This is a genomic window from Burkholderia sp. Ax-1719 (assembly GCF_011753055.1).
Taxonomy (GTDB): Bacteria; Pseudomonadota; Gammaproteobacteria; order Burkholderiales; family Burkholderiaceae; genus Paraburkholderia.
Genome location: NZ_VWWJ01000001.1, coordinates 574,175 through 631,529, shown reverse-complemented (window position 1 = coordinate 631,529; position 57,355 = coordinate 574,175). Strand labels below are relative to the sequence as shown.

At 60.6% G+C, this 57,355-nt stretch carries 54 protein-coding genes (1 of these 54 only partly in view); 29 read left to right on the top strand and 25 right to left on the bottom strand.

Features of this window, described 5'->3' with window-relative positions:
- Positions 1–51 carry the 3' end of a Rieske 2Fe-2S domain-containing protein gene (locus F3J17_RS02745; protein WP_167053528.1) on the top strand. Its footprint begins 273 nt before the window's first position, so 51 of the gene's 324 nt are visible here — the last part of the coding sequence; its start codon lies off the left edge, out of view; its stop codon occupies positions 49–51.
- Between the two features lie 151 nt (positions 52–202).
- Here the strand turns inward: F3J17_RS02745 and F3J17_RS02740 are convergent, their stop codons facing one another.
- Positions 203–619, bottom strand: a complete 417-nt coding sequence (locus F3J17_RS02740; RefSeq protein WP_167053526.1) for a hypothetical protein — start codon at positions 617–619, stop codon at positions 203–205.
- 16 nt (positions 620–635) lie between these two features.
- Between F3J17_RS02740 and F3J17_RS36425 the strand changes: the two genes are divergently transcribed.
- The 4 genes from F3J17_RS36425 (at position 636) to F3J17_RS02725 (ending at position 4,180) form a co-directional block, all read left to right on the top strand.
- Complete coding sequence (locus tag F3J17_RS36425; protein WP_275692884.1) at positions 636–758, top strand: hypothetical protein; 123 nt, start codon at positions 636–638, stop codon at positions 756–758.
- A gap of 239 nt (positions 759–997) precedes the next feature.
- Positions 998–2,116: an acyl-CoA dehydrogenase family protein gene (locus F3J17_RS02735; RefSeq protein ID WP_167053524.1), complete on the top strand. Its 1,119-nt coding sequence runs from the start codon at positions 998–1,000 to the stop codon at positions 2,114–2,116.
- A gap of 14 nt (positions 2,117–2,130) precedes the next feature.
- Complete coding sequence (locus tag F3J17_RS02730; RefSeq protein ID WP_240160731.1) at positions 2,131–3,006, top strand: PhnD/SsuA/transferrin family substrate-binding protein; 876 nt, start codon at positions 2,131–2,133, stop codon at positions 3,004–3,006.
- Positions 2,963–4,180: a ferritin-like domain-containing protein gene (locus tag F3J17_RS02725; protein ID WP_167053522.1), complete on the top strand. Its 1,218-nt coding sequence runs from the start codon at positions 2,963–2,965 to the stop codon at positions 4,178–4,180. The genes F3J17_RS02730 and F3J17_RS02725 overlap by 44 nt, the downstream gene beginning before the upstream one ends.
- Before the next feature lie 22 nt (positions 4,181–4,202).
- Here the strand turns inward: F3J17_RS02725 and F3J17_RS02720 are convergent, their stop codons facing one another.
- Positions 4,203–4,607 carry a response regulator gene (locus F3J17_RS02720; protein WP_167053520.1) on the bottom strand — a complete coding sequence of 135 codons (405 nt, stop codon included), beginning with the start codon at positions 4,605–4,607 and terminating at the stop codon, positions 4,203–4,205.
- A 344-nt stretch (positions 4,608–4,951) separates the two neighbouring features.
- On the opposite strand from F3J17_RS02720, the gene F3J17_RS02715 reads away from it, so the two are divergent.
- Positions 4,952–6,619 carry an ATP-binding protein gene (locus F3J17_RS02715; protein ID WP_167053518.1) on the top strand — a complete coding sequence of 556 codons (1,668 nt, stop codon included), beginning with the start codon at positions 4,952–4,954 and terminating at the stop codon, positions 6,617–6,619.
- Position 6,620: 1 nt separating this feature from the next.
- Here F3J17_RS02715 and F3J17_RS02710 read toward each other — a convergent pair whose 3' ends face one another.
- From F3J17_RS02710 to F3J17_RS02700, 3 genes are all read right to left on the bottom strand, one after another.
- Positions 6,621–7,919: an FAD-dependent oxidoreductase gene (locus F3J17_RS02710; protein WP_167053516.1), complete on the bottom strand. Its 1,299-nt coding sequence runs from the start codon at positions 7,917–7,919 to the stop codon at positions 6,621–6,623.
- Between the two features lie 17 nt (positions 7,920–7,936).
- Complete coding sequence (locus F3J17_RS02705) at positions 7,937–8,536, bottom strand: LysE family transporter (RefSeq protein ID WP_167053514.1); 600 nt, start codon at positions 8,534–8,536, stop codon at positions 7,937–7,939.
- A 438-nt stretch (positions 8,537–8,974) separates the two neighbouring features.
- The gene (locus F3J17_RS02700) at positions 8,975–9,352 is read right to left on the bottom strand and encodes a VOC family protein (protein ID WP_240160730.1); all 378 of its coding nucleotides are present in this window, start codon (positions 9,350–9,352) and stop codon (positions 8,975–8,977) included.
- 240 nt (positions 9,353–9,592) lie between these two features.
- On the opposite strand from F3J17_RS02700, the gene F3J17_RS02695 reads away from it, so the two are divergent.
- Positions 9,593–10,039 carry a GNAT family N-acetyltransferase gene (locus F3J17_RS02695; RefSeq protein WP_167053510.1) on the top strand — a complete coding sequence of 149 codons (447 nt, stop codon included), beginning with the start codon at positions 9,593–9,595 and terminating at the stop codon, positions 10,037–10,039.
- A gap of 52 nt (positions 10,040–10,091) precedes the next feature.
- Here the strand turns inward: F3J17_RS02695 and F3J17_RS02690 are convergent, their stop codons facing one another.
- The gene (locus F3J17_RS02690; RefSeq protein WP_167053508.1) at positions 10,092–10,985 is read right to left on the bottom strand and encodes a LysR substrate-binding domain-containing protein; all 894 of its coding nucleotides are present in this window, start codon (positions 10,983–10,985) and stop codon (positions 10,092–10,094) included.
- A 166-nt stretch (positions 10,986–11,151) separates the two neighbouring features.
- On the opposite strand from F3J17_RS02690, the gene F3J17_RS02685 reads away from it, so the two are divergent.
- Genes F3J17_RS02685 through F3J17_RS02675 form a run of 3 tightly spaced genes read left to right on the top strand, consistent with a single transcriptional unit; the run spans position 11,152 to position 12,896 of the window.
- Positions 11,152–11,709 carry a sugar ABC transporter gene (locus tag F3J17_RS02685; protein ID WP_167053506.1) on the top strand — a complete coding sequence of 186 codons (558 nt, stop codon included), beginning with the start codon at positions 11,152–11,154 and terminating at the stop codon, positions 11,707–11,709.
- On the top strand, positions 11,702–12,028 hold the full coding sequence (locus F3J17_RS02680) for a hypothetical protein (protein ID WP_167053505.1): 327 nt from the start codon (positions 11,702–11,704) through the stop codon (positions 12,026–12,028). Before F3J17_RS02685 ends, F3J17_RS02680 begins: the two co-directional genes overlap by 8 nt.
- Before the next feature lie 22 nt (positions 12,029–12,050).
- Positions 12,051–12,896 (top strand): MBL fold metallo-hydrolase, encoded by an 846-nt coding sequence (locus F3J17_RS02675; protein WP_167053503.1) that lies wholly within the window; start codon positions 12,051–12,053, stop codon positions 12,894–12,896.
- Here the strand turns inward: F3J17_RS02675 and F3J17_RS02670 are convergent.
- The gene (locus tag F3J17_RS02670; protein WP_345891134.1) at positions 12,878–14,401 is read right to left on the bottom strand and encodes an FAD-dependent oxidoreductase; all 1,524 of its coding nucleotides are present in this window, start codon (positions 14,399–14,401) and stop codon (positions 12,878–12,880) included. The genes F3J17_RS02675 and F3J17_RS02670 overlap by 19 nt on opposite strands.
- Before the next feature lie 46 nt (positions 14,402–14,447).
- Between F3J17_RS02670 and F3J17_RS02665 the strand changes: the two genes are divergently transcribed.
- Positions 14,448–14,939 (top strand): MarR family winged helix-turn-helix transcriptional regulator, encoded by a 492-nt coding sequence (locus F3J17_RS02665; RefSeq protein WP_167053499.1) that lies wholly within the window; start codon positions 14,448–14,450, stop codon positions 14,937–14,939.
- A 117-nt stretch (positions 14,940–15,056) separates the two neighbouring features.
- Here F3J17_RS02665 and F3J17_RS02660 read toward each other — a convergent pair whose 3' ends face one another.
- Positions 15,057–17,066 (bottom strand): SMP-30/gluconolactonase/LRE family protein, encoded by a 2,010-nt coding sequence (locus F3J17_RS02660; RefSeq protein WP_167053497.1) that lies wholly within the window; start codon positions 17,064–17,066, stop codon positions 15,057–15,059.
- 221 nt (positions 17,067–17,287) lie between these two features.
- Between F3J17_RS02660 and F3J17_RS02655 the strand changes: the two genes are divergently transcribed.
- From F3J17_RS02655 to F3J17_RS02640, 4 genes are all read left to right on the top strand, one after another.
- Entirely contained in the window at positions 17,288–17,503 is a 216-nt protein-coding gene (locus F3J17_RS02655; protein WP_167053495.1) for a DUF3820 family protein, read from the top strand.
- A 341-nt stretch (positions 17,504–17,844) separates the two neighbouring features.
- Positions 17,845–18,162: a flagellar transcriptional regulator FlhD gene (flhD, locus tag F3J17_RS02650; RefSeq protein ID WP_167053494.1), complete on the top strand. Its 318-nt coding sequence runs from the start codon at positions 17,845–17,847 to the stop codon at positions 18,160–18,162.
- A 21-nt stretch (positions 18,163–18,183) separates the two neighbouring features.
- Positions 18,184–18,789 (top strand): flagellar transcriptional regulator FlhC, encoded by a 606-nt coding sequence (gene flhC, locus F3J17_RS02645; RefSeq protein ID WP_167054452.1) that lies wholly within the window; start codon positions 18,184–18,186, stop codon positions 18,787–18,789.
- Positions 18,790–18,894: 105 nt separating this feature from the next.
- Positions 18,895–19,356 carry a hypothetical protein gene (locus tag F3J17_RS02640; protein WP_167053492.1) on the top strand — a complete coding sequence of 154 codons (462 nt, stop codon included), beginning with the start codon at positions 18,895–18,897 and terminating at the stop codon, positions 19,354–19,356.
- A gap of 30 nt (positions 19,357–19,386) precedes the next feature.
- On the opposite strand, the gene F3J17_RS02635 is transcribed toward F3J17_RS02640, so the two are convergent.
- Positions 19,387–20,121 (bottom strand): metallophosphoesterase family protein, encoded by a 735-nt coding sequence (locus tag F3J17_RS02635; protein ID WP_167053490.1) that lies wholly within the window; start codon positions 20,119–20,121, stop codon positions 19,387–19,389.
- A gap of 213 nt (positions 20,122–20,334) precedes the next feature.
- Between F3J17_RS02635 and F3J17_RS02630 the strand changes: the two genes are divergently transcribed.
- From F3J17_RS02630 to F3J17_RS02610, 5 genes are all read left to right on the top strand, one after another.
- Entirely contained in the window at positions 20,335–21,306 is a 972-nt protein-coding gene (locus F3J17_RS02630; RefSeq protein ID WP_167053488.1) for a phosphatase PAP2 family protein, read from the top strand.
- 118 nt (positions 21,307–21,424) lie between these two features.
- Entirely contained in the window at positions 21,425–22,492 is a 1,068-nt protein-coding gene (locus F3J17_RS02625; RefSeq protein ID WP_167053486.1) for a catalase family peroxidase, read from the top strand.
- Positions 22,489–23,031 carry a cytochrome b gene (locus tag F3J17_RS02620; RefSeq protein WP_167053484.1) on the top strand — a complete coding sequence of 181 codons (543 nt, stop codon included), beginning with the start codon at positions 22,489–22,491 and terminating at the stop codon, positions 23,029–23,031. The genes F3J17_RS02625 and F3J17_RS02620 overlap by 4 nt, the downstream gene beginning before the upstream one ends.
- A gap of 226 nt (positions 23,032–23,257) precedes the next feature.
- A complete protein-coding gene (locus F3J17_RS02615; RefSeq protein WP_167053482.1) occupies positions 23,258–23,596 on the top strand; it encodes a superinfection immunity protein in 339 nt (112 codons plus the stop codon).
- Positions 23,597–23,675: 79 nt separating this feature from the next.
- Positions 23,676–24,005 (top strand): hypothetical protein, encoded by a 330-nt coding sequence (locus F3J17_RS02610; RefSeq protein ID WP_240160728.1) that lies wholly within the window; start codon positions 23,676–23,678, stop codon positions 24,003–24,005.
- Here F3J17_RS02610 and F3J17_RS02605 read toward each other — a convergent pair.
- Positions 24,002–25,303, bottom strand: a complete 1,302-nt coding sequence (locus tag F3J17_RS02605; protein WP_167053480.1) for an aspartate aminotransferase family protein — start codon at positions 25,301–25,303, stop codon at positions 24,002–24,004. The two genes, F3J17_RS02610 and F3J17_RS02605, sit on opposite strands and share 4 nt — an antisense overlap.
- 139 nt (positions 25,304–25,442) lie before the next feature.
- Between F3J17_RS02605 and F3J17_RS02600 the strand changes: the two genes are divergently transcribed.
- Positions 25,443–26,300 carry a LysR family transcriptional regulator gene (locus tag F3J17_RS02600; protein WP_167053478.1) on the top strand — a complete coding sequence of 286 codons (858 nt, stop codon included), beginning with the start codon at positions 25,443–25,445 and terminating at the stop codon, positions 26,298–26,300.
- An 8-nt stretch (positions 26,301–26,308) separates the two neighbouring features.
- Here F3J17_RS02600 and F3J17_RS02595 read toward each other — a convergent pair whose 3' ends face one another.
- Genes F3J17_RS02595 through F3J17_RS02585 form a run of 3 tightly spaced genes read right to left on the bottom strand, consistent with a single transcriptional unit; the run spans position 26,309 to position 31,025 of the window.
- Complete coding sequence (locus F3J17_RS02595) at positions 26,309–27,289, bottom strand: aliphatic sulfonate ABC transporter substrate-binding protein (RefSeq protein WP_240160727.1); 981 nt, start codon at positions 27,287–27,289, stop codon at positions 26,309–26,311.
- 22 nt (positions 27,290–27,311) lie between these two features.
- Positions 27,312–29,651 (bottom strand): TonB-dependent receptor, encoded by a 2,340-nt coding sequence (locus F3J17_RS02590; protein ID WP_167053476.1) that lies wholly within the window; start codon positions 29,649–29,651, stop codon positions 27,312–27,314.
- A 57-nt stretch (positions 29,652–29,708) separates the two neighbouring features.
- On the bottom strand, positions 29,709–31,025 hold the full coding sequence (locus tag F3J17_RS02585; RefSeq protein WP_167053474.1) for an NtaA/DmoA family FMN-dependent monooxygenase: 1,317 nt from the start codon (positions 31,023–31,025) through the stop codon (positions 29,709–29,711).
- A 192-nt stretch (positions 31,026–31,217) separates the two neighbouring features.
- Here F3J17_RS02585 and F3J17_RS02580 point away from each other — a divergent pair, with 192 nt between their 5' ends.
- The 3 genes from F3J17_RS02580 to F3J17_RS02570 all read left to right on the top strand — a co-directional run bounded on the left by F3J17_RS02580 (position 31,218) and on the right by F3J17_RS02570 (position 34,387).
- On the top strand, positions 31,218–32,294 hold the full coding sequence (locus F3J17_RS02580) for a LacI family DNA-binding transcriptional regulator (RefSeq protein WP_167053472.1): 1,077 nt from the start codon (positions 31,218–31,220) through the stop codon (positions 32,292–32,294).
- A gap of 101 nt (positions 32,295–32,395) precedes the next feature.
- Positions 32,396–33,211 (top strand): AraC family transcriptional regulator, encoded by an 816-nt coding sequence (locus F3J17_RS02575; protein ID WP_167053470.1) that lies wholly within the window; start codon positions 32,396–32,398, stop codon positions 33,209–33,211.
- 126 nt (positions 33,212–33,337) lie between these two features.
- Positions 33,338–34,387: a low specificity L-threonine aldolase gene (locus F3J17_RS02570; protein WP_167053468.1), complete on the top strand. Its 1,050-nt coding sequence runs from the start codon at positions 33,338–33,340 to the stop codon at positions 34,385–34,387.
- 181 nt (positions 34,388–34,568) lie between these two features.
- Here F3J17_RS02570 and F3J17_RS02565 read toward each other — a convergent pair whose 3' ends face one another.
- The 10 genes from F3J17_RS02565 to F3J17_RS35980 form a co-directional block, all read right to left on the bottom strand.
- Positions 34,569–35,069, bottom strand: a complete 501-nt coding sequence (locus F3J17_RS02565; protein WP_240160726.1) for an OmpA family protein — start codon at positions 35,067–35,069, stop codon at positions 34,569–34,571.
- Positions 35,070–35,148: 79 nt separating this feature from the next.
- Positions 35,149–35,766 carry a type VI secretion system lipoprotein TssJ gene (gene tssJ, locus F3J17_RS02560; protein ID WP_167053466.1) on the bottom strand — a complete coding sequence of 206 codons (618 nt, stop codon included), beginning with the start codon at positions 35,764–35,766 and terminating at the stop codon, positions 35,149–35,151.
- Between the two features lie 31 nt (positions 35,767–35,797).
- Positions 35,798–36,835 (bottom strand): type VI secretion system baseplate subunit TssG, encoded by a 1,038-nt coding sequence (gene tssG / locus F3J17_RS02555; RefSeq protein ID WP_240160725.1) that lies wholly within the window; start codon positions 36,833–36,835, stop codon positions 35,798–35,800.
- 77 nt (positions 36,836–36,912) lie between these two features.
- Positions 36,913–38,724, bottom strand: a complete 1,812-nt coding sequence (gene tssF / locus F3J17_RS02550; RefSeq protein WP_167053462.1) for a type VI secretion system baseplate subunit TssF — start codon at positions 38,722–38,724, stop codon at positions 36,913–36,915.
- Between the two features lie 52 nt (positions 38,725–38,776).
- On the bottom strand, positions 38,777–42,364 hold the full coding sequence (locus tag F3J17_RS02545; RefSeq protein ID WP_345891118.1) for an ImcF-related family protein: 3,588 nt from the start codon (positions 42,362–42,364) through the stop codon (positions 38,777–38,779).
- 273 nt (positions 42,365–42,637) lie between these two features.
- Complete coding sequence (locus F3J17_RS02540) at positions 42,638–43,516, bottom strand: hypothetical protein (protein ID WP_167053460.1); 879 nt, start codon at positions 43,514–43,516, stop codon at positions 42,638–42,640.
- A 105-nt stretch (positions 43,517–43,621) separates the two neighbouring features.
- Positions 43,622–44,401, bottom strand: a complete 780-nt coding sequence (locus tag F3J17_RS02535) for a lysozyme inhibitor LprI family protein (protein WP_167053458.1) — start codon at positions 44,399–44,401, stop codon at positions 43,622–43,624.
- Between the two features lie 43 nt (positions 44,402–44,444).
- A complete protein-coding gene (locus F3J17_RS02530; protein ID WP_345891117.1) occupies positions 44,445–47,168 on the bottom strand; it encodes a glycoside hydrolase family protein in 2,724 nt (907 codons plus the stop codon).
- A 62-nt stretch (positions 47,169–47,230) separates the two neighbouring features.
- Entirely contained in the window at positions 47,231–49,555 is a 2,325-nt protein-coding gene (vgrG, locus tag F3J17_RS02525; RefSeq protein ID WP_167053454.1) for a type VI secretion system Vgr family protein, read from the bottom strand.
- A gap of 111 nt (positions 49,556–49,666) precedes the next feature.
- Positions 49,667–49,906, bottom strand: coding sequence for a hypothetical protein (locus F3J17_RS35980; RefSeq protein ID WP_205194648.1), 240 nt, complete (start codon positions 49,904–49,906; stop codon positions 49,667–49,669).
- Between F3J17_RS35980 and tssC (F3J17_RS02520) the strand changes: the two genes are divergently transcribed.
- Genes tssC (F3J17_RS02520) through F3J17_RS02500 form a run of 5 tightly spaced genes read left to right on the top strand, consistent with a single transcriptional unit; the run spans position 49,907 to position 54,015 of the window.
- Entirely contained in the window at positions 49,907–51,235 is a 1,329-nt protein-coding gene (gene tssC, locus F3J17_RS02520; protein ID WP_240160790.1) for a type VI secretion system contractile sheath large subunit, read from the top strand. It begins immediately after the preceding gene.
- A 13-nt stretch (positions 51,236–51,248) separates the two neighbouring features.
- Positions 51,249–52,595, top strand: a complete 1,347-nt coding sequence (gene tssK / locus F3J17_RS02515; protein WP_167053450.1) for a type VI secretion system baseplate subunit TssK — start codon at positions 51,249–51,251, stop codon at positions 52,593–52,595.
- Positions 52,592–53,266, top strand: coding sequence for a DotU/TssL family secretion system protein (locus F3J17_RS02510; RefSeq protein WP_167053448.1), 675 nt, complete (start codon positions 52,592–52,594; stop codon positions 53,264–53,266). The genes tssK and F3J17_RS02510 overlap by 4 nt, the downstream gene beginning before the upstream one ends.
- Positions 53,267–53,273: 7 nt before the next feature.
- Positions 53,274–53,705 (top strand): type VI secretion system baseplate subunit TssE, encoded by a 432-nt coding sequence (tssE, locus tag F3J17_RS02505; protein ID WP_167053446.1) that lies wholly within the window; start codon positions 53,274–53,276, stop codon positions 53,703–53,705.
- 40 nt (positions 53,706–53,745) lie between these two features.
- A complete protein-coding gene (locus F3J17_RS02500) occupies positions 53,746–54,015 on the top strand; it encodes a PAAR domain-containing protein (protein ID WP_205194624.1) in 270 nt (89 codons plus the stop codon).
- Positions 54,016–54,105: 90 nt separating this feature from the next.
- Here F3J17_RS02500 and tssA read toward each other — a convergent pair whose 3' ends face one another.
- Both tssA and tssC (F3J17_RS02490) read right to left on the bottom strand, forming a co-directional pair.
- Complete coding sequence (gene tssA / locus F3J17_RS02495; protein ID WP_167053442.1) at positions 54,106–55,698, bottom strand: type VI secretion system protein TssA; 1,593 nt, start codon at positions 55,696–55,698, stop codon at positions 54,106–54,108.
- 91 nt (positions 55,699–55,789) lie between these two features.
- Positions 55,790–57,325, bottom strand: a complete 1,536-nt coding sequence (gene tssC / locus F3J17_RS02490; protein WP_167053440.1) for a type VI secretion system contractile sheath large subunit — start codon at positions 57,323–57,325, stop codon at positions 55,790–55,792.
- Positions 57,326–57,355: the final 30 nt, after the last annotated feature.

Sequence of the window (57,355 nt, the reverse complement as noted above, 5' to 3'; positions counted from 1 at the left end):
CCGGTCAAGACCGAAGGCGGCAGCGTGTTGATCGGCCTTGAAGTCGAGTGATTCCATCGGCAACTCCACCTGCCGGTGCTTGCCACTGACGCATGGGTGGGCGATATGGGCTGCGGCTCATATCGCTATTTTTTTACCAATTGGAAAAAACTAAATATTACTTCTATGAAATATTATGGAACGAATTGAATGATCTCGACATTCATATTCCGGAGATTGGCATAAAACTAAAGAACTCAAATTCACGGTCGTTATCAAGGTGAATGAAAGTCATTGTCGTCGCCGCGTGACGCGTCAAACATAACAACGTGGTGGCGGCGAGAAACAAGCGGGGGTAGTCAGAAATGCAGGTTACATCGTCCACTTCCAGTCCGGCGGTGGTTGCAAACGCGTCCGCTAACGCCGACGCAGTCGCGGGCAAACAAGCGGACACCATTGCGAACACAGCGCCGGAATCCAGCACCAAGGTCACGTTATCGGATGAGGGCTTGCAAAGGAGCGCCCAGGACGCGGCCGGCGCATCCAGCAAAAGCGACGCATCGCCCAGTGGCGTTGCAACGGATTCGGCGAATTCCGCCAGCACCTCGGATGCGACAAGCGACACGGCTTCGCAGCTCAAGTCAGTCACCTACGGCGTGCTCGGCCTGCCCGACCCCACCAAGCCGCAGCCGGACAACAAGGCCTTCGGGATCGGCAAAGGCATCGCTGCAATCGGCACGGTGGTCAGCGTCATCATGCTCGCGCTGAAATTCCTTTGAGCCTGCGCGCACCTGGACAGCCTGCGTCCGGGCCAGAGCGGCAGATGCAATAATGCGTGCACCCGCAGCCATACTCATGCGCGGCGGGTTTCTTCAAGTGCGAGAGTCGTTGTTGCAGGTCTGCATGCGACAGATGCACCGGAGCGCCTTTAGGGCGTCCCATTCCAGCTGCGCGCCCGCCGCGCGGCCCCAGCACAGACCGGACAACCGTTTCCGCTAACAGCCCAGGAGACGTCCCCATGTCCTACCTCGAAGTGCTGGAGCCGCTTGTTTCCACCGTTATTGCCCCTGAGGCCTCGCAAACCGACCAGCTCGGCCGCTTTCCGCGCGCCGCGCTCGACGCGCTGGGCGAGGCCGGCCTGCTCGGACTGATCAGCGCCGAAGCCGTGGGCGGCATGGGTCTGGGCCTCGCTCAGGCCTGCCTGGTCGTCGAGCGCATTGCGCGCGATTGCCCCTCGACCGCCATGGTCGTGACGATGCACTACGCGGGCGCGGCGCTCATCGAGAAATACGGCCCTGACGAAATCCGTCGCGCCATTGCGCGCGGCGAGCATCTCACCACACTGGCGTGGTCCGAGACGGGCACGCGCAGTCACTTCTGGGCGCCCGTCGGCACGGCGGAGCCCGATGGCGACGACTTCGTGCTCAGCGGCAACAAGAGCATGGTGACCTCGGCGGATCAGGCGGATTCGTATGTCTGGTCGTCCCGCCCGGCGCGGGTGCCGGAAGGCGCCAGCACGCTCTGGCTCGTGGACAGCCGCGCGCAGGGCCTGGCCTGTCCGCATGCTTTCGATGGCCTGGGCCTGCGCGGCAATGCATCCGCACCGATCCGCGGCGAAGGCGTGCGCGTGCCGGCCAGCGCGATGCTCGGCGCGGACGGGGCCGGCGGCGACATCATGAACGGCGACGCCCTTCCAGTGTTTGCAAACCTGGTGGCCTCGACCTCCATCGGCATCGCCGACGGCGCGCTGCGACGCTCGATCCAGCACATCACCGCCAGCCGCTTCGCCGAGACCAACAGCGCCCTGTGCGACCTGCCGACGATCCGCGCCTATCTCGCCCGCGCCCAGATCCGCACCGATCAGGCGCGCACCCTGCGCGACGACACGCTCGCCGCGATGGCCGCGGGCCGCCCCGACGCCATGCTGCGGGTGCTCGAAGTCAAGGCGGCCGCCGCGGAAGCCGCGCTCGACGTCACCGATACGGCAATGCGCATTTGCGGCGGCGCGGCATTTCGCAAGGAGGTGGGGATCGAGCGCCTGTTCCGCGACGCCCGCGCCGCGTCGATCATGGGGCCGACCTCGGATGTCCTGTACGACTTCATTGGCCGCGCACTCTGCGGTCTGCCGCTGGCCTGAAGGAGAACGACGCCATGTCACAACAGCCACGCAAAAAGCCCTTGATGCTCGGCGCGGTCGCTTACGCTCCCAAGGTCGTCACGATCTGGGAAGGCTTCAAGTCCTGGTTCGCCGATCACGGTCTGGCCATCGACTATCTGCTTTATTCGAACTACGAAACGCAGGTCGAAGCGCAGTTCGCGGGCGATATCGCTTTCGCATGGAATTCGCCGCTCGCCTGGCTGCGGGCGAAGCGCATGGCCGATGCGCGCGGCGAAATCGTGCAATCGCTCGTCATGCGCGACACGGATATCGATCTGCATTCGGTGCTGGTGGTGCGCAGCGCGAGCACTGTGCAGACCCTCGCCGACCTGCACGGCGCGACCGTCGGCCTGGGTGCGATCGACTCGCCTCAAGCGACGCTGATTCCGCTGGATCATCTGCGTCATGAAGGCGACCTGATCGCGGGGCGGGATTTCCACGCCCGCCGTTTCGACGTGCTGGGCGGCAAACATGGCGATCACATCGGCGGCGAACGCGATGCGGCCACGGCGCTGGCGAACGGCGAGATCGATGCTGCCTGGATGATCGCCGGCAACTACCAGGCCTTTGCCGACGAAGGCACGCTGCCGGCGGGCGGCACGCGCATCGTCGCCACCACGGGTGCTTTCGATCACTGCAATATGACGCTGAGCCCCGGCGTGCCGCCAGACGATGCGCAGCGCTTTGGCGAACTGCTGCTTTCGATGGACTGGAACGACGCGAAAGTGCGCCCGCTGCTCGAACTGGAAGGACTACGGCGCTGGCTGCCGGGCCGTTCGAGCGGCTACGCGTTGCTCGATCGGGCGGTGACCGAGGAGGCGTTCTATGACGATCAAGGCCGGATCATCGAGCCCGCTTATCGATATTGAATCGCTCGGCTTCGACTCCGGCGCGCACCTGCTGGTCAGGCACGCGCTGGACGCGCTTGCGCCCGGCGAGTGGCTGCGCGTGGTGGGCCGCGCGCCGGGTTGGGAGGTGATGCTGGAGCACTGGTGCCGCGCGCAGGGCCATCTTTTGCAATGGCGCGACGATGGGCGGCGTTACGCGCTTGTGGCCCGTGACGGTCGCTATGGCCGCTGGCGCGACGCGCTGCAAAGCGGCCGCAGCGACCCACGAGCAACTGAGGCGGTGGCATCGCACGCTTTACCCGCGTGGGGGCTGGCCGCGCGCGGCGCGCAGGTGGAAGCGGGCTCGCCGGACTTCGTGTTCCGGCTCGACAGCAAGCAGGAAGTCTGGACCGAAAACGCGGGCGATCTCTACGCGCAGGCCGTCGCGGCGCAATGGAATCCCGACGAGGCCATCGACTGGTCGGTGCCCTTCGATTTGCCCGCGCCCGTGGAGAGCGCCGTCGTGCAGATCATGACCTATATGGTCGAGAACGAGAACGCAGCGCTTATCGTGCCCGCACGCTTTCTCGGCCAGTTGCATCCGCACTACCGCGAGTTGCAGGCGGCGCTCGCGATCCAGGTGGCCGACGAGGCCCGACATATCGAGGTCTTCACCCGGCGCATCCGCCACAAAAACCGCGAGCCGGCGCTATCGACGGCGGGCGGCCAGGCGTCGCTCAAGACCTTGCTGGACGAATCCGACTTTTCAGTCGCGAGCTTTCTGCTGTCGGTAATGGGCGAAGGCACCTTCGTGACGCTGCTGCAGTTCCTTCAGGCGCACGGTCCTGATCCGCTCACCCGGCAGATCGCCCGACTTGCCGCACGCGACGAAGCCCGGCACGTGGCATTGGGCATGTCGCATCTTCTTTACCGGCTCAGGAGCGAGCCCGATCTGCGCGTGCGGCTGGCCCGCGCCATGGAGCAACGTCATGGCGCGTTGCAGGGCACGGCGGGCCTCAATGAAGAAGTTTTCGACGCGCTTATCCTTGTCGCGGCGGGAGAACTCAGCCCGGCTGCGGTGGCGCGAGGGTATGCGCTCGTTCAGGAACTGATCCGCGAGATGGCCGATGGGCGATATACGCGGCTGGTGCGTCTCGGGTTCGAGCATGCCCACGCGCGCGAGCTGGCGTTGATGCACACGCGCAATTTTATGTAGTGGCGCAGTGCCCGTCGCCAACCTAATCCTGCAACCGTTCGTGATGCCTGCCGACAGGATTGCCGATCGCCCGAAATGGATCGGCCAGCAACAGACGCTTGGTCGTTTCCACGAGTTGCTGCACGTCGAGCGGTTTGCGCAGATAGCAGTCATAGCGCACAAATGCAGGCGGACTGTATTCACCGGAGACGAGAATCACCGGCATCGACGCGATGCTCACGCGATCGCGAATCTTTTCGCACAGCGTGCCGCCCGACATACCGGGCATGCGCAGGTCCGTTATTACCGCATCGACGGGGCCGTCGTTCAATACGGCCCAGGCCGCGTGGCCATCCGCAGCCGCGACGACCTCAAACGCTTCCGATAGCGCCACGGTCAGCGCGCCCAGCAGTGCGGAATCGTCGTCTACCACCAATACTCGTGTCATGATGCGGCGGCAGGGCACTGCCGTTAGAAAAGATTCAATCCGCTGAGGATTGTAGTCTGGCCACGCAAAGTCTGTTGGCATTCCGTCTGATGCATTGCATCAAGTGCAAACGTCATCCGTGTGTTCGCAATCGGCTAAAATTTCAAATAACGATTTGAATGCGGTCGTATTTATAAGGGTGCTAACAACGCGCCAACAAGCTCGCCAACAGCTTGCTGACACGTCTGGCCAAAGTCGTCCGCATTGCCCGTACCCATCGTCGAAGACTGCATGAAATTCATCTTTCGTGCAGACCCCAATCCGCCGGTTAGACACGGCATGACCCGGTCTTTTGCGACCCGTCCATGTTGCCTGTACCCGCCCACTATTCGTTAGCCGATATCCAGCGCCGCCCTGCCCGCGAGCCGGACTGGCGCGCCCAGTCCCAGGCTTTGCTAGGGCTGGCCGCGTTGCAGCCGGAATCCCGCGAGGCGCTGCTTGCGGGCGTCGCGCACGCGGCGCTCAGCCTGTGCTGCGCGGCGTCGGCGGGCATCAGCTTGCCCGAGATCGCAGACGGCGCTCCCGTGTTCCGCTGGCATGCGATCGCGGGCCGGCTTGCGCCGCTCCAGGGTCAGGCGGTGCCGGCTGCCGATTGCCCCTGCGCGTTCACGCTCGATGGCGGCAAGCCGCTGCTGTTCACGTCGCTCCTGGAAGATTTTCCGGCGCTGGCCGCATCGTGCGCCGGGGTGCAGGAGGCGCTGATCGTACCGGTCATTCGTGATGGCCACAATGTCGCGGCGTTGTGGGTCGCCTCGATGGACGATACGTGCAGGTTCGGGCCTGAAGACGAGCGCGTGCTGGTGGAACTCGCGCAGGTTGCCGGGGCGTCGCTGGAAATGGCGGGCGCGCGCGACTTCAACAAGCGCGAAACACAACGCTATTCCGAGGTCATTGCGGTGCTGGCCCACGAATTCCGCAATCCGCTGGGTCCGCTGGAAAATTCGATCGACGGACTGCGAAGGCTCACGCCCGCGCAATCCACGCAATGGCAATTGCTCGACGTCGCGCAACGCCAGGTTCGGCATCTGAAACGCCTGATGGACGAACTGCAGGACGCCGCGCGTCTGGACCACGACAAACTCGGGCTGAACCTGTCCGAAGTTCGCCTCGACGACGTCATCGCCGACGCGCTCGCCTCCGTTCAGGAGCGCGTCAAAGCGCATCGCCACACGCTCACAGTGAACAGCCTCCCCGACGACATCCGCTTTGCCGGCGATCAGGTCAGGCTGGTTCAGGTGGTGGCGAATCTTTTATCGAACGCGGTGCGCTACACGCCCGATGGCGGCGCCGTCGATCTGTCGATCATCCGGATCCATCACGACGGCCGCGATGTGCTCGAGATTGTGGTGAGCGACAACGGCATCGGGATCGACGCGGCAGCGCTACCCCATCTGTTCGAGCCGTTTTCCCAGTTTTCCAATGCGCGGCCCCGGCACGAAGGCGGTTTTGGCATCGGCCTCAGCATTTCGCGCAAGCTCGCCGAGCTTCATGGCGGCACGCTGACCGTGACGAGCGACGGTGCTGGAAAGGGAACGGTGGCGCGGCTTCTACTGCCGCTTCAGGCTGCCGAGGTCGCGGTCGCCAAACCCGCGCCGCGCAGTGAAAAGATTTCACCGGCGCAAATCCTGATCGTCGACGACAGCGACGACGCCCGTTTCGCGCTGGCCACGCTGCTCGAGATGGACGGGCATCACGTCAAGACCGCGAATAGCGGCGAAAGCGCCCTCGCGCTCTTCGAAGGCTGGACGCCCGATCTCGCGCTCGTCGATCTGGGTATGCCCGGCATGGACGGGCTCGAACTGGCGCAACGGTTGCGCGCGCACCCGTCCCGCGCCGGTGTCAAACTGGTTGCGTTGACGGGGCGGGTGTCGGAGCAGGAACAGCAGGCGGCCCTCGATGCAGGTTTCGACGCGCACCTAGCCAAGCCGGTCGATATGGAGCAGGTGCGAACCATGGCTGCGCAAGGCCGGTAAATCAGGTTCCCGGAGAAGGTCGCTCGGGCAGCGAGATCTCGATGCCGCGACGGTGCAGCGCCGAAAGCACGTAATACACGGCTTTAAAGCACATCACCGGGAATGCCGCGCGCCAGCTTCCCCGCAGATTGCCCGCCAGCAGATTGACGATGCCGTCGCGCATCCAGAATCGATTTGACGGAGCCATAAACAACGTGCGCATAACTGGATCGTTGACCCGATAGATCAGCCAGCTAATCCGGTCCATCGCTTCCGTCAATTCTTCACAGGCCGCCTGCGCAAGCTTTCTGCCTCGCGCCGGATCGTCGAGCCAGACGTCGGCAACTTCCGCGCCGAGTTCGCCGCCGGTCATCGCCATCAGCACACCGGTCGAGAACATCGGATCGACGAAACCGTAAGCATCGCCAATCATCAGAAAACCATTGCCATTGCCCTCGCGCGCGCGATAGCTGTAATTGGCCGTGCTATGCACATCGGAAACGCGCTGCGCGCCCTGCACGCGCGCTGCCACGGTCGGGCTCGCAGCGATACGCCCGCTCAACAGCTCCGCAGGCGTACCCGAGCGCCCTTTCCACGCCGATTGATTGCCGACGAAGCCAATGCTCATGGTGTCGCCGGGCAGCGGGATCATCCAGAACCAGCCATCCTCCGCAAGATGGATGCTAATGTAGCCTGCGAGGTCGCCTTCCCGACGCGTCACGCCCGTGAAGTGCGCGTAGACCGCCGCCGTATTGTTGTATTTATTCGACGTCTTGACCTTCATGCGCGAGGCAAGAAACGTATCGCGCCCCGAGGCGTCCAGCACATAACGCGGATGCCACTCACGCGTATTGCCCGCTTCGTCCTGCGTGGACACCACATGGCGTCCACCGGCATCGTCCAGCTTGACTTCTGAAACACGGGTTCGCTCGAAACAACGCGCCCCGCGCGAAGCGGCGTGGCGGAACAACAAGGCGTCGAAATCCGCACGGCGGACTTGCCACGCGTGCGTGCGGTCCCGATTGAGCGCGTTGTGAAACGGAAAGGCGCAACTGTTCCCAGTACGGTCCGAGACAAACTCCGCGCCCGGCTTGTGTACGCCGATCTCCCGCACCTGATCCAGAATGCCGAGCCGCTCGAAAATGTCGAGGTTGCGGGGAAGCAGACTCTCGCCAATATGAAAGCGCGGATGCGCGTCCTTTTCCACGAGAACGACATCGCGGCCCTTCATCGCGAGAAAAGCCGCTGCCGTCGCGCCGGCTGGGCCGCCGCCGATAATCAGCACGTCGGGCTGGTTCGAATCGTTAATCGATGAATTCATGGTTCGTTTACCGTCATTCAGCGCAAGGCGGACAGTGCGACTGTTACTGAAAACGCACCGAGTATGAGCGAGGCGCTGCGCAGCAGATATTTCGGCATGAGCGTTCCCGCGCGTGCGGAGCCAAGCTGCGCGCCTAAACCAATCCAGAGTAATCCGATTGGAAACGCCAGCGCGAAAAAGCAGGCCATCGCTTCGAGCCACGCCGCGACGCTCACGAATGCCGCTTTAGGAAACAGGGTTCCGCCAAACAGGATGGCTTTGGGATTGAGCAAGGTGGCGAAAAACAGATCGCGCATTTCGATTACCTTACGCGTCCCGTCAGCCAGTTCCAGCGTCGCGTTCCACAAGCGCACTGCGAGATAAGCGATGTAAATCGCGCTCGCGGTACGCACCACAATCGGGAGCCAGGGCACGCGCTGCGCAAGCGTGGTCAGGCATAGTCCCCAAAACGTAATTGCGAGTAGATATCCGCATGATTCGGCGAGCGTCAGTCGAGCGGAGCGGCGAAATCCACTCGCCAGCCCTGCGGTGGCGAGCAACGTATTGGTCGGTCCGGGCATCACCAGAACGAGGAACACACCAGCAAGGAACAAACCAAGGCTATGGGTTGGAATCATCGTGTTGCCGGGAGGCGCGCGCCCGCGCGTGACATGAAATCTGCCAGAAGGAAGTCGCAAGACTTGCAAGCCGTCGGAGCAATTTTTGTTCCCGTTATACGGCGTTTAACCTGCACCGGACGCGCTTCATAGCACGTCCCATTTTGCTGCGCCTGCAATTGTAATGGCGCATACACGAGCGACGACGATAGCGAGCGTATTTTTATTTTGTAGGATGAAATGCGATGCGCCTGTTTCCTGCTTCACCGTGTTAACGGTTGGCCCATGGAATGGAATCAAGCGTGTCGATATTTTTCCGCGTCAAATCCGGCAGCGGCAATTTTTCTGGCACCGGTCTCTTCGATACGCTGCCGGAGTTCATCCAGATACGAATCGAACTGCGTATATGGTTGCAACCGGAATGTCATGCCGACCGAATTGCTGACGTTCGAATAGCCTTCAGGGCTTCCACGCCGCATTCTGTAAAACGATCCGATAGCCATCGGCATCTGCGAACGTCCGTCCCGCTACGTCCCAATACGGATTTAGCGACGCGACGTGCAAGAAACCATTTTCGACAAGGCGATCACACGTCGCCTGCCAGGCTTGCCGGTCGGGGACGTAAAACACCAGCAAGTCCTCACGCGTGGGTGTCGGCGTCACTGGATGCACGGTGCAATGAGTGAATTCAAAGTGATAATCCCTATCGGGATTCCCGAGCATCACCCCGTCGAAACCGTCATGATCCTGAAATTTTGCCAGCACGGTCAGTTCGAGCGATGCGCAATACATGCGCTCAGTGAGGGCAAGATTGCTGACAGGTCGGGCGATTCGCATGTGCGTATGCATAAGTCATTGCAAGCAGGGTTGAGATTCACGCTTGCGAGGATACACTGCACACAAAGTCATCGCTCACGAGGGTCGCACGCCGCCATTCGATGGGGTCGATCACACGATCTGCTGCGTTGTATGGCTCCACATTTCCATGCGAGAGTGGCTCTTCCTTCTTCACATGGCATTTCGTATATTCCGGCACTCCCGAAATGACCGTGGCCATGATGAGCCGAAGGTATAGGCATGAATATTAGAGAATTCGAAACTCGCGATCTCGACGAAGTGGCTCGGCTTTTCAACGACTATCGTATGTTTTACGAGCAGTCGGCAGACCTCGTTTTGGCGAAACAGTTTATCGATGAACGGACAAGCGCGAACGACTCGGTCATTTTCGTGGCAGACTCAGGCCGTGGGGAGCTGGCAGGTTTTTGTCAGCTCTACCCCTCGTTTTGTTCTGTTGCTGCCGCACCGATCTATGTCCTTTATGACCTCTTCGTTTCGCCGACGGCCAGGCGAGCAGGTGTTGCAAAACAATTGCTCATGGCTGCGGCAATGCGTGCGAAAGCCGACGGAAAAGTTCGTATGGACTTGACCACTGCGAAAACGAATCTGAAAGCGCAGGCTCTCTATGAGTCGCTTGGGTGGCGCAAAGATGAGATTTTCTACACGTATAACCTGTCAATCGATTGATTTCCGGGCAGCCGCGATCCTGCGGCGAGCGCGCCCCGCAAACTTGCACGATCTAAAGCTCGCAGCCGCGGGCTTCCTCAAGCACCCATTGCGCAAACGCCTGTAGCGCTCCCTCACCGAATTCAATTGGTTCGGGAAGAACAAGGCAGAAGTTCTTGGTAACCGCCTTGCTGTCTGGCCAGGGTGTGATCAATCGACCTTGCTCAAGTTCGGCCCCGACATAAAGACGCGGCACCAACGCAACGCCCAGACCGGCCAACGCCGCCTCTATCAGCATGGAATGCAGGTCATAACGTGCGCCCACTGCCGGATTGGTCAGCACGATGCCAGCCTCCTGTGCATATAGCTGCCATGCGTCCGGATTTTGACGCCGGTGCAAACGTGGCAGTTCATCCAGCGACACGTTCGAGCCAGCGTCGGCCAGTAGCGCCGGACTACACACAGGCACAAGCAGTTCTTCCAGCAAATGATGGGTATGCATTCCCGCCCATGCGGGGTGCTGAAAATGGATGGCGGCGTCGAAACCGCTGCCGGGAAGAATGAATGGCTCCATGCGCTCGGCAATATGCACGGTAATGTTGGGATGCAGATTCCGGAAGCGCTTGAGCCTGGGAATGAGCCAACGTGTAGCGAAGGTTGGAATCGCCGCGATCTCAATGCTCGCCCCGTCAAGGGGCTGCCCCATCAGATACAGACTGTCACGTTCAAGTCGATCGAGCGTCTCACGAACCTGCACTGCGTAACGCACGCCGTTGGGCGCAAGCCGTACACGATTGCCCACGCGTTCGAATAGCGCGACACCCAGAAAGGCCTCCAGCCGAGCGATCTGGCGACTGATGGCTCCTTCGGTCAATGCCAGTTCTTCAGCGGCGCGGGCGAAGCTGCCATGTCGAGCCGCGGCCTCGAAGGCCAGCAGTGCGGTATTGCTCGGGATCTTACGTCGCATTGGGTCTTTGCCGGTTGGACTACGGGCGGCGCCAGCTTGATCAAATGTCATTGAAGGCTGACGTTTTATCGCTGTTTAGGCGGAAAACATCAGATTAGCATTACGTTATCGCAATGAACATGAATCGTTTGCTGCGCTATCCCCAATCGACGTGAAGACCAGACCGATGATCTATACCGTGGAATGCAGCTTTGCCGATCCCCACAGCGAAGCCGAATGGAATGACTTCTACAGCGTTGAAAAGCTGCGCGCCCTGATATCGGTGACCGGCTTTTATTCATCGCAACGCTTCAGGGCATTGAACGATGATTGCCCGGCCTACCTCGCCATCCATACCATCGAAGGAATCGACGTGCTGATGGGCGAGGAATATCGCCAGAAAGGCGGTGGTAATTTCTCGAAGTGGCAGCAACACATCACCGACTGGCATCGCAATCTCTATAGCGCTATCGGAATGGCGCCGGCGGTCAATGCAGATGAGTTACTCGTACTGTGTGCAAGCGGTCCCGAATTGTTGGTCCAGATGGATCTCTTACCGCTGGCCATGCATGCAGTCGCGCTTGAGAAGTCTCCGGAACATCGCTGGCTTGCTAAGGTGAAACGCGAAGACGCCCATCGTTTCCGGCCTATTTCCAAAGAGCTCCACTTTTACTCGCCGATAACCGGACAACTCACGAGTTCCCGCACCGTTGCGACCGGACAGATGAAGGTCTGCGATGCCTAATCTATCGCTCTATATTTCAGCGGGAAAAATGCCGTCCGATGAGCAGATCGCCGCGCTGTCCCATGAGTGCGTCGAACTATGCACGAATGTCATGGGCGCCGCGCTCAACAACGTTCATGTCATCTACATCGAGGCTCGACACGGACATGGGCACCCCGTATTTGCCGAAGTGCAATACCGTCTCCAGCCGTCTCGCACACCTTCGGTCATGCACCGGTTCACGGAACAACTCGATAGCGCAATCATGCGCCACACAGGCCTCACCGCGCGCATCCGTTGTTTTGGCTATATCGCATCCAGCATTCACGCACGCAATTGAAAAGTGCCCGTGGAGAACAACTGTGCCTAACGTTACGTTTCCCGTTCAGCGAATCGGCGATTTCACCATCACCGCAATCAGTGATGGCTACCTCACAGCCGACCTGAACGTTCTTTCCAATATCGACCCTGCCCAGGCGGCCAGCATGCAGAGCGACGCCGGACAAAAAGAATCGGATGCCGTGCACATAAACTGCTACGTGGTACGCGCAAAGGGCCGAACGGTTCTTATCGACGCCGGCGCAGGTGGCATCAAGCAATGGGGCGGCCAACTGAAAACCCATTTATCGCTTGCCGGTGTTGAAGCAGGCGAGATCGAGACGATCCTGCTAACCCACGCGCATCCCGATCATGTCGGTGGACTAATAGATCCAACCGGCCACATCTGTTTTCCGAATGCCGAACTAGTGGCTCATCATCGAGAGCTGGACTTCTGGCAGGACGATGCAAATCTGGCGCGGGCCAGCGCGCGGGCGCGTGGAAACTTCCAGCTGGCGCGCCAGGTCTTCGACGCATACCGCGACAAACTCCGCACCTTCGATCAGGGAGAAGTACTGCCGGGTATCCGGGCAATTCCACTGCCCGGACACACGGAAGGACACACCGGATATGCGCTTGAATCCGGCAATCAGCGCTTGCTGGTTTGGGGCGACATCGTGCATTTCCCGCATATTCAGATCAAACGACCGGATGTCACGATCGCCTTCGACCAGCATGCGTCAGAGGCCGCAGCAACACGATCACGCCTTCTGGATTTTGTCAGTTCAGAGGACATGTTGATTGCCGGCATGCACCTGGGCGAGCCCGGCTTCGCGCGTATCAAGCGAACGGGCGAGCAATACGATCTGCTCTACGAAGCCGAAACATAAGCCGCGCATTGCAGCCGCCCAACGCCAACGTTCTCCAGGTAACGCTCCAGCGATTCCAGATTTTCGCTCGATAGAATCGCGCCGATATAGCCATCCGGACGCACCAGCACCCAGTCGCCCTGCTCCATCGCGTAAGCGTCGTTGAAATGGCCGCAATCATCCACGATATCCCCGGCTGTCCCAAACGTATGAATACGCAAACCTGCACGCGGCGTAACGCGTTCGCGATCCACACCATAGCCGATGAGCGTCCAATGCGCGCCCTTCAACAAGTCGAATAGGCGCGCCGGATGCCCACTGGCACGACGAATGGGCGCATCCGGCGCGCGCTCACCCGCACGTGGTCCTGCATGCCGTTGAGGACGTTCCAGCGCAAGCGTGGAATCGACATAACCGATGTCAAGCTGACGCACCTCGCGTCCACGACGATTGTCGCCCTGCTTCATCGCATCGAGAAGTCGGGTGGTCAGACCGAGCATATCGGCCGCCACTGGTCTGCGTTCCGCTTCATAGCTATCGAGCAATCGATCCGGCGCTCCGTCGATAACCGCCGCCAGCTTCCAGCCAAGATTGCAGGCATCCTGCACGCTGGTGTTGAGACCCTGTCCGCCAGTGGGGGGATGAATGTGAGCAGCATCGCCCACGAGCAAGAGGCGCCGGTCGCGATAACGGTCGGCGAGTCGCGCATTCATGGTGTATGCCGACGCCCACGATACGGATTCGATATGAATGTCGTCGCGCCCTGTTCGCGCCTTGATCATTGCGGCAAGTCCCTCGGCGGAGAGATCGACGTCCCCGTCAAGCGGAACAGGCGCCTGTAGCTGGAACATAGTCGTCCCGATGAGGGGACACAGCGCAATCTGACGTTCCATCGATCCCTCGTTGAAGCGATGCCAGACATCGCGATCCAGACCCGAGAGAAACACATCGGCGACAACAGCACGTACACCTAACGTTTTTCCCGGAAAGCCAATCGCCATTACGTTTCGCACGAAGCTTCGGCCGCCATCCGCGCCCACCAGAAATTGCGCGCGAATCGTCTGCTCACCCGCCGGATCAACGACATGCGCCACGACACCGTTTTCGTCCTGTTCGATCCCAATCAGTTCGCATCCGTAACGCACCGAATGACCAAGCTCGGCGAGGCGCTCACGCAAGACCGCTTCGCTGCGAAACTGCGCAACGAGCAGTGGAGCCACGTACGGCTCGGACGGCGTCGGCGCTTCGGTCACCAGCGCTTGCGCTTCGCCGTAACTGCCGTCGTCACGATATTTGCGTTCGGGCGGGTACGGGCCGCCCGCCAGCAACATGCGATCCAGCACGCCGAGATCCTCGAAAATCTCCAGGGTCCGGGGCTGAATGCCCTTGCCGCGCGATCCGCCAAACGGCGCTTCCAGCTTGTCGCACAGGCAGAACGTCACGCCGCGCCTGGCCAGCTCGATCGCCAGCGTCAAGCCGGCTGCTCCGGCCCCCGAAATCACCACATCGACTGATCGCTCTCGCACTTTCGCCTCCAAACTATGTGTAAAATGCACGCACCAGGAGGATAGTATGCCGACGAGAAAAAATGTGCAAGATACACAGATTTCGAAATCGATCCGGGAATTGCATGGCGCGCTGATCAGAATCGTCAGCGTCATGAACCGTCCCGATGTCGACGAGAACATGATTCGGGAGGCGGGGATTTCACTCGACCGCGCCCTGTTTCCGCTGCTGGTTGCAGTCGAGCGATTTGGCCCGATTGGTATGGTCGATCTGGCTGGCCGGGTTGGCCGCGATCACTCCACGGTGAGCCGTCAGGTGGCTAAACTCGAAAGCCTGGGCCTCGTCGATCGACGCGCGGGTGCCGAAGATGGGCGCGTCCGTGAGGTGGTCGTCACTGCGAAAGGCAAGACGATGACCGACGCGGTCGACGCAGCGCGCGACCGGCTGGGACGCGCATTGTTCGCCCATTGGGAACGCCAGGAAATCGACGAACTGGTGCGCCTCCTGCGCAAATTCGCCGACGGTGTGGAGATTAATGCGTCAGGGGCGCAGCAATAATCGCCGCAATCTGCCCTGCCGGAGCACGCGATGACGCTCGCCATGAACCACGCAACCGTATTCAACGAACGCCCCAAAGAAAGCCGTGGACAAGGCCGTAAAAGGACTATCCCTGCATCAATAATTCGATCCGAAGGGCGATGCGAGCATCGCCTTCGTCACCGAAGCGGACGTTGCGGCCGTACTTGCGGCAACGCTCGCCGTCATGCCTGGCGTCCATCGATACACGACGAGGTTCGATCCGTTGTAATTGTCCTTGGTCACGACATATTCGCCATTTGCGCGCCGATACGAACGCAATCCGTACATCGAATCGACATCGTTACCAACGTACACCGCATTCGGATTGCTATTGATCAACGTGGTATCGAGCTTGCCGGTCGTGAGATTGAAGGCGTCGATATTGGGCACGGTATGCACGTAGCCCGCAAACAGATAATTGCCACTGGCCGTAATCGACTTCGCATTCGCCGCCGAAATCGTAATGACGGGATTCGGCGCGCCCGTATTGCCGGCGAGCCATCCGTGATACACCTCCACACGCGAGCCTACCGCTGTCCAATCGGTATTACCCGTGATGCCTTGCGCGAGAATCATCGTGTCGCTTTCTGGCAGATAGACAATGCGCGTGAGTTGCGAGATCGTGCGCGGAATCGGCCACGTTTTGGGTGAACCCCAGATCGGCTTGCCTGTTGCGTCGAAACCCGCCAACGGATAGTGCGAAATGACATTGGTTTTGTCGAGCCCAACCCAGATATCGCCTTTGCTATCGAGACAAAATCCGTCACGGACTCGCGCCGTCGTATTGAAGGCGGTGCCGGGCAGCGTCGCATCGGGAATGGCGATATAGCCACTCTGCGCGTTGAAGTGGAAGAAATAAAAGGTGTCGGGATTCTGGCTCGCCGCAACCAGAATGCGGTGTCCGTTCACATACGCAAGTTGCGCGAAATGCTCGCCGCGTTCGTGGTCGGCGAGATTGATACGCGGATCGGACGGATACGTAATGGGATCGACGGTATTGGCGACGAAAACACCACCCGCCGTACCGGCATACACGTTGGTGCCACCGTAGAACAGGGCAGCGTCGCTGCCCGAATCGGGCACGCCATTGCCCTCGAAATTGAGCGATTGCAGTTTCCAGCGCAGATTGCCTCTGCCATCGTAGGCGTGAATGTCGGTGCCGCCGTCGCGGCCCAGATCCCATGAACCGCCCCACGGATTGTTCAGCACGTAAAGCATGCCGCCCGAATCCTTGCCGATGCCGTCCACGCGCGTAAAACGCTTGTCACCCACCTGCCCCTTGAGGCCCGTGACCGTATTCAGATAGCCACCCTTGACGCCGAACGTGCCGGTAAAAAACGGTGTGCCCGCAACGTTGTACAGCTTGATGTTCATATCCGGGCCGGAGTCGCCGATCATCAATTGCGCGGTCTGCGAATCAAAAAATAGAGACGATGGCCGCTCGCTCGAACCGAGCTGAATCGTATTGCGCCTGTCGCCGCTCGGGCCGAATTCCACCACGTTACCCGTGCTCTTTTGCGCGACCCAGAGATTGCCCGCCGCATCGACAGCCAGTGCGCCCGGACCTGCGATGCCGATATCGCGTTGCCACACGCCTGTCGTGGTGAAAACGCGCACGCGGTTGCCAGGAAAATCGCTGGCATAGAGGAGCGAGCCCGCCGTGGCGAGACCGGTGACGACGTCGGCGAGGCGCTCCGTCGTCGTGTTGCTCACACTGATCAACAGATCGCGAGCGCGGCTCGTGCGGTTGTAGCGGCCCACCTTGCCGCTACCGTACGTACTATTGAACTGCATGGCGACAAATAGCGATGTCGCATTGCCGGTAATCGCACCGCCCTGAAAATCGGCATGAGCACCAATCGATCCAAGGCTCTGAGCGTTCTGATACAGCGCCACGCCGCCTTCGTTTTCGTCCCACATCGACGCCGTATAGATCACGCCCTCGGGTGCTACCCACATCGAGCGCGCTACGTTGCCCACACGCGTTGCATTGGTGCCGTAAGTATTCGCAATCCAGTCAGTTGAATATTGCGCTTCGCATACGGGCGCGAACGCAGCAGTGAGCGTGACCGCGACGCACGCGGCCCAGAGGTGTTTCGCAAACATGAGAGAGGGAATGTCTTCGCACTTCACGCGGCACAGCGCGTGCGGGTAGTCGCGGAGGTGCCAGTTCCGCCGATTGCAGGCATTGGGATGGGCGATCTCTCCGCCATTTCACCGGTTAACGGCAGCGGTCAAAGGACTTTAAGCGGATTTAATCAGGGACCCGTTGCCTGTGAGCGATGTTGCGAGCGCTTACGCTTCAAAAAACATGCACAATAGCCGCCATGCACGCTCCAGACCTCGAACGCCTCGTCACCCTCGCCATGCCCTTCGGCAAGTACAAAGGCCGGCTGATCGCCGACCTGCCAGGGCACTACCTCAACTGGTTCGCCCGCGAGGGGTTTCCGCCAGGCGAGATTGGCCGGCTCCTTGCCTTGATGCAGGAGATGGATCATAACGGCTTGCGCGATCTGCTAGAGCCGTTACGCAAACGCGGTTAGCGTTTCGCCTTATTCAATTCGAATTTTCGAATGCGCCGCTTTAAAGCCGGCATTGAGAAGACATGACCGCTTCTTTCCCGACCCGATAAAAAATTCCGATAACGATGCTTCACCGCGAGCCGTGATCGATTAAAGAAATCAATTCGTATGAATATTGACCAGAGAGAGGTGAGCGGACTACCCTGAACTGGCAAACACCTACTAAGCGCTTGATTCATCGGCCTTCAATCGGACGGCATCAACGCGAAGTGAGCTGGCGTAGTCAGCCGATGCGGTGAACCGATGAAGCGAGATATGCGTTTAGCGTAGTCGTTGATTTCCAGCGATCGAGGCTAACAACCATGAATTCTCTCGACATTCAGGAAAGCATTCGCGAAGTCAACCTGTCTTACCTCATGCTGGCGCAGCGCCTGTTGCGCGAGGATCGTGCAATCGGCATGTTCCGCCTGGGCCTGGCGGCCGAAATTGCCGATATTCTGGTCGGCCTGTCACTGGCGCAGGTCATCAAGCTGGCCGCGTCGGACCATCTGCTGTGCGCATTCCGCTTCAACGATCAGATGCTGCTGTCCGCCCTGACGCAGCCGGCGAAACACGTCGAGATCGCGTCCACTCATGCTGCCATCCTGATGGCAGGTCACCCTGTCGAACTTCTCGTCTAAGCGCGATTCGTCATGAATACAATGACCCGAAAGAGCGTCACCGAAGACGCACAAGAAGTATTTCGCGCAATCGCACTCATCGAACTCGGGGCGCGCATGCAAGTGCTCGAAAGCGAGTTGTCGCTCTCGCGCGACCGGCTGATCCGCCTTTACCGCGAATTGCGCGGCGTGTCCCCGCCCAAGGGCATGCTGCCTTTCTCGGCGGACTGGTACATGCCCTGGCTGCCCAATATCCACGCGTCGCTGTTCTTCAACACGTATCTGTTTCTGAGGAAGGAAGCGAGCTGCTCGCATCTCGATGCGCTCACCAAGGGTTATCGGCTCTATCTGGAGCACTGCACGCGCACCGAAGCCATGCCCGTGCTCGATCTGACGCGCGCCTGGACGCTGGTGCGCTTCTTCGAGGCCGAAATGCTGCAACTGACGCCTTGTTGCCGCTGCACGGGCAAATTCGTGGCGCACAAGCACGACCTGCAGAAGGGCGTCGTGTGCGGCGCGTGCCAGCCGCCGTCGCGCGCAGGTAAAACGAGAAAGGCGGCGCGCGCGGTGGTGGAAGCGATTGCGGCGGCCACCGAGGTGGATACGGCCGCGGTGGCAGGCGACGAGGTGGCCGTCCAGGCAGCGTGAGCACGATATGAGCACGACTACCCAGGGAAAACCCTGACTCCAACTTGGCCGGCGTAGGTCGATATCGCGGATATTCGTGTGATTCACACACGCCGGGAGCCATCGATGAAAGTCCGTATGTTTATCGCCGTAGCCGTCTGTGCTGCAACGTGTGTGGGCGCTTCGTCGGCGTTCGCGGGCGCATCGACGGCATTGTCCGACGACGACAGCAGCACCGTATTCTCATCGGTCAAATTGACCTCATTGCAGGACATCGGCGGCAACGCGAAAATCAGCGCCCCGACGGCCTCGGTAGGCGCCGACGTATTGCGCGGCGCGAGCGGCAATGTCGGCGTGAATCTGGCGGCGGGCGCGCTCAACGCGCAGGCGAATCAGCTCGTTCTGGCCACCACGTCTCAAGCGGACATCGTCTCGCAACAAAGCACGCATGCCGTCGTGCAGTTGATCGCCGGCAGCGCGAGCGCGTCGCTCGGCGCGGGCGCGCTTGCTGGCGCGAGTGGAAATATCGGCATCAATATCGCCGCCGGCGCGGGTAATGCGCAGTCCAATGCATTGATCGTGCATTGAATCGCAGTCGGGTGGTCGGACGATCGCGCTTTAGCAGAATCCCGTTCGCAGGGCCTGTTCCCAATCCGGCCGCTCATTCGACGCGGCCACTTTCGCGGCCTCGTTCCAGTCGTAATTGACGGCTCTACATTTCGCACTCCAATGCGAAGCGTGCTTCGTGACGATCGCATAACGGGCATGCGGAGAGCCCGCTTCCATGCGATGCGGGTACGGATGATCGTCTTCATAGGCCGGCAGTCCAACGCTGCCGGGATTCACGATCAGCCGTCCGTCATTGAGCCTCATCGATCGTTGCAGGTGCGTGTGCCCGCATAGAATCAGCGCCGCCTGAACGTCGCCCGCGCGGCTCTCGACCTCGGCGTGCGTCGCGAACCGGCAACCGCCTGGCGTCACGGTCTCCAGGAAATAGTCGAGATCGCTTGTGGGCGTGCCATGTACGAGCAAAACGTCGTCGACGGGTCTGAGCGTGGCGGGCAAATCGCGCAGCCAGGCGAGTTGATCGTCACGCAACGCAAAGTGCGCAAAGCGATCGGACGGTCCCATACGTGAAGGATCGCCGGCCAGCAGCTGGCGTTCGTGATTGCCCCTGATCGTCGGCAGGCGCAGCGACATCAGCCGGTCAGCCGTTTGCGATGGGTAAAGCGCGCCAGAGAGGATATCGCCAAGATTGACGATCAGATCGACGCCCTGACTGCGCGCGTCATCCAATACGGCATCGAGCGCCGCGAGATTGCCGTGGATATCGGAAATGGCTGCGATTTTCATGGAATGAATGGGCTCAGGCCTTTAAATCCGGAACAAGACAATTGTCATTGATGCGTCACCGGATGTCGAATGCATGGCTTAACCGAAGACGCAAACCAAACGACAACCAGCCAATTTCGCGCTTACAACCGTAAGCAGAAATGTTATCGTTTGAAAAATGCTTCCGGGAACGCCAGAAAAACGGCGCAAAATAAATAACGCCAGACTTGCGCAATGAATACATTGAGACCGCGTTATGAGCCGCATGACGCGATTGCCGCACAAAAACTATCAGAGCGGGTGAACCCGAATTTTGTCTGGGCATCGGTCATCCTGACCGCTGTACTCATCGCCTTCGATATGGTGGCCGCCAGGGTCACAGGATTTGAAATCATCATATCGGACCAATGGGAACCGATTGCCATCACCCTGCTTTGCGTTGTCATTCTGTTCGCAATCAGCGAGATAGACCGATACGCTGTCCTGAGTCGAGCAGCAAGACTTCGACGCTGGGCCATCGCTCTGTTTAGCCTTACCGTCATGAGAATCTTTCTCGCCGCTTCGATGGTTTTCCAGTCTCTCTCGGTTGCGGCGAATGCGCCACTGATCGATGATGTGCTCATTGGCCTTGATCAGCACATCGGCTTTCACTGGGATCAGCTGGCAGCCTGGTATGCAAGGCACGATCACGTCAAATTCTTCTCGAATTGCGTGTATATCCTCTGGGGACCGCAAGTCGCATTCACGGTGATCGTTTTATCGATGAAAAATCGAATTCGTGATTTAACGGATTTTATTTTTCTGTTTGTTGTGGTCACATCGATATCCATCACCCTGTCGGCATTCATCCCCGCGGCGAATCCGTTCTTTCACTACAGGATGGTCGATCTCTACGGTTCGACGCCATGGTCTCAGTTCTATCCCTTGAGAGACGGCACGCTGCGCAGCGTCGATCTGGGTTTGAACGAGGGCCTTGTGTCGTTTCCGTCCATGCACGCGGCGGCCGCGGTCCTGTTTGTCTATGCAGTGCGACACCTCAAATACTGCTTTGCCGTGTCTATCGTAGTGAATGTGTTGATGACGTTCGCGGCGCTTTACGGCGGCGCTCATTATCTTGTCGACCTGATTGCTGGACTGGCGCTTTCGGTGGGTGTCATCTGCGCGGCCCGATGGTTTGATCGGAAGAATGAATCGATGCCCGGCTGAACGTCGCATCTGACGTTTCAGGCGCACGCACGCACACGCAACCCCCTCGGCAGAAATTCTTTATGCTCTGGCAAAGTCCCCAGCAGAGCCTAACAACGAATTGACCAATGAGGGTTCCATGTCAGATCGACCGGGTTCCAAGGATTCCAATGGCGCTGCGCGTTCGCTGATCCTGATCGCCGCCATCGTTGTGGTCATCGTGGGCGCGTTCGCCTATACCGCCGGCTGGCTAACGCCTGGGCGCATCACGCCCGCCAGGGTCGTCAACGGTCTCGCGCCGCCGGGCGGCCCGGCGCTCGGCTTCCGGCGCAATCACGCCAAGGGCATCTGCTTCACCGGCACGTTCGAGGCTAATGGCGCCGGCGCCGCGCTTTCCAAAGCGCCGATGTTCGCTGCCGGGTCGTATCCGGTCACGGGCCGCTTCAACCTGGCCACCGCCGACGCCAAAGCCGCCGACGCCACCGTGCGCGTGCGCGGCATGAGCCTGCGCATCGTCACCCCCGACGGCAGCGACTGGCGCTCGGCCATGATCGACGCACCGTTCTTCCCCGTCGCCACGCCCCAGGCCTTCTACGCGCTGCTCCAGGCCGCCGGCAACAAGAGCGACCCGGACGCCATGAAAAACTTCATCGCCGCGCATCCTGAATTCGCGGCCTTTGGCGCATGGGCCGGCAGCGCACCGTGGACGGCCTCCTACTCGCAGGAGCGCTACAACAGTCTCAACAGTTTCGTATTCACCAATGCACAAGGCGAAGACCACGTGGTGCGCTGGTCCTTCGTGCCCGCGCAGACGCCGGAGGCGGTCTCGCCCGATGCGCTCAAGCAGCGCGGCGCCGATTTCCTCGCCACCGACATCACCGATCGCGTGCATGCCGGGCCGCAGCGCTGGACCATGGTGGTCACCGTGGCCGACGCGGGCGACCCCACTGCCGACCCCAGCAAAGCCTGGCCGGACGATCGCCGCAAGGTGGAAGCGGGCACACTGGTGGTCAACGCGATCGAGCCGGAGCCGGATGGTCCCTGCCGCGATCTGAACTTCGATCCCACGGTTTTGCCGGCCGGTATCCACGTTTCCGACGATCCCTTCCCCGCCGCGCGCTCGGCTGCCTATTCGGTCTCGTTCAACCGCCGCACTGCGGAGGACAAGGACTATCCGCACACGCCTGCCGAAGGAGCGAAGCCATGACGCCAAGCCAAGCCACTGAAGCGCGCTTTTCGCCGCTGCAACGCGCCCTGCACTGGATCATGGCGATCTGCATCCTGTCGATGCTGTTTATCGGCGTGGGCATGGTGTCGACCATCCGGCCCGATTACCTCACGCTCGTGTCGATCCACAAGCCGCTTGGGATTGTCATCCTGATCCTGGCGCTGATCCGTCTGGTCACGCGGCTTGTCAAAGGCGCGCCAGCGCTGCCGGCCGACATGCCCGAACCGATGAAACTGGCCGCGCATCTCTCGCATCTGGTCTTTTACGCGCTGATGATCGCGCTGCCGCTGATCGGCTGGGGCATGCTCTCGGCGGCGGATTATCCGGTTGTGGCGGCCGGCATCCGCCTGCCGGCGATCCTGCCCCATAGCAATGAACTGCATTCACTGCTATGGAACGCGCACCGGTTCCTCGCGCTGTGCTTCTTCGCGCTGATCGTTGTGCATCTGGCGGCGGCCTTGTTTCACGCGCTGGTGCGGCGCGACGGCGTGTTCCAGGCGATGTCGCCGTGGCGTTGACGCGTACCAGCGCAGCCTGATTCGATTTAAGGGGCGGATTCAATCCGCCCCTTTCGTTTTAGTCGCATGCTCAACGCGAGCCGCGATTGTTTTCTCTGACGCAACTCTGATTTCGTTCTATTGGCATTGTCTTTCGATAGCAACGTTCTAAACTGCCTCCATCGCAATTGCGACGCGCTGAAGACAGGTGCTTCGCCAGATTGCTGCTTAATCCGGAGGTGAAGTCATGTTGCAAGTCTTCGAAGGCGCCGCAGCCATTGCCGCTCTGAGCCTTTATCTGATTCCGTCCATCGAGGCCGACGCGCGCAATCACAGCGACGCGCTGGCGATCACGCTGGTCAATATCCTGCTGGGCTGGACGATCGTCGGCTGGTTCGCGGCACGCGCCTGGGCGCATCGCCGTCAGGACGATCGACTGCTCGCGCGGGCTGGCCGCAAATTCCGCAGCGCCGCCGGCCGCATCACGAGCCAGAAGATCGTCGAACACGTGAAGCTGCGCGCAATCCAGGAATGCCGTGATAAAACGGCCCGCAATCGCCGCATTGCGACCAACCTTTGCTCATAACACTCCGGGCGGCGATGTGCCGCTCTGTTTTAATTTTTACCCGCGTTTCCCCAGATTGTTCCTCAATACGAAGTTAAAAATGCAGTCGAATACCCCGTTGTCGAAGTCACCCCGTACCTTTTTCCGCCTGATTGCCTCGCTGTTCGCCACCGCCTCGGTGTTATCGGCGTGCGCGTCGGCAGGCGACGTCACCGCCACCGGCAAGGATGGCGTCTATATGGTGACCGCCTCCGCAGCCGGCGGAAGTCTCGCCTGGGCGCGCGCTCACCGCCGTGCACAGGCCGAAGCCACTGATTACTGCGCAGCACGCGGCATGCAGACGAGCTTTAACACCGAAAGCCGGCAAGGCGTGGTCGCGCTCGCCGAACAGGATTCCGTGCTGCGCTTCCAGTGCAATCCGAAGTTTTAAAGCGAGCGCTTGATCGCCTGCTCCAGCAGCGACAGACCCAGATCGATTTCCGCCTCGCTCACCGTCAGCGGCGGCGCGATGCGGAACACGCCGCCCATGCCCGGCAGTTGCACAATGTTCATACTCAGGCCGAGGTTCATGCATTCGCGCGTGATCTTCGCGCCCAGTCCATCGGCGGGCGCCTTGGTGCGGCGGTCCTTGACCACCTCCATGCCGAGCAGCAAGCCGCGCCCGCGCACGTCGCCGATGCAATCGAAACGTTCCATCAGATCGAGCAGCCCACGTCGCAGTCGATCGCCCATCACGTTGGCCCGCTCGACCAACCCTTCGCGCGCCACCACGTCCAGCACCCGCAGACCCACCGCCGCCGGCAGCGGATCGGACACATGCGTCGTGTAGAACAGATAACCGCGCTCGTGGGCCAGTTCTTCGATCTGCGCGGACGTCACCACCGCCGCCAGCGGCAAACCCGCGCCCAAGGTCTTGGATAGCGTGAGCATGTCGGGCGTGACGCCGTCGCGCTCGAAGGCAAACATCGTCCCGGTACGGCCCACGCCCGTTTGCGCTTCATCGAGAATCAGCAGCATGCCGCGCTCTTCGCATTTGCGCTTGAGCGCCGCCAGATAGCCCGGCGGCAAATCGATGATGCCGCCCGAACTCAGAATCGGCTCGGCGATAAAGGCCGCGAGATTGCCGCTCGACTGGCGGTCGATCAGATCGAATGCGTAATCGAGTTCGGCGAGATAGTCGTACGCGCCCTCACTGCCAAAGCGCGGCCGGTAGGTGAACGGCGCGGGAATCGCGAACGAGCCCACGGCCGCCGGGCCCACGCCTTTGCGTCCCGCGCTGTAAGTCGCCGACGCCGCCGCGCCCGTCATGCCATGCCACGACTGCGCAAAGCCCACGATTTCGTATTTGCCGGTGACGAGCTTCGCCATGCGGATGGCGGCCTCGTTCGATTCCGCGCCGGTGCTCAGCAGCAACGCACGGTCGAGCCCGGGCGGCGTGATATCGGCCAGACGCGTGGCGAGATCGACCACGGGCCGCGAAAGCATGCCGCTAAAGAGGTGATCGAGCCGCGCCGCGTACTCCTGGATCACCGCGACGATCTCCGGATGGCTGTGGCCCAGCACCGCGCTCATCTGGCCCGACGTGAAATCGAGGATCGGACGATCGTCGGCGTCATAGACGAAACTGCCTTGCGCACGCTCGATGATCATCGGCTCAAAGGTCCCGCCGTAGCGGATCAGATGCTGTCTGGCGTTGTGCCAGAAAGTTGCGTCGTCGTTGCGGGACACCGTGCTTCTCCTCGTGGGTAACTCGTGAATTGGCGGCATGCCTTGCAGTCTAGGACGCGCTCAGCATTTACAAAATCGAATAGTATTAATGGGAGCTAGAAGCCGCGCTAATATCGAGGCCCAACGGGTGAGACTTGACATGAGCCGCATACTCGAAATCGACCTGCTGCGTTCGTTTGCCGTGATTGCCGAGGTGCGCGCGCTCAGCCGCGCCGCGGAACGCGTAGGCCGTACGCAATCCGCCCTGAGTCAGCAGATGAAGCGGCTCGAATCCATCGTCGATCAACCGCTGTTTCAGCGCACCGGTCGCGGGGTGGTGCTCACGCATCCGGGCGAGCGGCTGCTGGTGCACGCGCAGCGCATGCTGCGCCTACATGACGAAGCGATGGCCGACCTGAGCGGCACGGGGCTGACCGGCAGCCTGCGCTTCGGCTGCCCCGACGACTACGCCACCGTGTTTTTACCCGCGCTGCTGCGCCAGTTTTCGAGCCAGCATCCGCATGCGCTGGTGGAGGTGGTGTGCGCGCCAACGCCCAGACTGCTCGACCTGCTGGACAAACGCGCGGTCGATCTGGCGATGGTGTCGCTGCCCGACGCCGCACCGGGCGAAGAATTGATTCGACGCGAGCAACTGGTGTGGATCGGCTATCCGGGTCTCGATCCGGCGCACTTCGATCCCTTGCCGCTGGCGCTTTCCGATGCGGACACGCTCGACCATATCGCCGCCTGCGAAGCGCTCAAGGACGCGGGCCGGGCGTGGCGGATCGCCTGCGCGAGCAGCAGTCTGTCCGGCATGATCGCTTTGGTGCGCGCGGGCCAGGCATTCGCGGTGATGACGCAGACGGCCGTGCCGCCCGATCTCGCCAACCTCAACGGCGATCCCGCGCTGCCGCCCTTGCCCGCCGTGGGCATCACCGTGAAATTCAGCCGCAAGCGGCCGTCGCAACTGGCGGCGGCTTTCGCGGAACATATCCGCGCGGTATTGCCCGTCCTCTGAGCACCCGCTTATTTCCCGCCGATTGCCACGGGCGCGGCGATCGCATCCACCTTCACGGCGTGCGGAATCAGATGCTGGGCCGCGAATACATCGGCGACGCGCTGCTGGCTCGCGAGTATCGGCGTATCGAGCGGCACGATCCCAAAGCGCGAACGTGCGAGAAAGCTCGTGACGACGACGGGCGGCACACCCGTTTCGCGCGCAATCAATTGCGCGGTTTCGTCGCGATGCGCGCTTACCCACGCATCGCCATCGGCGACCGCGCGCAACACCGTTTCGACGATATCGCGGTGACCGTGCACGAAGTCCGGCGCGCCCAGAAAGAAGCTATACGGCTGCGGAATTCCCGATGCGTAATCGGCGAGCGTACGCGTGGGCTCGGCGGCCTGGACCACCGCGAGATACGGATCCCAGATCGCCCAGGCATCGACGTGACCGCTGTCGAACGCCGCACGCGCATCGGCGGGCGAAAGGAACACGGGCTTGACGTCTTCATAGCGCAGCCCCGCCTGCGCGAGCGCGGCCACCAGCAGATAGTGCGAACTGGAGCCGCGCGCGAGCGCCACCGTATGGCCCTTGAGATCGGCCACGCGCTTGAGCGGCGAACCCGCACGCACGATCAACGCTTCGTTATGCGGCCCGGCGGGTTCCGCCGCCAGATAGACCACGCGGCTACCCGCAGCCTGCGCAAAAATCGGCGGCGGCGCACCCGTATAGCCGATGTCGATCGCGCCAGCGTTCATCGCTTCGAGCAACGGCGGTCCGGCGGGAAACTCGGTCCAGCGCACCGCATAGCCTTTGGCCGCCAGCGCGCTGTCCAGCGTACCGCGCGCCTTGAGCAGCGTGAGCGGCGTGCCCTTCTGATAGCCGATATTCAGCACCGCTTCAGCCGATGCCGTCATCGGTGCGACAAGTGCGCACGACGCCGTGAGCGCAGTGAATAGCGCGGCGATGCGTACGCGCGAAAACGCTTTGATGAACAACTGCATAATCGCTGCCCCTCGATAAAAGTCAGAAAAAGTCCTTGCGCAACTGAATGCCGAAGTAGCGGTCCGCATCGCGCGGCACGCCAATCGTTACGTATCCCGATCCTGTCGCCATCACGCTCACATAGGATTTGTCGAGCAGGTTCTTGCCGATCAACGCGACACGCCAGCCGTTATCGAAATTCAGCGCCACGCTTGCATTGAGAATGCCGTACGCGCCCTGGATGGTATTCGGCGACTGCGCGAGGTCGTATTGCACGCGGCTTTGCCAGAAGTAATTCGCGTACAACTCAAGCTCCGGGCCGATGGGCAGCGGATGACGATAATCGGCGGATATATTGGCCTTGAAGGTCGGCGAGAACGGCAGCGTTTTGCCATTGACGTTGCAGCTTGCCTGCGCGCCGACGGGGCAATTGAATTCGTCGATATGCGCGTCGGTGAACGCCAGGCCGCCGGTGAGACTCAAGCCGCGCAGCGGTCGCGCGCCCAGATCCAGTTCGACGCCGCGCGTCGATACCGTGCCCGCATTGATGAGCCGCGTGACCACCTGCCCGGCCACCGTGTCGTAATAATTTGCCTGGTAGTTCTGATAATGCGTGTCGTACAGCGCGATATTGGCGGTGTAACGATGGTCGGGCGTCTGCATCTTCGCACCGATCTCGTACGAATTCGACTCTTCGGGACGCAGCGCGGGCGTATCGCGCTGCTGCATGTTGAAGAACACGTTGAAGGCCGGCCCCTTGTAGCCATGCGAGTACATCGCATAGAGCATGACGTCGCGGGTGAGATCGAACTCCAGGCCCGCGCGTCCCGACACGCCATTCGCGCTCGTCCAGCCCGACGACGCAAACGAGGGATTGATGCCCGACACCGCTGCAGCGGAAGTCGAGGTGCGCTCGAAATCATAGCCCACTTCATCGTGCGTGACGCGCAGGCCCGTGATGGCGCGCAGACGATCGCTCAGGTGAAACGTGCCTTCGCCATAAGCCGCGAAGCTATTGGTGAGCGTGCCGAACAACGCGTCGCCGGTTGTGTGCGTGAGCGTGGACGAACCCGCGTAGCAGGGCGTGAGGCCGCTCACGATGCTCGCCGAGGTCGAGTTCGTGCAGGTCGTCACGGCGCGGTTGTAGTGCTCGTTGTCCTGCGTATGCAGCGCGTAGACACCGGCGACATAGTCGAAGAAGCCACCCTTCGGCGACGCCAGTCGCAGTTCCTGCGATAGCTGCGTAAAGCCCAGATCGCCGCGATCGTTCGAACTGGGAATCTGCTGATAGACCTGCGGAACCCAGGCTTCGTCGGTACGTTGACGATTGAGCCATTGGCGGTAAGCCGAAATCGAGGACAACGTGTAGCCGCCGCCCAGTTTCCAGTCGACTTGCGCGGAAACGCCCCAGTTGGTGTCTTCTACCGAAGGCCCATAGGGATAGTTGACTTCACGGTTCTGCAGGCTCGGCACGACCGGCGAAAGCGCAGCGGTGTAGATCGGATTGGTCGCCTTGCCGATCACGCCAGCCGCGTACGAATCGTGCGCGTACATGTAGTCGGCGATGATCGTCGCTTTCACATTGCTGCTGGGCGTGAACACGAACTTCGAGCGAAATCCCTTATGGTTATAGCCGTTGATCTCCTCGCCGTTGTAGACGTTTTTGACGTTGCCGTCGTAGCGACCATAAAGCGCGGTGAACGAGCCCGTGAGCAAACCTGGCAGCAACGTGCCTTCCACGCCTGCACGCACGCGCTGCTCACCGCCTTGATAGAACTGCGTATCGATATAGCCGGTCGGTTGTTTTGCCGGATCGCGTGTGACGATGTTGATGACGCCTGCCGTTGCGTTCTTGCCGAACAGCGTGCCCTGCGGGCCGCGCAGCACTTCCACGTGATCGACGTCCAGCAGATCGAGCGTTGCCTGGCCGGGGCGTGCGTAGACCACGCCGTCGATCACGGTGGACACCGAAGGCTCCACGCCCGGCGAAGTCGAATTGGTCCCCACGCCACGGATCGTCAACGTGGTGTCCTTGCTCGACAGCGAAGGCTTGAAGGTCAGTTCGGGCACCGCCGTGACGAGCGACTGCACGGTGTTGTTGCCCGCGCGCTCCATTTCCGCGCCGCTGACCACGGTGAGCGCGATGGGGACTTTTTGCGCGGATTCGTTGCGGCGCGTAGCCGTGACAGTGACCGTCGGCAATTCGGTGGGCCTTTGCGCGGAGGCCGACGATGCAGCTAAGGCAGGCGCGGCTTGATCGGCGCGATCGGCGCGATCGGTGCTATTGGTGTTGTCGGCTGCGTGGGCCGACGTGACAGTCGCGACGCAAAGAGCGCCCACGATGAGTGTCTGGCGCGTGAGCGGCGTGCGAATGTCATTCATGTGGTTATTGTTCACGTTGAGTTTTATTGTTCTGCGGTGTTTTGAATTACGTGGGGCTCATCGTTCGCGCACGGGCCGCTGCAATCCCAGGTGATCGCGCAACGTCTCCCCTCGATATGCTGTCCGAAATAATCCACGGCGACGCAGTTCGGGGACGACAAGATCGCAAAAGCGTTCCAGCCCGCCGGGCAGATCGGCGGCCATGATGTTGAAGCCGTCTGCAGCGCCGTTCTCGAACCAGTGCTGCATCTCGTCAGCCACGCTTTGCGGCGTGCCGACCAGCGTGAAATGCCCGCGCCCGCCCGCGATGCGCAGATAGAGCTGGCGCACCGTGAGCCGTTCACTGCCTGCAATGCTGGTGAGTAACTGCTGTCGGCTGCGTTGCCCGCTGTCGGTCATCGGCAGATCGGGCAGGGGCGCATCCAGATCGACGCCGCTCAGATCGAAATTGCCGATCATCCGCGCGAGCAGTGCGAGACCGGCTTCCGGATGCACCAATGCCTGAAGTTCCGCCTCACGCGAACGCGCCTCTTCCAGCGTAGGCGCAACAATCACCGAGAGTCCCGGCATGATCTTGAGCGAATCGCGCTTGCGTCCCGCCGCCACGACGCGCTGCTTGAGATCGCGATAGAAAGCCTGCGCGGTGTCGAAACTGGCTTGCGCCGTGAATACGACCTCCGCTGTACGCGCCGCCAGCTCACGCCCCCGCTCCGATGACCCCGCTTGGACGACCACCGGCCAGCCTTGCGGCGCGCGCGCCACATTCAACGGACCATCGACGCAGAAGTGCTCGCCACGATGCAGCGGCATGCGCAGCGTTGCCGCGTCGTAGTATTGGCCGCTGCGCTTGTCGCGCACGAAACTCGCATCGTCCCAGCTGTCCCAAAGCGCGGTCACCACGCGATAGAACTCCTCGGCGCGCGCGTAACGATCGACATGGCTGTAATGCTCGGCCCGCCCGAAATTGCCTGCTTCCGCCGCGTTGTCGGTCGTCACGAGATTCCACCCTGCCCGACCGCTGCTGATGTGATCGAGCGAGGCGAACTTGCGCGCAATGTGATACGGCTCGTTGTAGCTGGTAGTTGCCGTGCCAATGAGACCGATACGTTGCGTCGTCACCGCCAGCGCGGGGAGCAATGTCAGCGGATCAAGGCGGTCGGCGCGGGCCACGCGATCCGCACCGGCGCCCGTGTTGGCCGCCACGCTGTCCGCTACGAATAACGCATCGAAGCATGCCGCTTCGGCCAGCTGCGCGAGCCGGATCCACGCGTGGATATCGAGACCCGCGTCGGCCTGCACCTCGTCGAGACGCCAGGCCGCGAGGTGGTGGCCCGTTTCCATCAGGAACGCGCCCAGATGCATCTCACGTTTCATCGAACTCCTCATTAATTCCGTAGATTCCATCCGACAAAGCCGGCATTGCGACGTCGTCCGCTTTAACAACGATTTTGCGCATCACGCAGACCGCGTTCGTAGCGCTGGTCGGATCGAGCGGTTAGCGCTAACATTGGCGGCAGTTTCCTTTGCCCGGCGCGCCGGCGTCAAATAACGAAATCGGCAGAACATATGCGGAATACGGCTAAACACGCAGCAGACGAAGAACCGCACACGCGGCTGCGGCGCAACTCGGGACGTGTCACGCTGCGTGATGTAGCGGACCACCTGGGTATTTCGCAGATCAGCGTTTCGCGCTATTTTCAGGATCCCGAACGTATCTCCGAGGCGCTACGCGAGCGCATTGCACAAGCCGTCGCGCAACTGGGTTATGTACCGAATCTGGTGGCGGGCGGCCTCGCGTCCGCGCATAGCCGGGTGATCGGCATGGTGATACCCAATATCTCCGGGCCAATTTTCGCTGCCACGATCCAGAGCTTCAGCGATGCCGTCACGGCGCACGGCTATCAACTGCTGCTGGCGTCCAGCTATTTTTCGAGCGAGCAGGAAGAAAATGCCGTGCGTGGACTGCTGGGGTGGTCACCGGCAGCGCTCGTGTTGACCTCGCATTTCCACACTCAGGCAACCGAGGCAATGCTCGCGCGCACCAGCGTGCCCGTGATCGAGACATGGGACTATCAGCCGCGCCGCAAGCCATGGCAGGTGGGTTTCTCTCATCCGGAAGTAGGTCGAATGGCGGCGCGGCATTTGCTGGAACGCGGCTATCGGCGCATTGCCTTCGTGCAGAACAGCGCAGCGGGCGACTTCAGCGCGCTGGAGCGCCGCGACGGCTTCGCTGAAGTGATGCGCGAGCATGGCCGCGAGCCGCGCTTCTATGTGCCAACGGAAGCCCAGCCAGCACACGCGGGACGCGAGGCGCTCTTCGCGCTGCTCGACGGCCCCGAGCCCGCCGATGCGATCGTGTTCGCCAACGACAATCTGGCCTCGGGCGCCCTGCTCGCAGCGCAGCGCGCGGGCGTCGCGGTGCCGGGGCGCGTGGCGCTGATGGGATTTGGCGACTTTCCGTTCTCGGAAATGCTCACGCCGGGGCTGACCACGATCCGCCCACCCGCAAGGCAGATGGGCATGCTGGCCGCGGAACTGATCTTCGCGCGGCTCGACGCCTCGCAAGCCGGCAAGGAACGCGCTGGCGCCGTGCGGCGGCCGAAAGCACTGGCGTGCGAGCTGATTGTGCGCGAGAGCACCTGACGGAGCTGGGCAAAAGCGTCCCGGCGAGCATTCCGATTGCGGCGGTATACTTCGCAAAGCCTGTTCAACCTTGCGCCAGCATTGCCATCGCACCCTGATTCATGAGCGACTACGTCCACTACCAGCAGATATCCGAGGTGCCCGGCCTCGTGCTGAGTACCGCGCGCTTCGCCGAATTCAGCTTCGATCGGCACTTCCACCTGGACTTTCACGTGGGACTCGTGAGCGAGGGCGTCCAGCGTCAAGGCAGCCATGGCAAAAGCGTGTTGCTGGGTCCCGGTACGATCGCCCTGATGCCGCCTGGTGAGATTCACGACGGTGTGGCCCAGGACGGCGGCGAATACACACTCAAGACCTTCCGGCTATCGCAGGAACTGGTCGCCAGCGTGGCCGGCGAAATTAGCGGCCGGTCGGGCGCGCCCGAACTCAGCAGCGCGGTGCTGAACGACCCGCGGCTCGCAAGCAGCCTTGTACGCCTGCACGACACGATGCGCGATAACGACGGCGCGAGCGGCCTCGACGTGCAGACGCAGTGGCTCACGTTGCTGGAAAACCTGCTGCTCCAGTCTCGCGCCATCGTGCCCGAGCGCGTGCCCGGTGCGCTCGGGCCGGCCCAATGGGGCCGCGTACGCGATTACTGCCACAGCCGTCTCGCTGAAAAAATCACCCTCGAAGAATTGGCCTCCCTATGCGGACTCGGCCGCTTCCAGTTCCTCAAGCAATTCAAGCTGACCATCGGCATGACGCCGCATGCATGGCTGCTGCGCCTGCGGCTCGAACATGCCTGCGAACTGCTGCTGCAAGGCTCGCAGGCCATTGCCACGGTCGCTCAGGCCGTTGGCTTCTACGATCAGAGCCATTTCAATCGCGCATTCCGCCAGGCCTATGGCGTCGCGCCCTCGCGCTTTCGCGCCTGATATTCCTCGTCCGTGGCTGGAGCGCTTGCATCGCACGCGTCAATTTTTTACAAGCGCTCTGCCCCTCGTCCGACATACGATGCCCGCATCCGGGGCATTCGCCCCTGCCGAGTTAGGGAAATGACCATGACGAGCAATAACAGGGCGCCAGCCCTGGGTTTCACGAGCGACAACATTGCGGGCGCATCGCCCGAAGTCATCGAAGCACTGGTGGCCGCGAGCGCGGGACAGGCCAACCCCTATGGCGCGGACCCCTATACGGCAAGCGTCGAGCGCCGACTGTGCGAGATCTTCGAGCGCGAAGTGGACGTGCTGCTGGTCCCTACCGGCACGGCCGCCAATGCGCTGTGTCTGAGCGCGATGACGCCGCCCTGGGGCAACATTTATTGCCACGCGTCCAGCCACATCAATAACGACGAATGCGGCGCGCCTGCGTTCTATACCAACGGCGCGAAGCTCGTGACGGTTGAAGGCGAGGCGGCGAAGATGGATCCGGCAAAACTGCTGGAAGCGGCACGTGCAAAAGTCGGCGATGTGCATTCGACGCAACCCGCGTGCGCGAGCATCACGCAGGCCACCGAAGAAGGCAGCGTCTATACGCTCGGCGAAATCGAGGCAATCGGCGATGCGTGCAAGGCCGCGAATATACGGCTGCATATGGATGGATCGCGTTTTGCGAATGCGCTCGTGTCACAGGGCTGTACGCCTGCGGAGATGACGTGGAAAGCGGGTGTGCATGCGCTTTCGCTAGGCGCTACGAAGAATGGCGTGCTTGCGGCTGAGGCGATTGTGCTGTTCGACCGGTCGTTAGCCGATGAGTTGGCGTTTCGTCGCAAACGCGCGGGTCACCTGTTTTCGAAGATGCGGTTTCTGGCGGCGCAGATCGATGCCTATCTGAAGGATGATTTGTGGTTAAGGAATGCACGTCAGGCGAATGCGGCTGCCCTGCGGCTTACGCAAGGGCTGGCTGGGATGGATGGGGTTGAGGTTTTAGGGGCGCCCGAGGCAAATATTGTGTTTTGCAAGTTGCCGGATGCGTTGATAAAGGCGCTGCTTGACGCGGGATTCCGGTTCTATCACGACCGCTGGGGAAAGGGCATTGTGCGGTTTGTGACGGCGTTTTCGACTACGTTTGAGGATGTGGATGGGTTGGTGGAGCAGGCGCGGACTGCGTAAGCGGCACAGGCGTGATTTCGTCGCCGCGCCCAGCGTATTGAAACGCGTCTGTTAGCGCTGCGATTTCGCTTTCGCAGGCCGCGAAGTTTCAAATCGAGAGCGGCACGCAGGCCGGTGGCCGCGCTCACTGTCCTGACTGCTCGCTCTCCGACACGTTTCCAGAACCCTCCGACCGCTCCGCTCACCTACCCAGAATCCGGGACTCGGACTCGCCTACGATCACAATTTCGGTGCGCCGGTTCCTCGCCTGCCCCTCAGGCGTATCGTTGCTCGCAACGGGATGATCGTAGGCAAGACCCTTTGTCGTGACCCGCGAGTTGGCGATACCCCGCGCCTCAAGCGCGTCGGCAACGGTCGTGGCGCGTGCTTTGGATAACTGCATGTTGTACTCACGCGTGCCGACATTGTCCGTATGCCCTTCGACGATGACCGGCTTGTCGCTGCGCTTGAGCAGCACGACCGCACGGGAAATTGCAGGTGTCGAATCCGCCCGGAGGTCGGACTTGTCGAAATCGAATAGCACCTTTTCCGGCAGGCGTAATTCCACGCCGTTCGGACCTTGCATCACCTCGATACCGGTGGCCTGATTTAGCGCGATCTCATGGCTGCGGTCCAGCCCCGAGCACGCAGAAAGGAGCGCGAGCACACCAATCCCGGTCCCAAGCGAAAACAGTTTCTTCAAGTGGCTCTCCTTCAGAAAGCGGGGCGTGCGATATACGTTCGGATCGCCATACCCCGCAGATTGCAGCTAAGTGCGTCGATCACCCCTGCCTGTTGGCTGCCGTTGACGATGCCGAACTGGCCGGTACGGCCTGCTGCGGCGCTTCGTGTCTGACCGGTTGCGGATCGGCACCGACCAACACGAGTTCATTGCCGTTGACCTCGATCTTCACAGGGTCCGTTTTCTTCCACTGTTTTTTGGGAATGGCGAGTTTCCAGATCCTGCTTGGCACCGGTTCGCGGAAGAACGCAACTACGCCCACGAGTTGAGCGTCGGTGTTCATCGGTTCGGCAAGACTTGCACTCGCGTCTGGCCGCAGCACGACATCTTTCGTGGCCAGGAGGTCTGCCTTGAGCAGATTCAGATCGTCCGACTGCAACTGGCGATAGGTCAGTTGTGAGAAGGTCGTGGCGTCCTTCAACTGGTAAAACCTCACCACCGTCGAAAGGGATTGTCCCTGCGCATCCGCATTGATCAATGCACGCGCGCTGAGGTCCACGTTCATGGTCTTGACCTGGGTCGTGAAGGCCCACTTCGCAGCACTCACGGTGCTGTCGCCGACTGCCTGAGCCACACCGCATCCTGCTGTCACGACGGCAGCCAGTATTGCGATCGCGAGAACTGCATGCTGTATCGCACGTTTCCTGTTTGTGCTCATTGAGAGACTCCCCTGTTTCTTTTGCTGTTTGTCATGCGCCTGTTTCCCCTGCTCCATTCCAGCGACCGAGTTGCACGCGCGTGACGCCTGTGACGCCAGCCTGCCCAGCAGCCACAGACCGGTGCGGGGTTTCCAGCTGAGCCGTAAAGCCCAGATTGGCCTGACGTGGCTCAAGCGTAGGTTGTGGCATGAGATCGGCGCGCACATGCATCTCCAGATCCGCCTCGCTCTCGTAGCCCAGATAGAACCGCAACAGCGCCGTGACTTCGCAGTGAACGGCCTGGCCCGGTACGAGCGACAGCACCGTTTCGCGCAGCGTCGGCGTGATCACGACCCGGACTACATTCGCGCGGTCGTAGAACCCGCGCCCCAGCAGGCACTGCTCGCCGAGCGCGGCCGGTTCAAAATCATTCACTTCACGCCAGACCGGATGGAATTCCTCGACCACGATTGAAGCGTCCGGCACGGCATGCCGCAACACGCCTGCCAGCCCTTCTGCCGTACGCGTCCTCTGCATGGCGAGGCCAAGCATGGACAGCAGCCGGCGTTTGTCCGCCACTTTTGTGAGTCGCTGCCGCGCGCCGGTGAGCGTCCCTGCTTCGCTACCTGCTACGGAGGACGTGGCGCCTCGCATGGAGGTACTGAAGCCGAAGCCCGCAAAGCTGAGCAGATAGCGCGATACCGGATCCGTGCCGTCCCGGCGGAAGCCGACCGGGTACCGGTACTTGCGCGCGACACGGTAGTACTGCGTAATGATGCGGTGATGAAAGAGGTCAAGGAACGCCGCCAGCGACTCGGCCCCGTCGCGGTTTTGTGCAACCTCGTCGACGAAATACGCGGGCATGCGCGCATCCACGCCGTAGAACCCCAGAAACGTAGTGATCACGGACGGCGGCCCGCCCGGATTGTCGGGGTCGTACCGAACCGCGTCGATCTCCCGGCCCGGAAACCCCAGTTGTGCACGCGAGCGAAACCGCACGGGCTCCCCAGCAGGCGAGTCCGTGGTGCCGAACGGTGGCATGTCAGGCGCCGCCAGTTCGAGCAGTTCGCAGAAGCGGATGAAGTTCATCCGCGACGCCTGACCTAGCAGCGCGGACATCAGGGGCGCGGCATTAGCCGGCGTAGTCGCCGGCATTCCAGGTGCGTTCAAAACGGCGCCCCCTCACCTTTGGTCTCGGGCCATTCGATGCGCCGGCCCGTCGGCTGGGCCACGATGACCAGCTTCGTGTAGAGATTCACCGACGCGTAGAGACCCAGGAAGCGGTTGAGCATGCTGCCGAAGAGCTCAAGGTCACCATCGCCGGCAAAGCGCCCGGCATCGAGCGTCACGATAATTTCGACGCCACGCATCAGGCCGCCCTTCACGAGCTTGCTGAGCGGCCGGTGCCGTACGTCGGTGATGGCCTCGATGCGCCTGCGGTTCAGCTCGCCCTCTGTCCAGTCATAGAGCGCGAGCGAGCCGCGCAGAATTTCCGCGTCGAGCAGCGACAGGTAATTCGGCGCGAGATGAGACAGTACACGCCACTGGTACCGCTCACGGGTGGGCGGATAGACCGGCAGCGTGGGCGCCGTCAGGTTACGCACCGCACCGATGTTGGTGAACCCGCCGCGCATGCGCGTGATGCCTGATTCACGCAGGGCCTTGCGCGGCAGCATGCCGTTCGTTCCCGTCACCGACAACGTGAGTGTTTCGGTAGGCAACGTGTTTGCCTGCTCCCACGCGTGGCCGCCCAGCACGAGCCACGTGTCGAACCGTCCGGACGGCCCGCGGCGCATATGGGTGTGGTAGTAGCGCTCGGGCATGTCATGCCGCAGCATGCCGCCCCGATGCTTGAACGCGGCGAACGGCACATATTCGAAGCGACGACCGCGCTCGAAATATTCCACACCGTCGACCGAATAGATGTCGATGAGCGAACCGTGTTCGGCGCGCGCCCGCACGCGATATTCGGTCTCGTGCTGCGTGACCGTCACGGGATCGGCGCCGATCGGAAAAAGGTTGATGACCGGCGTGCAGTAGAGGCGGATGTTCTCCGCGGTGAAGCGCTTGTCGTCCGGATAAGGCCGCTCGAGCACGACCTCGACGTCCACGGAGGTAGCCGATGCGGGGATCGCCTGGATGTCGAGTCCTAACACGTCGATGAACATGAACTTTTCAGGGAACGTGAAGTACTCGAGCAAAAGCTGGTAGCCGCCGAACGCGTTGTCGGCTTTCGGCCAGAGACGCTCTTCGGTGGCAAATCCCGCGGGCGCCAGACGCAGTCCGGGCATGGCGACCGGCGTGCCTGGCCGGTCCTCGGGCCAGCCGGGCACACGCACCTGCATCGCCACCGGCTTAGCCGTGAGCGCAGCATAGAGAGACAGCGCGACCGGCCGGTCTGCGTTGAGGTACAGGCGCAGACGCGGGACCTGAAGCCGGCTGCGCTCGGCCTGGGTCTGGATGTCCAGATGCAGGCGGATGACCGAGCGACCATCCTCGCGCGCATAGACACCCGCTTCGCTCAGCGCCAGCGGATACATGTCGACCGCTTGCGTCGTGCGATACACGCACTCGATCACCGCATCCTCCGTTCCGGAACCGGAGCCGACCGGGCCAGAGGTCGCTTCCAGCCCAGCTTCGAGCGTCTCATGCTTCTGCAGGGCGCCCGCCTCGGGGATGAGTTCGAGGATGGCGAGCGACGGGATCATGCGCAGATAGTGCGGCCACAACATGCTCACCAGCCCTTTCGTCAATTCGGGTAGTTCGTCATCGAGCTTGTGTCGCAGGCGCCCCATCAGGAAGGCAAAGCCCTCGAAGAGGCGCTCGATGTGCGGATCACGCTCGCCCACGCGGTCGAGGTCAAGCTCGCGCGCGCGGTCGGGGAACGCCCGGGCGAATTCTTTCCCGCCTTCGCGCAGGTAGCGCATTTCCGCCTCGAAATAGCGCAGGATTTCGTTATCGCGGGTTGGGTCGGTCATGGTCGGGGCATCTCAGGGCTTATCGTTTTCGCGCGCGCGAGTTGGCGCGTCTTCATTGGGGGACCATGCCTGTGGGAAGCGACACAGCCGCATGCTTTGCGGCGGCAATGGCCGCTTTGGGCAGCGGCGGCGGCCCAGCGGCCGTGGACTGTCTTGCGACAGCAGGATTGCTGCGATCAACAAAGATGCGCGAGGGCATCACGAAACCCCGAAGGGCAAGTAGTTCCATCGGCCCCTGCCCCACATCCGTGTGAATCAGATAACGCAACGGATGCGTCACTTCCGCAGGCGCGGATGCGATCGGCTCGCGTGCCACCTGCGCGGCGAGATCGGTGATCCCGTCCGCCCTGTTCACACCCGACTTCTGATCGACGTTTTCCGGCTTCGCCTGCCACGTCAACTGATACGTCGCACTGTCCACTGGCTCGACCCTTGCACGTTCGAGCAAACGCACGAGCGCCCAGCGTCCGGGGAATTCGAAGCCTTTGTTCGTGCCCGCCGTATCCGTCTGCCATTCGAGTCGAGTGCCGGCTTTCTGCGGCTCTCCGGATGGCCACGTCATCGTGCTCCAGGATTCCACCTGGTTGTAGTAGTGCAGCGTCTGCCCATCAAGCGTGAACAGCGTGTCGGTGACACCGGGCGTCGGCACCGGTTTGAGTCCGAACACGAACTGCGGCTCGCCCTGCGCAAGCATGTGCCCGGCGATCTGCTGGAGGGTATTGATCGCCTTCAGGAATGTTGGATCGAATGCGCGCGCCGTGCTGGCTGCGCCGCTGCCGGCGCCCGCGCCACCGGAGGCAGGCACCCACTGATCCCCCTGCAACTGCAACGCCCCGGCAAGCTGTGTGGAAAGAAACGTGTCGATCAACCCGCTCTGCGGGCGCAGGAAGCGCGCGAGTTCGGGCAATGAGGCATCGTTGGTTGTGTCGGCGAACGGATAGCGCCCCGCAAACGAACGACTCCACGCAGCGACGATAGTTTGGCGCCACGCATCGTTCAGGCTCGCTTCGGCGGGCGCGAGCGCAGTGCGGGTCGCTTGCGTAACCGGCTCGACGAAGAGCGAATTACCCATGCCGGCCCACTGCTCGCCAAGGCTCGCCGCGATGAGCTGCGCATAACCGAGGGTATCGGATAGATCCGAGCCCTTTCCTTGGTAGAGCGCCTGCGCGACCTGCCGTGCCTGGTCGTCGGAATCGGGGCTATCGCTGATCTGCTGGAGTTTCAGACGCAGTGTCGTCACGCGCTCCGTAAAGCGCTCGATACTCAGGTCGCTAGCCGAAGACGTGGGAGTGCCGTTGCCCTGGGCAACCAGCTTGAGCACCGGACCAAAGGAAGCGGCCAGTGGGCCCGCCGGATCGGCCTGTGCCGGTTGCTGGGTGTCGTCCTTCTTGCCGAAGAAGTTCTGCGCCTTCGTGACCAGCGCGTCGGAAAGCGAAGCCTGCTGCGCGCCGGCAGCACCCTGGAACGCGAGCGACTTCATCAGCGCAATGAGCGGGGACTGACGGGCATCGGCAATGAGCTTCAGTTGCCCGACGGCGGCCGGCAGCGTGGACGCGGCCGCGCACCGGATACTGTTCATGAAGTCCTGCCAGTGCTCCGCATAATCGGAGAAGTAATGGGCGCGCAGGGCGGCGCGCAATGCTTCCGGCGTCATGGACGTGCCCGCCTGCGAACTGCCAGAGTTACCGAGTACCCAGTTGCCTTCGACGCCATTGTGTTTCGCTGCGTCGTCGATTGCGGCCTCGATGGAGCCTTCCCAGGCTTGACGCGTAAAGACGCCGGTCACGGTCGACGAGGTCGAAAACAGTCCGCGCGTATCCGTGCCTGCGGTCAGCGATGCGAGGGTCTGGTCGGGATACTTGTGGCCTGTGGAATCGAGAATGCTTTGGTAGATCGTGTCTTCGGAGTTCTTGACGCCGATGATCGCAAGCAGCGTCTGGCGCGCGTTGCCTATGAGATCTTCGCGCGGCTGGATGTTCCAGTCGGGGTGAGCGGGAAAATGCTGCGCCCAGAAGCCCAGCAGTTGTGCGGACAGGTCGAGTTTTTCTCCAGGACGCAGGCCGGTATCCAGACTCCAGTGTTGTCCGAGCTGGGGTGCCATGAATGCGGGATCGGCTCGCTTCGGATCGGCCATCATGAGATAGGTCTTGAGCGCCTGCTGGCCGTCCTGTGCCACCTGGCTGCTTTGGGTATCGGCTTGCGCCGTCGACATCTGGCCGAGATCGACGAGCTGGCCTTCGATGTCCTGCTGGACGGGGGAGATGAGCAGTGGCTTTGCGGCGCGAGCGTATGGTTTCCACAGGGCTTCTAGTATGGCGCGGTCGTGGTTCAGGCCGAAGCGGGTGAGCAGCGGTGTGTGCTCCTGCACGCGGGCTTCGTGCAGAGCGATTCGCTGCTGGAGGCCGAGCAGCGCGCGCAGACGACCCGGTGTGTCGCTCGCGTGAACAAGCGCCTGCAGGGATTCTTTGGTCAGCATGGCCTCGTGTGCGTTGTTCATGCCCGAGACGAGCATGCCGGCACTCCAGAGGCCGACGAGGACCAGGGCGATCGTCGAGAACACCGTAATCGGGTGGGACCAGGTGCGACGGCCGGACGTATGCGTCGAGGCTTCTGCAAGATGGCGCCACAGCGGCAGACGGCTACCGTTCGACGAGCCCGATGCGTTGGCAACAGCCAGCGACGCAAAGAAGACGCCAGCGACCGGCAACGGGCGACGCTGCCAGTCGGAAAGGCCCGTGATCCAGCGCGCGAGCGGCGCACTGCGGACATCGAGCCGTGTGGACAGATCCGATGCGTAACTGTCGTTACCATTGGCCGACAGCTGATACACGCTGCGATCAGCGAGCCGGTCGCGCAGTTCGAGCAGCGAGGTTTCAATGGCCGTTGCATTCAGCGGACGCGCAAATTCGCACCCGGTCACGGGCGTGTCAAACCGATGGAGAGCATCGGTACCGTCGACATCAAGAACGTACACCGGCGCCGACCAGTGCAGCAGTTCGGCAATGCGTGCAAGGCGCCCCCCCCACGGATTGTTCTCACCCGCAAGGTCGAGCAACGGCGTCCGGTCGTCGAGCACGAGCGCAATCGCATCGAACGACCGCACTCGTCGCAACGAGCGGATCTGGCGCAGCCACAGCTCGTCAGGCTTGCCGTTTGCATCCAGACCACCCCAGAGCAAAACGACGTCATCGGTGATAACGAAGCCCTTCTGGGCCAGATCTGGTATCAACGTGGACACAACCGCGGCGTCACCTGCGACCAGCACCCACGGCTGGATGTAGGCCCAGAGAAACCAGCGCTTCCGCTTTAGCGCTAACTTCAGCTCGTTCGCCCAGGTAACGACCACCCCTGCGCGGTTGGTTGCAGCATCAGCCGCGGGGTCCGTCTTCCCTGGCGGTTCCGCCCCCTGGTCCTTCGATGCCTGCTGTACGGTGCACTGCTTCGGCTTGCGTCGTTGAAAAACATAGCCCAGCCCTGCAAGGACGAAGATCCCGGCGAAAATGAGCATGGTCTTGAACCGGATGATCCAGGCGAGAATATCCTTGGTATCAACGGTATAAAGCAATACGCCTACGATAATTGCCGCAACCGCAGCGGCCATGAGAAGACGACCCAGGATATATTTTTTCTCGTTGTTCAAACCGTCGTTTCCTTTTCGGGCAAGGGCGAGATCATGCACAGGCAAAGAGGTTCGGAAGCTTCCTCATGCCAGGCGACCAGTTGCGGTCCGGCGCCACGCGCCGCTTCCATCGCAATGGCGAGCGCAATCCAACCGCTGACGGGCCCAGGCAATCCCAACGATTTGTCAAGCAGCCGCTCAACCGCTGAATCCTTCGGATCGCTCGTCAGCGCAGAACGAATAGCAGTCGATTCGCCTTCTTCGCAGCGCGTGAACCACGCAAGTGCTACACGATCAGGCGGTACCTGATAATCCTTGATCTGGACGAGCCCGGCTTCCAGTTTGTCGCGCGCTTACCTGTGGCCGGAAGATCGAACCTACGCTCGAAGCACCCGGATCGATGAGAAAGGCGGCGGCTCCTTCGCTGAACACATGCTCCTGTTCCTCGTCCGTCCAGAGTTGGACAGCAATTACAATCCGCGTCGCTGGATCGACCAGGTCCACCTGTCGGGTTATCCACTCGGCACAGCCTTTCGCCGATGGTGTTTCAACGTGAAATGTTGTCCGTGGGACCACGCGAGCAAAGACGCGCATCGCCTGTTGTATCCAGATATCGGAAAGACCTGGCGACGCGTCATTGAGCATGAGTGTGATAACGACTTCCCTATTCGTTCGGAGTGCTCCAGCGAAGTGTCTCGCGATCAAGTGCAACAGCCGCCTACGGCGAAACGCAGTCGCCCGCCCTTCCACCCAGCCAAATGTAACGGCGCGATTGCTGAGAGTCGGCAGGTCGGCTTTCGCATTGGCGAGCTCGCCTACTTCATCCGTAGCACCAGGAAATGCTACAGAATCGACGACTGGCAAATGACGGCGAGTCCATTCGCACCACATTTCTCTAAGCCGATTTTGTTCATTTTCGGATTCCTCAGCATCAGTTTGCTCGTCTTCCCACTGGTCCAGTTTCCAACCAAACGTCAGGGCGCAGGCAATCAGCGGAGCACCAATTAGTGTGGACCAGAACTGGAACGTCTGTGTTGGCTTACCGTGCGGCCATAGCAGCAACACCGCGCCTGCGACTCCTGCGGCTACAAGAGCGAGCGTCGGGAGCCACAGGCGCGAGAAGATCGGTTTTGGGTACTCGATCTTGGGGAAAAGTGGAATGGGCCAGGACATCAGAGAAGATTGCCTCGGATACTTTCGTGCACGATTCTATGAGGTTGCCTTTTGACTACCGACGGGATTTGTGAGGATCCAGATTTGGCGGTGTCATCGCACTATTTATTGAGAAAAATTTGACAGATCATCCAACCGTTTTTTCATTGATGAAAGGAGACAGGCTCTATCTGCTCCGCATTGATTGCGCTTTTTTAGCCATGCCTTCTGTTCGAGCTTGAGCGAGCGGGAGTCGTTGCCAGCCGCACGATTTTGAGAGAGAGCAAGCTTATATGCTTGCGATACGCTTCTATCAAAAGCTGACAATTCAACTGAATTGCATATCTCGCTTTCGGTTTTTGCATCAGATTTTGAACAGTCAAAAGATGGACTATATTTTTGATTATCATGAATCCTATACAAAACAAGAATTGTTTCGTCCCGCCATTTCAATAGCATTCGATCAGTGCTGGCGAGAGATAGCCACGAGCCTCGCACTCCTTCATCTAATCCAAGGTCTTCATTCCACAATTTTTCATTGCAGTAAACCAGCATACCTTCCGCACTTGTGCTTTTTCCAAGGTCAAGACGGTAGGCTGTTGCCGTGGCATTCCCCCCCATGCTCTTGGTTACCAATTCTTGAAGCCGCATGGGGACTTCCTTAACGCTCGGCGTCGCACACTCGGAGTCATCGGGGGTATCATTGGTAATCGCATTTGTCGTGAACGTAAAAAACCGTCCAACTAGCCGTGGATCGTTCCATGCGTAGAATGGAGTGCGCGGCGATTCGGTATTAATGTGAACCTCAGCGACCTGCCACTTGCCCTTGATAGCTTCTTGAAATTCATTGGAGAAGGATGAAATTGAAAACGTTAGTAAAGAAAAAATAGAAAGAAAATATCTCATCCTAACGATCCTTAGAAGTCACCTTGACGAAATTCATTCTCATTCATTGTGGCGGGAGCGTTTTCCCGTTGAATTCGTACCTGCTGTTCATATAGAGGTTTACTTCGTCCGATCGCCTATTTGTGAGGCCTTCCATCGCGACACCTCCGGACGTATTTCCCTCTCTGATCTTCGCCATCGCACTATCCACGCGTCCATTGTTGATGAAGTTGGTTACGCTTTGCCATCTTCCAGCAGGATTGTAAGCAAAGCTAACAAGTGCATCGAACTGATTTTGACTCAGAGGAATCTTGATCGCTTTGCGCACCATATTTTCATACGGCGGAACTGTATGGTGAAGCAACTGCGCTTGTTGGTCATTGCTCAAATTAACGAGATTGTGGTTCGTAGTAGCAAATGTACGCGCGGTAGCTCCTTGTAGCCCCGCACCGTTGGAAATCGCTTGAGCTGTTGCGTCAGGAAGCCCAATGGATTTCATGTCGGAAGCGATCGAACTCGCCGATCTCTCTTTCATGTCGTATCCCGCACCTAACGTAACGCCACTAGCACCACCTGGCCAATGAAGGTGATTGGTCGTACCTGCCAGTGATTCGTGGGCAAATATAAAATATATTCCATCGTCAGAAATGGAACTCACGCCGGCGCTTCGATAAAAATTGGCAATCATGGCCACAGGGTGAATATGATTCACCACGGGACTCGACGGGAGCCCGTCGACTTTGCCCTTGACGGAATCCCACCACTGGAGCTTTTTAATCCGCTCCAGTTCACTTTTCCAGTTCTCGGCCGCGTTACGCATTAGCGGCGTAAGCGCCTCCCAGCGGCTTGTGCCACCGCCCCATTCGCTCTCGTATTTGAGGATGACGTGCCCCAGCTCGCCTGCCAACCAGCGGCGTGCTAGTGCCTGTCGTAACTTGACGGCAGTGACAATCACACTGCCCTCCTTACCCAGGTCGTCCTTCGTTCCGTTAGCTCCAGGCAAACGACTTACGGTTTGCTCAAGATTGGACAAAAGAGCGCTATTACCGACGGCCGCAGTTGAGGGGGCAAACGCCTTCTGTTCTTTGAGATTTGCCGATCCGGTGACTGATAGGTTTCGCTTGAAAGCGTCCGCGAGTTTGATAGTCGTCGCATCTACGATTTCAAAACCTGGCCACGCCCACGGACTCTCCCAAAGCGTGTTCGGTTGATTCCCGCTACCGTCGGATTGCTTCCCGCCGCAAATCCAACCCGTGCCCGTCTGTCCCGAACCTGTACCAATCTCAAGACGCCACCAGGTTACCCCCTTGTCGTCAACCGCGACGTTTCCGTCTCCGAGAGAATCCAGCTCCGCACGCGGATATGCTACGAGATCAGAGTTGACCGATGCGCTCGCTTGCGCCAATTGCAGCGGAAACGAATTCCACGCAGATAGTCCGTTCGGAGAATCAAGTCGACTCAACCCCGAACGTGCAATCCAGACGGGGTCTTGGTATTTCTGCGCGTGGCCTGATGGACCCGAGATCCATGGTTGGACGTGGACCCACGGCCCGGTCTTCGGGCTGGTGGGAGTAAGCGTTAGCCTCGCAAGCTGCACCCCATCACCAAGTTTGACGTTAGCGTCAGCCGGCTTTGGGAGAAGTTTCGCACCTTCCTGAATAACGAAGATCGTCTTGTCAGTCTGTGGTAACTGAGCAGCCCGTGTTCGGCTCTTCTCGAGGAATGTCTTTAGGGTCTCGTCGGCGAAGACCTCCAGATGCAACAATTGCCGACTCGGGACCGGCGGCAGGGGCGTCGAAGTCTCGTAGTCTATATATTCTCCAATCTGCCCCAGCAATGTTCCAGCACTTACATGGATGGGTTGATCGGAAGAGGGAATGACCACGGAGCCGACACCCGCCGGTTCCTTCACGGCCTGCTGATCGTGCAGATAGATCCACCCCCAGTCGCCCTCGGACCGCAGTGGTGTTTCCATCTCCTTGACTGGATCGGGAACGGCGTCCTTCTTCGATGTATCCTTTGGCCGAAGGCCATCCGGAACGACCCAGGGCGCTTGTGGGCCGTCCTCCCAGCCGAAATACTCCCCGCTCCCGGCGGCGATCATGTGACCTTCGGCAATCGCCGTAATATGGCCCCACGGCCCACGCTTTTCGCCGATGGTAACCTCACTACCTTCTGGCAGGAAAGCAACGTGCTGCCCGGCGCTGTACGTATTCTCTTTCTTGCCCTTTGTTGGCTCGCTCCACACAAAAGCTCCAGGAGCGCCGCCGTCACCACTTTGCCGGTCCTTCGCACCAATTCGAAAAGCGTCAACGCCAGGCCACCAACCTGGCCGTGCAAGCGTACCGTCGGCAAGGTAGGTACACCAGTCCGCCATGTGCATATATAGGCTGAAGAACGTCAACGTCTCATCGGCGGGTTGGGCAGCAGTACTTCCCGGTGCTGGAGGCATCGTCATCTTGTGCCGGATCAGCACAAACCCTGTCGAATACAGCGCCCAGTGGCGCGTCTGGGTAAAGTGCAGATGAGGGTATGCGTCATCGATCCTGAACGCGACGATATCGCCGTCGGCAATCGCGCGTGCCCCTTTGGACTGGTCTACGCGTGACGCAGAGCCCGCACCGAAATGAACTCCACCGTGCGGAAAACCATTTACACCGAGCGGAAAGAAGCCATCGCTCATGGCACCCAGCGCGCCATAGAAGACCTGCGGATCGGTGACTTCCCTACCGTCCTTTGCGGGAAACGGATAACGCCACGTCAGTGACGAGGCAGTCTGTGCGCTCACTGGAGCGCTCTGTGGCGTCGCTGGCTGGCTTTGAGGAGAGGCCATTTGCAGATTGAATGTGATTAGCCGGAAAACCTGGAGCCGTGCCCAGTCAGGTCAGGGAGGTCATTTGCCGTGGGCAACGTCGGAGAATTTTCCGTCGACGCTGCGCCCTTCTTCTGGATCGTGATGACCTTGAAGAACAGGTCCGCCGGGCCACCGAGTGTGATAATGCCGTCCTTGATCTGGATGAATGCGCCACCGCACTCAAGAACTAATTCGTTCTTTGCGCTGATGCGCACCGTGCCATTGACACTCGACACAGACATATCCTGATCCGCGAACAGCGACATCGCATCGCTCTGAGACTGGATCTCAACAGGACCCTTCGCGAAGATCTTGATACCGAGCTTTTGGGCAAACAGCGAGATCTTCTCGCCTGCCGCGACCGTGAACTGCTTGAGCACGCTCCAGTCAACGTTCTTCCCGGCAACGCCGGTTATGGTGTCCTTCGCTGCGAACTGCACACCGTGCCCCGAGACAAGTGCTGCGGAAGCCGGAGTACTTATCAGGAGGCCGGGTTCCTTCAGGCCGTCGAGATCGCTCTTGACCTGCTGCTGCGCATCGGTATCGGCAGGTTCAGCCTTCGCGCTGGTGGCTGATACTGCGAGTTCTTTCGCAATCGCCAGCGCGCTTTCGAGCTCCGCGATAGTCTCCTGCATGTCGAGTTGCTTACCCGTAGCACCGGGCCGGTCGTAGGTTGTGAGATGCAGGCCATTACCCGCACGGTTCACCCCATAACCGGACGTGCGTAACTCAAAGCCCTCGCCCCTATACTCAAGCTTCTGGTTCACCAGATAGCCGAGATTCATTTGCGACTTGCCAGAGTGTTCGGTGCTAAGTTTGATGCCCTCCTGCCCCTCCCAATCCTCCATACGCAGTTTGTTGTTACTCTGCGTTCGGATCATGTTGCGCGAGAGCCAGCGCCGGTCGCTCGTCACCAGATCGCGGGCCTGCGAATGGTGATGGAAGCCACTGATTTCGGGCTTATCGGGATCGCCATCCCGGAAGGTAATTTTGGCTTCGTCGTTATCCAGCGCGACGAAGTGCATGCCAGTCTGCAACTTCCCGGCAAACGGCTTCGCCAACCGCATAGGCACACTCTCGCCGCCCTTCGGCCAGTCGCCGAAATCAGCATCGAGTCGGACTACGTAATAACCTGCGGCGTTTAAAAAACCATAGGTATATTTATCCGGGCTGCACACGCGTGCGCTAAGCGTGCCGGCGATTTTGGCCCACTTCCCAGGTTCAAGCTGCAAACGGAAGCGTCGGTCGGCAGGGATTGCCTTGTAGGTGTTCGAATACGCCTTGTCACGGGCACCGCTGTGCGCAATCTCAGTGATCACCTGCCCCTGCGGCGCATCGGGCAACGCGATGTCGGTTTCGAGCACTCGCGCGCACTGCAATGCGACGACGTTGCTCTCTCCTTCGTAGATCACCTGACGGGCAAGCGCCGCTTCGTGGCGCAGCTGCGCCTCCCATTTCGCGCCCTGCTGGTCCAGATGCCCGGTGCCGTAGATATACGGTTGCCCGTAAGTGGTGGGATCCTGTGGCGCGACGTTCGCCTGGTCCCTGTATCGCTCCCACGCGGCTTCCGGGTTGTAGTCGGCCACCAGGATCGACTGCGGTACGATCTCGGTGTGGGTCTTCAGCGTCGTGACCGCCTCCACGCCACCTGCTTCAAGGCCAGACGCTCCCCGGTACGGGACGATCAACCGCGGGTCATAAACATAATGATCGATATCGTCGCCAAAGACAATCTGGTCTCCGTATTCAGTCTCGACGATATAGCAATAGATGCCGCTCTTCTCCATGAGCATATGCACATAGTTGAAGTCCGACATCTGGTATTGAAAACGCCACAGCACCTTCGGATAGTCAGCACGCAGCCGAAACAGCATCTGGTGCTCACGGATGCCATGCGCGCGCAGGATCTTCTGGATGATCTGCGGAATAGTGAGATGCTGGAAGACCTGGGTGTTGGTTCCAGCCTGCAAACGGGCGAAGTGCGACTTCAGGACCACCTGGTATTTGGTGTAGTCCTTCGTGGTCTGCACGGTCGAAAAGCGCTCGATAAAGCCCGAAAACGCCCTCGTCACACCATCATCAGAAACAATTCTGAATACCGCATCTCGATTAAGAAATTCGGTGCGAGCAAGCTGCTGCGGATGCGTCAGTTCGATGGTGGCCACGTTCGGCTCGCCCATCTTTTCGACGGCAAAGAACGACACAACCGACAGCGCCGCAGCGCTTTCCGTACCCGGCACATCGAGAAAGTATGCCTGCCGACCTGTCGCACCCGTTATGCTGGCTACGAAATGTCTTGTTTCGTCATACAGGTTTTCCATTATCCATTCCCCACTTGGTTAGCAGCGCTTTTTACCTGCGCTTCGATCCAGCGCGGATATAGATGCATGGAAACTTAATTGCGCTCGCAACGGCTATTTAGGGGAAGTACATTAAGCCGCTTCGAACTGCGAGTAAAGCGATGCAGATTCCGCCTTACGATATTTTTGTTTCCGGTCATAACCTTGCCATTCTTGATGCTCGAATATTATTTTGAGACGCGCGTCATGATAAATATCGCTGGCCAAACATAGCTGGGAAAGATAAGACACGAAACCATGAACGCAGGCGCCCAGAGCAATACCCCGCGAGACATTCAGGCCACGAATCCCGCCGTGTTCGTCCACGAACATATGCGCCTCGACACGCTGCACATCGATCACGACCTTGCTACCCTAGACCGAATGCTCGGCGTCCAGATCGACGCCATCCTGCATCACCCCGCATTCCAGACGCTCGAATCGGGATGGCGCGGGTTGCAGTTTCTGGTGGACCGGACGGACTTTCGCAGCCGGGTGCAGATCGAGGTTCTTGACGTTTCGAAGGAAACGTTGCGCCGGGACTTCGAGGATGCGCCCGATCTGACGCAGAGCGGCCTATTCATCCAGACCTACACGCAGGAATACGACACGCCAGGGGCCTATCCCTTTGCTGCAATCATCGCGAACTACGCGTTCGATGCCAGTGCGCCGGACATCGCGCTGCTGCGCAGCCTCTCCAAGGTCTCTGCTGCGGCGCATATGCCCTTTATCGGCGCGGTTGCGCCGGCGTTCTTTGGACGGGCGTCGATGGAGGAAGTGGCAGGAATGCGCGACCTGCCCGGTTATTTCGAGCGTGCAACGTATCTCAAATGGAAGGCGTTCCGGGAAACGGAGGACGCGCGCTATGTCGGACTGACGATGCCACGGTTCCTCGCACGCCTGCCGTACGGACCTGACACCCTCCCCGTACAGGCGTTCAACTACATCGAGGACGTTCGGGGTGGCGGAAGTGGTGCCTTCGTGTGGGCGAACGCGGCATTTGCGTTTGCCGTGAACCTGGTGAGAAGTTTCGTTCGCAACGGATGGTGTCTGCACATCCGGGGCCCGAGAGCCGGCGGCCTGATTCCAGATCTACCGGTTCATCTCTACGATCTTGATACGGGCGCTCTGGGCAAGATCGCGACCGACGCACTGATTCTAGAAACCCGTGAATTCGAATTCGCCGGGCTCGGGTTGATCGCGCTTTCATACACCAGCAATCACGATTACGCCTGCTTTTACTCCGCGCATTCTACGCAGCAGCCCGCAGTCTTCGACACGCCGGATGCTTCAGCCAACAGCCGTATTAATGCACGCCTACCGTACATTTTCCTGCTCTCGCGTATAGCGCACTACCTGAAGCTCATCCAGCGCGAGAACATCGGTACGACGAAAGACCGGCGTCTGCTTGAACTCGAACTGAACAACTGGATCAAGGACCTCGTCACGGAAATGAAGGACGCAGGCGATGAACTACAGGCGTCCCATCCCTTGCGCGAGGCCCGTGTCGAAGTATACGACATCGAAGACAATCCCGGATTTTTTCGCATCGCGCTCTACATTGTTCCGCACTTCCAGATCGAGGGCATGGATGTGAGCCTGTCGCTCATGTCGCAAATGCCCAAGGCCCAAGATCGGGACCTGCCCGCCTCCCTTACCTGAATCCCTATCAACGATGGAAATCACCAAACCCCTGTGGGCGCGCGGCATTTTCATGACGCCGCAGCACTTCCAGCAGCAGGCGCTGTGGGAAAAGTTCGCCAATGATCATGTCGCCCGCATCGTCAGTCCCGACGCCTGGGGCGTCTGCACTGTCGCACTGGATGCGAAGGCGCTTGCCGTTGACCGACTGCAACTCACCAGGCTCACAGCGCGTCTGCGCGATGGCACGCTGATCGACAGCGAGACCGCCGACTGGCTGCCGGGCGCTCGCAATCTGGCCGACATTCCGGCCAATGTCGACACGGTCACGGTGCTCGCCGGCGTAGCCCTCGTTGATCCTAAGGGCAGCAACTGCGCGGAGCCTGGCGAGAAGTATGCGCGGCCCCGGCGCGTGACGCGCGAATACTTGCATGTCGTCGACATCAACGGCGAGGGAAAAGAAGAGATCAGCGTCGAGCGCCAGATTGTGGCGATGCTGTTCGACTTCGAGAAACCGGACGACTACATTACCTGTCCGGTTGCGCGTCTCATCCGCACGCCACAGGGTCGCTTCGAGCAGGACGAAACGTTTGTGCCACCGTGTCTGCTCCTGTCGGCCAGCACGCGGCTCACGCAGCGCGTGCGACGCCTGTCTGAGATCCTGACGGCCAAGAGCGCCAGTCTTGCGGTACGCCGCAAGGAGCGCTCGGACCAGATCGCTGACTATGCGGTGTCCGACGTTGCGCTCTTCTGGCTGCTGCATTCGGTGAACAGTACGTGGCCAGAACTGGCGCGTCTTGCCCAGGCGCCCGATCAGCATCCTGAACGACTGTACGCTGTGCTCGCACGCCTGGCTGGATCGCTACTTACGTTCTCGACCACAGAGACGCTACAGGCCATTCCCGCGTACGACCATTTCGCACCAGAACCGGTATTTGAAGAGCTGGAATCCCTGATCCGCGCACTGCTGGATGCGGTGATTCCTTCGCGGGTCGTACCTGTCACGCTCGAGCGCCTGCGCACCTCGATGTGGCGCGGCCAGATCAACGACGAGCGGCTCACCGAGGATACCGACTACTACCTCTCGGTGCGCGCATCGATGCCAGCTCACGCGCTGCTTGAGCAGTTGCCGAAGCTGTGCAAGATGGGTGCGCCCGACGAGGTGGAGCAGGTTGTCAACTCGGCGCTCGCCGGTATTCCGTTGCGCGCCGTATCGCGTCTGCCGGCCGCCATTCCCGTGCGCATCGAGAACCAGTACTTCGCCGTCGACAGTACCGACCCCGCGTTTGCGCGGATGATCGCCGCCCGCACGTGCCAGATCTATCTGCCGGCATCGATTCCCGAAGCTGAGCTTGAGCTCTATGCGGTGCTGCCGTCATGAAGATCGCCTCAGCCCGCTCCATTCCAGAACTACTGCCCGTTGCTTTGCGCGATACCGCACGCACGATCGTGGCGCTGTCTGGCAAACGCACGCCATCGCTTCACGATCTACGTGAGCAATGCGATAAGCAGGTCGTCAGTCTGCGTGAGGAGTTGTTGCGACGTGGCCATCCACACGACGTGATCGACGATGCACTCTATGCGCAATGTGCCTTGCTCGACGAGGCAGCGCTCAATGGGCTGGGCGAAGAGGAGCGCGATGCGTGGGCACGCGAGCCCTTGCAGGTCAAGATGTTCGGCCGCAATGATGCTGGCGAGGAACTGCTGCGGCGCATCGGCCAGCGTCTGCGGGAGCCCAGGCCAGTCCTGCCCTTGCTGGGCATCTTTGCCGCCGTGCTGAGCCTCGGATTCAGAGGGCGCTATGCCGCGAACGAGGCTGATGCGCGCACGAAGCTCATTCACGCGATCAATGAGCGTCTTACCCGAGCCATGGGCATGGACACAGGTACAACACCGGATTTATCGGGCCCGCTAGTGGTGAACCCGACACACTGGCGCAGGCGCCCCCTGTCGCCGCTCGCGTGGGTCCTCATGGCGTGTGTGGCTGCTGGACTTGTGTGGTTTGCCATCGACCGCTGGCTGCTGTCGTCGATCGCCGGCATGGCGCATTGAGGCACTTATGCGTAAAGGACCCGGACTATTCGAGCGGATCACGGGGCATTTTGCCGATGGCTCGGTCGTGAGCGACTTCTCCGTTGAAAACCAGACCTTCCTTTCGGTGCGGGACAACGTCGAGCGGATTCTGAACAGCCGGCGTGGCTCGCTCGCCCACCTGCCGGACTTCGGGCTCGACGACCTATCAGAAATCTATCGCCATCTGCCTTCGTCGACGCACAAGCTGCGCAACGCCATTGAATCGACTTTGCTCAAGTACGAACCGCGCCTGGAGTCGGTCGGGATTGAGGTGACGACTCCGGAACCCGGCATGATGGTCAGTTTTACGCTGGCTTGCCACATGCGTCATGAAGGGCTCGTGCGGTTCGACACAGTCTTCACGCCGGACGGCAAGACGCGGCTGAAGATGCGCCAAACCGCACTTGACCGCTACTAAGTTCTTTTCAAACTCATCAGGGAGAGATTCCGTGGCAACGATGCTGGCAGTGAAGGGCAATAAGACGACCACCGGAGGCATGGTGCTCGACGGTGACGAAAACTTTTCAGACGAGAATGGTGCCCTCGCGAAAAATGGGGGACTCGCATCCTGTGGGCGCTGCGGGCAGAACGGCCCGATGCTGGGAACGGCGCAAAATTGGGGATTGACGGATAACGTCGCTGCCGTGAAGGACAACGACATCGTGGCGTGCCAGTGTCCGCGAGGGGAGAACCGTGTGATCGCCCGTTCCGAATTCTACGACGAGTAAGCCCAGTCAGGCGGTACCGCCGGTGGGCAGACAGCAATTGACGAGGCATATACAGAGGCATGCGAGAATCGTCACCGTGTCGACCCGCGCTCACTGGTCCAGCGAAAGCATGCGCGCCGGATCCAGCACCGTCATCTCGCCCTGCAGCCCTGCAATCCGGCGAGCGATTCCAGGCTTGTCCGCATCTTTGCGACTGCTCGCGGCCTTCAGTGCCTTGAATAACTGCAGCTTGATCTCGAACACCAGCGCCGGGTCCCAGCGCACGAGCGGTAACGAAACCGCGGCCGCATCCAGTTCCAGCAGCAGCGCCATGGCCGTATCCGCCCGCCCGGCATTCTGTGCGAGACGCGCCATCACAAAACGCTGCAGGAACCGGTGCCGTTCCGTCTTCATGCCAGGTAGCCCTTCTAGCCACGCAAAGGCCACCTCAATGCCATCGCGCGCCGTGATATCCCGCGCCTGAGCCTCGATCTCGGGCCAATCTCCTGCACCGCCCTCCTCGCTATCGGCGGATACGGGCAGCGGCGCTACAACCTCCCCAGCTTCCAGATCTCGCACGACCGCGTGTCGAGCGATCCACTCCAGTGTCGTATCGTCCGCGAACGGCGTGCCGTCATTGAACGACAAGCGCTCAATGCCGGGTAGTCGCTCGAGAAAAAGCGCGAAGTCGGCGCGCAGCAGTTCGCGCCATGCGCTGTACGGCACGCCCGCGTGGTCAAGCGCCACATGCTGAAAGTGCTGCAGATCGAACCATAGGTGATTGACACCCTCCATGAACGCGCCTTCGACCCGCTCCAGTAGTTCGTTCCACTGCTTCTGCAGCACGAGCCGCTTCATCTGCGCGCGCAGTTCCGGACGCGGGCCAGCGAGCCGCGTATGCGAGGCGGCATCCGTCGGTGGCACTTCGTGCAGGGTATCCCAGCGTATGCATCGCACAAGCCGCGCTGACGGCAAATAGCCCTGCTCCTGTTCACGCAGCCACGTGGCCATCGTGCGCGCCTGCTCCAGCAGATCGCGTGCCGAAGCTATCGTGCCAGATGCGCTTGCGCCAGTCATGGCGGGCGCGGTTGCCTGCTCAGCGTCGGCGCCAGCGATGGGTTCATCCCGGCGGTCGAATCTTGAAATCAAGGGTTCCAGGTTCGGACGCGCGGCCTCTGCCCAGGTGGCTGTCTGCGTCACCAGCACATCGAGCGCGGCCAGTGAGCGCTCCAGCGCGCGTTCACGTTCCGAAGATGCAGACTCCCCGCTTCTGTCGAGCAACTCGACCATGCGCGCCGTGGCCAGCATGTCCAACGCGCCCTTCTTTGCCTCGGCGCGCGCGGGCAACACGGTTTCCCCAAACCGCTCGACGAGCGCGGCAGCCAGTTCCAGCCCATCTGCAAAACCTGCCGGGCCGTCCTGCCTCAGGCGCGCGCCAGCATAGTAGCCGGCCAGTCTCAGATCCTTGCCGGTTTCCCTGAGCAATTGTTCGCATGTACGCACGATTAGTGCATCGTCGATGCCCGAGAGCCGGGTGGCCTCGTCCTTCAGCGTAAAAAACGCATCCTCGTAGCCGGGGTCGCGTCCCACGCCACGATCCCCTGGCAGCGGCTGTAACCAGTCGCCCCAGGTATCAAGACGCGAGCGGGTGAACTGCTCCACATCTCGCGACGGAAACAGCGTTCTGAGCAAGCCGGAAAGCATCAACGGATCCTTAACAGACAAAGCAGGCAGGAAAAGTCATTGCGCCGGGGCGTTGGGCTGCCCCGGCGCGGTTCACATTGACAACGCCCGGTCAGCTCTTGGCCTTGGGCATCTGCGACACCAGCGACAAGCCAATATCCATGCCTTCGACCTGGAAGTGCGGGATGATGAAGAGCTTGATGCGGAAGAAGCCCGGGTTGTCCTCGATGTCCTCAACGGTCACCTTCGCTTCGCGCAGCGGATGCGAGGCCTGCAGTTCATCGCCCGGATCCTTCATCTCGGTGACGAGGCCCTTGATCCAGCTGTTCAGTTCGAGTTCGAGCAGACGCCGGTCCTTGGTTGTGCCGATATTCTCGCGCTGAATCAGCTTGAGGTAGTGCGCGATACGCGAGAGCAGGAAGATGTACGGCAGGCGCGCATTGATACGGCTGTTGGCCGTAGCCTCCCTGGTCTCATAGAGCGAGGGCTTCTGCGCGGAGCTTGCCGAGAAAAAACACGCGAAATCGTGGTTCTTGTAGAACGAGAGCGGAATGAAGCCCAGGTTCGCGAACTCGAACTCGCGCGTCTCAGGGATTAGCACTTCGGTCGGGATCTTCGCCTGGGTACCGGTGCCGAGGTCGTATAGATGGACCGGCAGATCTTCGACCTTGCCGCCTGCCTGCGGCCCGCGGATCTGGACACACCAGCCATTATTGACGAAGCTGCGGCTCATGTTGGCCGCAAACGCGAACGAGGCATTCACCCAGCAGTATTTGTCGTGATCCGGGCCCGTCACTGCTTCTTCGTAGTTGAACGCCCGCACCGGCACCGTGTCCTTACCATATGGCAAGCGGCCGAGCACGCGCGGCATCGTCAGACCCACATAGCGCGCATCGTCCGTGTCGCGGAAGCTCTTCCACTTGATGTACTCGGCGCGGTCGAAGTAGTTGCCGATATCCTGGATCGCCGCCACTTCCTCCATCGACTGCTTGCCGAAGAAGGCCGCGCCCACCGAGCCGATGAACGGCATGTGGGCAGCAGCCGCCACCTTCGAGATGTTGCGCAGCAGAGCGATGTCCATCGGCGAGTTTTCGAACTCGAAATCGCTGATCATCGCGCTGACCGGTTGGCCACCCGGCGTGTCGTACTCCTCGATGTACGTAAGGCGATACAGACCGCTCTGGATGAGTTCGGGCGTATCCTCGAAGTCGCGCTGCAACGACTCCTTCGATACGTCGAGCACCTCGATGCGCGCATTACGGCGGAAATCTGTCTTGGAAACCAGCATCCTGAGACCGCGCCAGCGGCCTTCCAGTGCCTGAAACGCCTGTGCGTGCATTACCGCATCGAGCTGACGGCTGATCTGGCGGTCAAGCTGGCCGATATGGAAATCAAGCAATGACTTGTCCAGACGCTCGACCGGTTGGCTCGTCTTTGCGACCAGTTCAAGGAAAGCGCCCATGCCGCGCGCGATGCGCTCGTCGGCGGAGGCTTCGGAAAGCGTGTCGCTATCCCGGAACGCCTCCATCGGGCGAGCCTCGGCGACAGGCTTGAAATTGATTTTGCTGCACAGCGACGCATATACACTATCGGGGGCGTCGAGCACGACTGTCTCAGCATTACCCTGGCGTGATTCATTCTGTTTCATCGGGATTCCTGTCGGATTCTGTAAGGCTGT

Coding starts and splice junctions, on each gene's coding strand:
- tssE (WP_167053446.1), top strand. CDS start 53,274: ATGCGTAAAGGACCCGGACTATTCGAGCGGATCACGGGGCATTTTGCC.
- F3J17_RS02705 (WP_167053514.1), bottom strand. CDS start 8,536: ATGATTCCAACCCATAGCCTTGGTTTGTTCCTTGCTGGTGTGTTCCTC.
- F3J17_RS02580 (WP_167053472.1), top strand. CDS start 31,218: ATGCGGAATACGGCTAAACACGCAGCAGACGAAGAACCGCACACGCGG.
- vgrG (WP_167053454.1), bottom strand. CDS start 49,555: ATGGAAAACCTGTATGACGAAACAAGACATTTCGTAGCCAGCATAACG.
- F3J17_RS35980 (WP_205194648.1), bottom strand. CDS start 49,906: ATGTTCGTGGACGAACACGGCGGGATTCGTGGCCTGAATGTCTCGCGG.
- flhD (WP_167053494.1), top strand. CDS start 17,845: ATGAATTCTCTCGACATTCAGGAAAGCATTCGCGAAGTCAACCTGTCT.
- F3J17_RS02655 (WP_167053495.1), top strand. CDS start 17,288: ATGCACGCTCCAGACCTCGAACGCCTCGTCACCCTCGCCATGCCCTTC.
- F3J17_RS02630 (WP_167053488.1), top strand. CDS start 20,335: ATGAATACATTGAGACCGCGTTATGAGCCGCATGACGCGATTGCCGCA.
- F3J17_RS02610 (WP_240160728.1), top strand. CDS start 23,676: ATGCAGTCGAATACCCCGTTGTCGAAGTCACCCCGTACCTTTTTCCGC.
- F3J17_RS02600 (WP_167053478.1), top strand. CDS start 25,443: ATGAGCCGCATACTCGAAATCGACCTGCTGCGTTCGTTTGCCGTGATT.
- F3J17_RS02570 (WP_167053468.1), top strand. CDS start 33,338: ATGACGAGCAATAACAGGGCGCCAGCCCTGGGTTTCACGAGCGACAAC.
- F3J17_RS02725 (WP_167053522.1), top strand. CDS start 2,963: ATGACGATCAAGGCCGGATCATCGAGCCCGCTTATCGATATTGAATCG.
- F3J17_RS02690 (WP_167053508.1), bottom strand. CDS start 10,985: ATGCGACGTAAGATCCCGAGCAATACCGCACTGCTGGCCTTCGAGGCC.
- F3J17_RS02585 (WP_167053474.1), bottom strand. CDS start 31,025: ATGAAACGTGAGATGCATCTGGGCGCGTTCCTGATGGAAACGGGCCAC.
- F3J17_RS02620 (WP_167053484.1), top strand. CDS start 22,489: ATGACGCCAAGCCAAGCCACTGAAGCGCGCTTTTCGCCGCTGCAACGC.
- tssC (WP_240160790.1), top strand. CDS start 49,907: ATGCGCCTCGACACGCTGCACATCGATCACGACCTTGCTACCCTAGAC.
- tssG (WP_240160725.1), bottom strand. CDS start 36,835: ATGAACTTCATCCGCTTCTGCGAACTGCTCGAACTGGCGGCGCCTGAC.
- tssK (WP_167053450.1), top strand. CDS start 51,249: ATGGAAATCACCAAACCCCTGTGGGCGCGCGGCATTTTCATGACGCCG.
- F3J17_RS02500 (WP_205194624.1), top strand. CDS start 53,746: ATGCTGGCAGTGAAGGGCAATAAGACGACCACCGGAGGCATGGTGCTC.
- F3J17_RS02510 (WP_167053448.1), top strand. CDS start 52,592: ATGAAGATCGCCTCAGCCCGCTCCATTCCAGAACTACTGCCCGTTGCT.
- flhC (WP_167054452.1), top strand. CDS start 18,184: ATGACCCGAAAGAGCGTCACCGAAGACGCACAAGAAGTATTTCGCGCA.
- F3J17_RS02720 (WP_167053520.1), bottom strand. CDS start 4,607: ATGACACGAGTATTGGTGGTAGACGACGATTCCGCACTGCTGGGCGCG.
- F3J17_RS02700 (WP_240160730.1), bottom strand. CDS start 9,352: ATGCGAATCGCCCGACCTGTCAGCAATCTTGCCCTCACTGAGCGCATG.
- F3J17_RS02660 (WP_167053497.1), bottom strand. CDS start 17,066: ATGTTTGCGAAACACCTCTGGGCCGCGTGCGTCGCGGTCACGCTCACT.
- F3J17_RS02685 (WP_167053506.1), top strand. CDS start 11,152: ATGATCTATACCGTGGAATGCAGCTTTGCCGATCCCCACAGCGAAGCC.
- F3J17_RS02540 (WP_167053460.1), bottom strand. CDS start 43,516: ATGTCCTGGCCCATTCCACTTTTCCCCAAGATCGAGTACCCAAAACCG.
- F3J17_RS02595 (WP_240160727.1), bottom strand. CDS start 27,289: ATGCAGTTGTTCATCAAAGCGTTTTCGCGCGTACGCATCGCCGCGCTA.
- F3J17_RS02635 (WP_167053490.1), bottom strand. CDS start 20,121: ATGAAAATCGCAGCCATTTCCGATATCCACGGCAATCTCGCGGCGCTC.
- F3J17_RS02590 (WP_167053476.1), bottom strand. CDS start 29,651: ATGAATGACATTCGCACGCCGCTCACGCGCCAGACACTCATCGTGGGC.
- F3J17_RS02625 (WP_167053486.1), top strand. CDS start 21,425: ATGTCAGATCGACCGGGTTCCAAGGATTCCAATGGCGCTGCGCGTTCG.
- F3J17_RS02665 (WP_167053499.1), top strand. CDS start 14,448: ATGCCGACGAGAAAAAATGTGCAAGATACACAGATTTCGAAATCGATC.
- tssC (WP_167053440.1), bottom strand. CDS start 57,325: ATGAAACAGAATGAATCACGCCAGGGTAATGCTGAGACAGTCGTGCTC.
- tssF (WP_167053462.1), bottom strand. CDS start 38,724: ATGACCGACCCAACCCGCGATAACGAAATCCTGCGCTATTTCGAGGCG.
- F3J17_RS02695 (WP_167053510.1), top strand. CDS start 9,593: ATGAATATTAGAGAATTCGAAACTCGCGATCTCGACGAAGTGGCTCGG.
- tssJ (WP_167053466.1), bottom strand. CDS start 35,766: ATGAGCACAAACAGGAAACGTGCGATACAGCATGCAGTTCTCGCGATC.
- tssA (WP_167053442.1), bottom strand. CDS start 55,698: ATGCTTTCCGGCTTGCTCAGAACGCTGTTTCCGTCGCGAGATGTGGAG.
- F3J17_RS02575 (WP_167053470.1), top strand. CDS start 32,396: ATGAGCGACTACGTCCACTACCAGCAGATATCCGAGGTGCCCGGCCTC.
- F3J17_RS02615 (WP_167053482.1), top strand. CDS start 23,258: ATGTTGCAAGTCTTCGAAGGCGCCGCAGCCATTGCCGCTCTGAGCCTT.
- F3J17_RS02710 (WP_167053516.1), bottom strand. CDS start 7,919: ATGAATTCATCGATTAACGATTCGAACCAGCCCGACGTGCTGATTATC.
- F3J17_RS02730 (WP_240160731.1), top strand. CDS start 2,131: ATGTCACAACAGCCACGCAAAAAGCCCTTGATGCTCGGCGCGGTCGCT.
- F3J17_RS02735 (WP_167053524.1), top strand. CDS start 998: ATGTCCTACCTCGAAGTGCTGGAGCCGCTTGTTTCCACCGTTATTGCC.
- F3J17_RS02715 (WP_167053518.1), top strand. CDS start 4,952: ATGTTGCCTGTACCCGCCCACTATTCGTTAGCCGATATCCAGCGCCGC.
- F3J17_RS02680 (WP_167053505.1), top strand. CDS start 11,702: ATGCCTAATCTATCGCTCTATATTTCAGCGGGAAAAATGCCGTCCGAT.
- F3J17_RS02640 (WP_167053492.1), top strand. CDS start 18,895: ATGAAAGTCCGTATGTTTATCGCCGTAGCCGTCTGTGCTGCAACGTGT.
- F3J17_RS02535 (WP_167053458.1), bottom strand. CDS start 44,401: ATGAGATATTTTCTTTCTATTTTTTCTTTACTAACGTTTTCAATTTCA.